This is a genomic window from Phycisphaeraceae bacterium (genome assembly GCA_019636795.1).
In the GTDB taxonomy this organism is placed as follows: Bacteria; Planctomycetota; Phycisphaerae; order Phycisphaerales; family UBA1924; genus JAHBWW01.
Genome location: JAHBWW010000006.1, coordinates 57,672 through 115,342, shown reverse-complemented (window position 1 = coordinate 115,342; position 57,671 = coordinate 57,672). Strand labels below are relative to the sequence as shown.

The following is a 57,671-nucleotide window of genomic DNA, read 5'->3' as shown; positions in this document are numbered from 1 at the left end:
GCGCACTGCCAGCTCCCCGGAGTCACTGGCAACCGCCATCGGTGCTGGCCCCTTGCCCATCATTCCTTGCATGCCGCCACCCGACATGCCCTTCATCCCATCACCACCCATCCCGCTCATCATGCGATTCATGTCGCCCATACCTTGCATGCCACCGCCGGACATGCCCTTCATTTCACCACCACCACCACCCATCCCACTCTTCATGCGTTTCTTGTCACCCATGCCACTCATCATTCGATCGGCGCTGCCCATCGCCGACGTGTCGCTCGGTGCCTGCTCACCGTGCCCCCGTTGGAGCATGGCCTGCAACTGAGCAACTTGGGCACGCAACGCCGCAATCTCGGTGAGGACGTCGGACGATTCGTGTGCTGGCGAGGGTGCATGCTCGCTGTGCTTCGCATGAGCGCTATTTGCGTCTTGCTGTGCCAGCACCGGCGAAGCTACGGCGATGACCGCCCAGCCTGCGAGGACGAGGAGGCGCGTCTGGATTGTTCCGCGATTCATGGCTTGTTCCTTTCCGCTGGTCTTCGGGGTAACCGGCGCCCGCCGCTTGGATACGCCGGGGGCTCGTATACATGCAAAGCATAGCATCTTTGCATGTATTCCACGATCTTGCCCATAATCCTCCGCTCCTTGTTCACCGCCGTGTATTCTGATTGAACCAAGGTCGGAACCTGCGTCAGTTGGAGTCGGAAGGAAGAGATGATCTCACGACAAGTTGCCATGGCTGCGGTTTCGATGGGCCTGATTGAACGGGCCGGTCCGGAGGGCTTACAGATCCCCGACCTCGTGAAACTGACGGGGATATCCCGGCCAACGCTCGGCAAGATCATCAACGCTCTGGCTCGCAAGAAGTTAGTCAGAACCCAACGCGGCGTGGGTGGAGGCGTTCGGCTGTCGCGGGCTGGCGAACAAGTGTCGCTGTACGACCTTTGCGTCGCATTCGACGACCCCGTGATCGAATGCCATTGTTCGTTCGGCTTCGGACATTGCGCCGAGGAGGGTCCGTGCCCGCCCGGCTGCATTTGCGTTGCACAACATGCGAAGCAGTTGGAGTATCTCAAGGCGACAAGCGTGCAGGATGTCGCAGAGACGATGGAGCCCAGGCTCAAGAAGGCTGCTCGCCGGGCACGACGCGGGCGCGAGCGGTGACGGCACCCGGTTGGTAGTTGCGGATCGAAACGGATGCGGATGGATGGTCGCAGGTTCCACGTCATCAGATTGCTACCAGGCGTAGTGGTTGATCCCATAGACGAGAGCGCCGCCGAAAAAACCCGTTGCGCCGACGAGGCCCGCGGTCACGAACAGCGATATCCGAAGCGCGCTTCGAGAGACTGGCTCGGTGGCGGAACGAGATGCTCTGAGCAATAACACGAGCGTCACGAGCGACAGCACAGCGGTTGTTGTGCCAAGCCAACGGTGTGTCAGTTGGACCCAATCGGCATCGACCAGGACGAGGCCGGCATTGAACCAACCCAGTGTTGCCGCAGTGACGGCACCGATAGAGGCGAGTGCAATACAAAACGCCGAGGCATGCTTGAATAGATCGCGACGCGTGAAGATCAAGAGTCCTTCAGCAACCGCCGCTCCGATCAGCAGACCAATAGGGAGGTGGGTCGCGGGAGGATGGAGCTTGCCGATCCATGCGACGAGCTTCGAGCCTGATTCGTGATCAGTCGCGTGGTCATGCTCGTCGTCGTTGGAAGATGATGCAGCCGTGTCCGATTCTTCGGGATGCGGATGCTCCTCACCGTCGTGGCTGGCATGCTCTGCCGCCTGTGGCTCGTGTTCGTGATCAGCATGTTGGTCTTCATGGCCGTCTGTGTCATGTTGAATAGTGGGCTCGCTAGATGCAACGGCCAACAACTCGGGGATACTCGCGAGATACAGCTCCGGATCTGCTTCAAACTTCGTGAGGCATTTCCTGCAGCACAGCCCAACGGTTGTCCCTTCATACTCTGCGGTGAACCTTGTATCGACCGGCTCGTCGGTCATGACCGGGCACATCGCGTTCACGGGGGCCACCCCCTCCCCGGCTGAATCCAGGGAGGGGGACTGCGCCAAAGCCGTATGCGCGAGAACAGCCAGAGCAAGCACGACAAGAACGGGGATACAACGGAGTTGTTGCAAGAGGGTGGTCATCTGGCGTTCTCCGGAAATGGGTAAGCAGAGAGTGTGATTAGCCGCCGTGGTCGTGATCACCGTGGCCATCTGTTCCATGGCCATCGCCGTGATCGGCATCATGCTCCGCGTCGTGCTCCATGGGCAAGAACTTGCCCTGTGCCTGCCACGCCTCGTCGATGAGCTTGGTGTACTTCGCGGGGTCCGCTTCCACCTTGGGCTTGCACCCAGCGCAGCAGAACCGCATCAGCCGGCCAGCGACGACTATCTCCGCGGGCTCGCCCATCGAGCCGAGCTCGCCGCCGGCCACGACGCAGGTGTCGAACGGATAGTCCTTGCGCTGCGCGTCTGCCGTCGCGCTGTCGAGCTTCTCGATGAATTTCTTCGGGTCAGCCTTGAACTCTCGCTCGCACATCTTGCAGCAGAGTCGGAGGAGGCGGTTGCCGTAGACCATGTTGTTGGCAATGTCCTCTCCGTGCTCTGTGAGCGGTTCTCCAGAAACAATGCACGTCTCAACCGGGTAGTAAGGAAGCTGTTCCTTGATGATCTGCTCGTCGATCGCCTTCCAATACTTGGCCTGGTTGGCTTCGAACTTGTCGATGCACCCGCCACAGCAGAAGCGGACTTCGCGCCCGTCGTACATCGCGACGATGGGGTCGCCCATCGAGCCGAGCTTCTGACCGGACACAGGGCACGTGTTGAGCGCATATGGCTCGGTCCAACTGGCGTCGGTTATTGCCGCTGTGTCTGCCGGCTTCTCCATGTCCTGGTCCGCGTGGCCTTCCATGCCCGGCTCGCGATGGGCGACGGCGAGCGCGACAAACTCGTCCTTGCGGGTCTCGTCCCAGGCAAGGAACTGTTTGCCGCAGCCCGGGCAGCAGATGCCGATGGTCTTGCCCTTGTACTCGACTGTCCCCGCGCTTGGCACGATCGGTTCCTTGCCGACGGGGCACATTGCGTTGACTGGTTTGATTTCCGCCTGCGTGTGCTGTGAGCCGCCCTCCTGCGCGAAGGCAGGCGTGCCGGCGAGAGCGCCACATGTCAGGGCGCCACAGATGATGAGTGTTCTCATAGAGAATCTCCTTGTGCCGAAGGCACGGTGTGAGGATCAGAGTTGCGCTGGGCATGTGACAGACGGAGCTTCCACTCTGCACCCCAGCAGTACAGAATGGGCACGACGAACCAGGTGATGGATGCGACGGCCATGCCGCCGAACGAAGGGATGGCCATGGGGACCATGATGTCCGAACCGCGGCCGGTGCTAGTGAGCACGGGGAGCAGCGCGAGGATAGTGGTCGCGCTTGTCATCACGGCCGCCCGGATGCGGAGTTGCCCGCCTTCAACGACAGTCTTGCGTATCGCTTCGATCGAGTCCGGCTTCTCCTCGGCCATCGACTGCTCGATGCGGGTCGCCATGATAACGCCATCGTCGGTGGCGATGCCAAAAAGCGCGAGAAACCCGACCCAGACCGCGACGCTCAAGTTGAACGGCTCAATCTGGAACAGATCCCGCAGGTTGGTTCCGAGCAAGTGCGTGTCAAGGAACCAGGGCTGCGCATAGAGCCACAGCATCAGGAACCCCCCGCCCCAGGCGACGAAGACGCCGCTGAAGACCATCAATGTGACACCGACCTTGCGAAACTGGAAGTAGAGGAGCAGGAAGATCACTGCGAGCGCCAATGGCAGCACGATGCTCATTCGCTTGGCTGCGCGGACCTGATTCTTGTAAGACCCGGAGAACTCGTAGCTGACGCCGGCGGGGACAATTATGTCGCCAGCGTCAATCGCGTCCTGGATGAGCCGCTGGGAGTCCCGCACGACCGTGACCTCTGCATAGCCGGGGAGCTTGTCGAACAGGACATACGCGACGAGGAATGTGTCTTCACTCTTGACCATCTGCGGCCCGCGTCGGTATTCGAGCGTCGCGAGTTCGCGCAGCGGGATCTGCGCGCCCATCGGTGTGGGCATAAGGATGTCGCCGAGGGTCTCTGGTTGATCGCGAAGTTCACGGAGGTATCGGACACGCACGGGATATCGTTCGCGGCCTTCGACGGTCATGGTCAGCGGCTTGCCGCCGATGGCAACCTCAATGACCTCTTGAACGGCTGCAATCGTGAGGCCGTAGCGGGCGATCTTCTCGCGGTCGATGTCGATCTCAAGGTACGGTTTGCCAACGACGCGGTCGGCGAACACCGCCGCTGGCTGCACGCTTGGCACTTGCTTGAGCAGGCGTTCGAGTTCAAGCCCAAACGACTCGATCGTCTCCAGATCGGGGCCGTAGACTTTGACGCCCATCGGCGCCCTGAATCCCGATTGGAGCATGACGATGCGCGTCTCGATTGGTTGGAGTTTTGGAGCGCTGGTGACGCCCGGCATGTCCGCAGCAGCGATGATCGCGTCCCAAATGTCTTGGTTCGACTCGATCTCGTCGCGCCACTGGCGGAACGGGCGGCCGTCATGATCCTCGATCAGGTTGCCGGCATCGTCGCGGACGAACTCGTCGGTGGCGGTGTCATAGCGGAAGTTCAGACGGCGTCCGTCGTCATCGGTCCTGTACTCGCTTTTGTACTGGATGACTGTTTCGATCATCGAGATCGGCGCCGGGTCGAGCGGGCTCTCGACCCGGCCGATCTTGCCGACCGCAAGCTCCACCTCGGGCACGCCCATGATGCGGGAATCGAGTTCCTTAAGGATGTCGGTCGCCTCGCCGATCGATGCGTGCGTCATCGTCGTGGGCATGTAGAGGAACGAGCCCTCATCGAGCGACGGCATGAACTCGCTTCCGAGCCCTGGGAAGGCGTGGGCGACCTCAACCATGAGTTCCCGCTGTCTGACTGACTCGGGAAGCCAGCCCCAGATGCGATCGAATCCGAGCCACACCGTCGCACCGAAGAGCACGACAAGAAGCGCAGGTGAAAGGCTGACAAGCTTGTGGCGGAGCGCCCACGCGAGGATGTATGGAAATGCGAGACGCACGAGCCAGAAGGCGAGCAGAAGTCCACCGACGATGGTCCCGATGAAGACAGCGTTGCCGACAACGCCAGGTTCCGGGCCGAGCGGTTCCCACGCTCCCGCGAGCACGACGAGCACCACAAGGACGGCGATGAGATTCGCCGACCACTGCAATCCTCGGACCACGAGCGTCGGCAGCCACAGCTTCACGATGTAGAACGCGCCGAACGCTGTGACGATCAGCCCGCCGAGCGTGTGCAACCAGATTGCGATCGCGAGACCAGAGACAGTAAGTGCGACCGCGCCGGCGCCCCGTATCAGCTTTGCCTTGGGGCGGAAGCCCATGAGCATGTGCGCGGCCGCGGGAAGGATCGTCAGCGCGATGATGATCGAGGCGATGAGGGCGAAGGTCTTGGTGTACGCGAGCGGCTTGAACAGCTTGCCCTCGGCGGCCTCCATCGTGAAGACGGGGAGAAAGCCGACGACGGTCGTGGCGACAGCGGTCAGCACCGCGCCGCCGACCTCGCACGTCGCTCGGTAGATCACTTCGAGAATCGGCTCGGTGCTTTGCGCCTTCTCCGACTCCTCGAGCCTGCGCAGGATGTTCTCACTCAGCACGATGCCCATGTCCACGATCGTGCCAATCGCGATAGCGATACCAGACAGCGCCACGATGTTCGCGTCCACACCGAAGGTCTTCATGCCGATGAAGGTCATCAGCACTGTGATCGGCAGCATCGCCCCGATGAGCAGGCTGCTGCGCAGGTGCATCACCATCAGCACGACGACGATGATTGTGACGAGCACCTGTTGGCTGATTGCCGAGTTCAGCGTTTCGAGCGTCTCGCGGATGAGCCCCGATCGGTCGTAGAACGGCACGATGGTGACGCGGCTCTCGGTGCCGTCGGCGAGCACTTTGGTCGGCAGACCGGACGCGATGTCGGCAATCTTGTCCTTCACTCGCTGAATCGTCGCCATCGGGTTCTCGCCGTAGCGGACGACGACCACACCGCCCACGGCCTCGACGCCCGCTTTGGTGAGCACGCCTCGCCGGAGCGCGGGCCCGAGCGAGACCCTTGCGATATCGCTGATCAGAATGGGCTGACCGTCCCGTGCGGTGATCGCGGCCTGTTCGAGGTCTTCAACACTCTCGATGAAACCAAGGCCCCGGACGATGTACTCGGCCCGGTTCACTTCGATCGTTCGCGCCCCGACATCGAGATTGCTTTGGCGGACCGCACCGATGACCTGCTGGAGCGAGATGCCAGCCGCGCGCATCGCATCGGGGTCTACATCGACTTGATACTCTTGCACGAAGCCACCGATCGAAGCGACCTCGGAGACACCCTCGACGCCGGCGAGTTTGTACTTGACGATGAAGTCCTGAATCGATCGGAGTTCATGCGGGTCCCAGCCGCCGTTGGGGTTGCCCTCAGCGTCCCGCCCTTCGATCGTGTACCAGAAGACCTGGCCGAGCGCCGTCGCGTCGGGTCCGAGCGCCGGCGAGACGCCAGGTGGCAACGTACCTGCGGGCAGCGAGTTGAGCTTCTCCAGCACGCGCGAGCGAGACCAATAGAAGTCGATGCCGTCCTCGAAGACGATGTAGATCGTGGAAAAGCCGAACACCGAGTAGCTGCGAATGTCCTTTACACCCGGGATGCCCAGCATCGCGACCGTCATCGGGTAACTGATCTGGTCGTCGATATCCTGCGGGCTCCGCCCGGGCCACTCGGTAAACACAATCTGCTGGTTCTCGCCAATGTCCGGGATGGCATCGACCGGCACCGGGTCACGTGCAAGTCCGCCGAGGTCCCAGTCGAACGGGGCCACGAGCACGCCCCAGAAGAGCGTGCCGAAGAGCACGATCGCGACTACAAGCTTCTGCTCAAGGCAGAACCGGATCAGGCTGTTGAGCGGCCCGCGTGGGGGCGTTGGTGGCGCGGTTGACGGACGGTCACTCATGGTCGTGACCCTCCATGTTGCCATTCACTGGGATCTGGTCGACCGGCAAGAATGTTTCTCGAATCTCGCCGCAACGGAGCATAGACGCCCCGAAATACGGGTTGTTGATCTGCGTGCCGCGCTGGAGCCAGTCCGCGCCCTTGTTGTCGAATGCCATCGGACAGTGGGCGAGATTCCAAGACTCGCTGCCCCGATGACCGAAGCGACGTTGCAACGCGACTACGGCTTCGCTCATGTCCTCGAATCGGGTCCGTGCGACCGCGATGTCGGTGATTGCGTCCGTTACGCGGAGTTTGGCCGCGGCCCGACGCCACGCGCCGAGCGGCTCGCCCACGAGCCCGGCCTCCTCGACGAAACCAAGTGCGGTCCGCAGGTCAGCAGCCGCCTGGGCGAACCCGCCCAGATCGTCGGCCGCGAGAGATTCTTGCGCATCCAGATAGGCCGCGTAGATCGGTTTGAGCGCGAACACAAAGCTGTCCGGTACTGTGACACGCTCAGGCATCGCGGGCATGGATCCGCCCGCCATCTCGCCGTGCCCCGCGTGCGGGTTGCCGCCGCCGCCACCGCCGGGCGTCATCATGCTCGGCTTCGCCGCGATCTGCATGGCGCTGTCGATGCGGAACGCGCCGTTGACCACGACGCGCTCACCCTCGCGGAGCCCCTCGCGGACGAGGTAGAAGTCGCCCGTCCTCGGCCCCAGCAGCACTTCCCGACCTTCGTAGGTCGGCTTCTCGGCATCCGGCACGGCGACATAGACCACCGAACGCGTGCCGGTGAACAGCACGGCCGAACGCGGTATCACCAATGGCTCTCGAACCTCCGCCGGGTCGCCCACGACTCCGAGCGATTCGGCGGACACGAGGTCCATCCCGCATATGTCACAGGTGCCCGGTTCGTCCTTGACGATCGTCGGGTGCATCGGGCTGACCCACCGTCCGGCGAGTTCGTCGTTGACGACCGCGCCGCCTTCGGCGACTCGCGTACGAGCAACCGCCGAGACGAACATTCCCGGCTTGAGTCTCTCGTTCGAGTTGTCAACCGCCACGCGGACCGCCGCGGTCCGGGTTCGCTCATCGACCATTGGTTCGATGAACGAGATGTGCCCCTCGAAAGTCTCCCCGGGGTGTGCTTCGACCGTGAATGTGACCCGCTGACCCCAGCGAAGCAGTGGAAGCTGCGATTCGTACGCTTCCATGTCGAGCCACAGTCTGGAGAGATCCGCGATGGTTGCAATCGGAGATCCGGTTTGGAGATAATCACCCTCGCGAACCGCCAGATGGGTGACGACTCCACCGATGGGTGCGAAGATCGTCAGCCTGTCTGAGCTGAACGAGCCGTCCTCGACTGAAGCGATCTGATCCGCTGTGAGCCCGAACAGCCGGAGTTTTTCCCTAGACGCGACGAGGGTGTCCTGTGTGGCGGAACGGACGAGTTCACTCGTTCCCCTGATGTCCCGAGCCGAGGCCATCGCCTGACGGAGTTCTTCGAACGCCGCGAGCAGGTCGGGGCTGTAGAGTTCGGCCATGTGGTCACCCTTCGTGACCGGCACCCCAATGTAGTTGACGAAGAGCCGTTCGATCCGACCGGGGAAGTAGGCTGTCAGGCGGGCGACCAAGGTCTCGTCGTATGTCACCTTTCCGTAGAGACGCGTCGATGCCGTCGGAAAGAATCGGCCGACTGTTGCCGTCTCGATTCGACTCGTCGCGGCCGCGGATTCGCTCATCGTGACCCGAAGCTCGTTGCCCTCCCCGCCGTCGTCAGTGACGGGGATCAGGTCCATGAAGCAGATCGGGCATTTGGCGTTCGGGTCGAGGAGCCGCACCGACGGGTGCATCGAGCATGTGTACACCTGCGGCTGGCCGGTCTGGGCATCAGCGCCGGCCTGAGCGGTCTCCGGCTTCGGCTCCGGCGCGGGACGGCCGAGCCGATACCCGATGACCAATGCTGCGACGATCAAGATGACGGCGACGCTCGCGGCGGTGTGCTTCCACACCCACGCCAGCACACCGCGAGCTCTCTGTGCGATTCGATTCATGGTTCCACCTCGTTGGCGTCGATCGGTGTAGCTACGTTCTGAGCTGGCGTCGTCGGCACCGGCTCACCCACGAGCGTGTTCAACCGTGCGAGCGCCTTGCCTCGGTCGGCCCGAGCGCGTTCGGCGGCGACCGCGAACTCCAGCAGCGTGCGCTCCGTGTCAAGCAGATCGAGGAAGCTGGCATCACCGGCTCGGAAACCGGCGAGCGATGCGCGGAGGGATTCCTCTGCCTTGGGAATCAACGTGTTCTCGTAAAGGCCGACGCGCCGGTTGGCGTCCGTGTGCTCGAACCATGCACGCTGAATCCCCGCCGCGATCCGGTTGGCTCGGTCGGCGCGCTCGTGCGCGACCGCGAGACGACGCGCCATCGCCTCACGCACGCCGGCGTCGTACTTGTCCCGCCAGAGCGGAACGTTGATGCCGAAGCGCAAGAGAATCGGGTCGTCGCCGCTTCCGGGAGTCATGGGATTGATCGCATCGCCCGTGAAGACGTAGTCGAGGCCGACGGTCAAGTCGGGAAGCCCTTCCTTCCGCGCAACGTCACCCAAGTAGCGCTGCTGCTCGATCTCCTCGTCGAGTGCGAGCAGTACCGGGTTTCGGCGGCGGGCAATCTCGGAGAGCTCGGCTGCATCGACGCTCGCAACACGTCCTTCGATGTGGACAGCCCGCGGCACTTCGGCGTCCATTGGACGGTTGAGCGCCGCGTTCAGTTCGGCGACGTACGGCGGCCGCATGGCTTCGAGCTGCGTCACTCGGTCTTCGACCTGCCCGAGTTCGACCTGGACACGAATAAGCTCGGGATGGGAGCCAGACCCGACGCGGTACCGAGCACGCATCACACCCTCGAACGACCGGAGCAACTCAAGATTCTCGCGGGTGATCGCGATCGTCCCGTCCAGGTACGCGAGGTCGTGGAGCGTGATGACCACTCGCTCGGCCACCTTCAGCCGGATCGCTTCGAACTCACGCCACGCGGCCATGGCCGCCTTCGCCGCGGCGTCCTCACGGTCTTGCAGCGTGCCCAGCCACGGGAACGTCTGCTCGACGCCGATGCGCGCTTCCTGCGGCCCGGTGCGAGTCTGCACTTCTTCGATGTAGTACCCGAATGCTAGCCTCGGGTCAGGGAGCGCAGACACCTGCGGCAGGCGCTCCGAAGCCGCCCGCCAGCGCTGGAACGCGGCTTCGACCTCCGGGCTGTGGTAGAGGGCGTACCGAATGTACTCCTCAGGCGAAGCGATTTCGGAGAGCTCTGGCGCTGCCGCCGCGCTTTCGGTGTTGTCTCGATACCGAGAAGGCGGAGCATCCCGAACACCCTCTGGCGCGGTGCGCTCGAACGACCTTGATAAGTCTGGCCTCTGGTCGAACGGGGAAGAGCATCCCGCCACCATTAGCGGTGCAACGGCACACGCCGCGCACGCGAGGATTCGCGACGCCATAGCGGTCTCCTGGGAATCTGAAATGAACAGGTCCAAGCAACTGGCAGGGCGGTGTATCGCCGACTTGTCGGCGCGCAGCATCCCTACGGAGCCTGGCGGCTACGTTCGCCAGATTCCCAAGAGGGCTTGGATTTCGTTGTGGGTCTTGCCGGCGAGTCGTGACTCGCCCGCCGCGAACGGCGGTCGGAGATTCCCGTCAGCGTCTGTGTACACGACACTATGCACCGGAGGCGAAGGCACCGCGACGAGAGTCTCCCGCTCGGTGCGCGGCTGGGGTGCTTCCGGTCGAGGATCGGGAGTATCGGTAGGAGCCGATGCGCAGTGGCACGCCCCACCCGATTTGCCGCATATCTGCTCGACGATGCGCTCGCCGCAGCACGAAACCCGCTCGACGGTCGTGCAGCACGATGTTGCCGTGCACACCTCAGCCGGCGCCGCATGCCCGGCCGCACCCCAAAGGGCAAGCGGTTGCCACGCGATGGCCAGAATGAGCAGGAAGCGGAAGGGCATGTACCAATACTATACCGACTTGGACCAGTAGCTATTCCCTGGAGAGCCTGGGGCTACGGTCTCAACAGCAACTTATGCGTTCGCTGAGCGTTACCGGCCGGACCATGCCCACAGGGGCGTTGAGTTCGTCTTCTGGCTGCCGCATCCCGGGCAAACATGGCCGGGCTCCCTCGAGAAGCCCACCCTGTGACATGACGAGCAGAAGCAGGAGAAGCCGACAGGCGGTGCGTCTTCTTCCTGCGCCGGTGCGTCCAAAAATGCGTCTTGACCAGCCCCAAAACCGTCCCCAACTGGCTCCCGACTGTTCCCGGTCGATTCGTCTAAGGCCTTGTCAGAACGCGGTTTGTCGGCTTCAGGCGGCGATTGCAAGAACCGCATCTTGCGACTGTCGATCCGGTGGTTGCGGGTTCGAGTCCCGTCCGCCTCGCTTGAAAACGCCTCTGGCACGATGCCGGGGGCGTTTTTATTGGACCGATGGGTCACTGGTGCGTGTGGTGGGTCACTACGGGGTCACAAAGTCGGGGTTCAGACGGCCAAGTTTCTTCGGGCCTCTGCCTTGTTCACCTTCACGGTGTCAGCATGGCGGCACAGACGGTACTAGTTGCACGAACGGCAACTAGTGCGTTCGTATAACTACTTGTCCCAAGCCGCTCTCAGGTTGGCCACGGTCGAATCGACCCGAGCCTTGCGGAACTTGCCGCCCTTGCTCGGAAGGGACAGCCTCACACTTCCGGGCGGAAGGCCCATGTTCTGCGCAATGGTCTTCTCAGCCGAGCCGATACTTGCATTGTCGCGCAGCGCGCGGAACCGCTTTGCCTTGGCCACACGCTTCTTTGCTGTCTTCTTTGCCATGCAGGATGCTCCCTGTTGGGGGTGTTGAAACGTCGGGGAGTATACCCGGCCTTGTCAGCACCTCCAGCACATCATCCAGCCGCCCGGCTTCGATGTAGTGCCCGCCCAGGTGGATCAAGCCCGGGCACTCGCCCGCAAGAGATCCGCCCCCACACGTTCATCGGAGCACAGCCCAGCATGGCCACGGCTACATCGACGCTGACCAAAATGGACTCAGCCGACCTCAAACCCCAAACTCAATCATCACCCCCGCATACGCACACCCCGCTGTCGAAAGATACATGTTCCCGTTGAAGAAACTCGCCTTGCGCGCCCCATCCTCATAAATGTAATGCGCCTGCCCAAAAGGCCCCTCACGCGTCACACGTTCAATCCCACCCAGCCACTCAATCGCCTCGTCACGCCTGCCGAAACGCAACAAAACCTCCGCCGCACGCGCAGGCCACCCGTCATACGCCCCCGTCGCCTGATGGTCCGCCCTGAACGTCTGAAAACTCGGCAGCCCTCGCGTCAGCGCATTCTCATCCCGAGGCGAAAGCGCATACACCCAATCCTCCGTCTTCAGGTCCCGCTCAAAGAACTCCACCATCCCCCTCTTCATCTCCCCCGAAAGATCCTCCGCAAGACACCGCCCAACATACACAAAATCCAGCACCGTCTTCACCGTCCGCCGACGCCCATCCGGCAGCACACACGCATAAGGCCCGCCCTCATACAACTCCAGCACGCGCCCCGCCAACTCATCGGCAGCACGCCCATACTCCCCCTCACCCGTCAACTCTTCCAGAAACCGCAACCCCGCGACATTCAGCGCATTGAACGACGCGATCGTGTGTTCATACGAACTCACACACTCCAGAATGTGCTGATAGTGCCCATAGTCCGTCAACTCCCGCCGCGCACAACTCCGCAGATACTCCAGATGCCTCATCGCCCACGCTCGATCCCCCGTCACACGCACATAGTCCCGAACCACCGACAAAAACGCCCCCGCATTGATCCCATACCCCATCCCCGCCCCGCGCCCGCTCACCATCTCCACGCCCCAATGCTCGTGCAGGTCCACGCGCATCATCGCTTCCATCATCTCGCGCAGCACCGCCGGGTCCAACCGCGCCAGCATCGACGCCTGAAACTCCATCTCCCACAAAAAACACGTCGTCGGCGCACCCTCAGGCCCACCGATCACATACGCCGTCTTCAAAGGCCGAACCTCCTCCGTCCAGATGCACTGCCCCCCGGTCGCAACGCCCGCTCTCTCCGATAACTCCGGCATCTCCCGCCGCGTCATCAACAACGACAAAACCGACATGTCATACAACCGTTCAAGCCCGCCCCCACGCTCTCGCCTCGGCAGACTCCCCGAAAACACCGTATTTCCCGGCTCAAACGCCGCCTTCCACGTCCGCTCCCACTCCTCACGCCCCGAGTCCCACGCCTCTTCAACATCCACCACCGACCCAGACTCACACCCCTGCACCCCATACCACATCACCTCATCGCCCGCAACCACATCAACCGTCGCAACTCCAACGCGACCACGCTCCACTTCCTCATCACCATCACGCCACGCGCACAGATCCGAAAACACCCGAAGCTCCCCCGGCACATGAAACTCCGCCATGCCAAACGTCTTCGTATCCGTCAAGACAAACCGCCCCTCATGCCGTTCGACGTTGAGCATCGGCACATCCTCAGGCGGCACATTCCAGTAGTCCGTAAACCGCCACACTCGAGGCAGCCCCCCAAACACCAGATGAATCCGCATCGACCGCGCAAACCGAATCCGCTCCATCACCACCGGCAGCCCCGCCGCCATACGCACAAAACTGCTCACACCCGCCCCCACCCCCACTCCCATCCGTTCGATTTCGTACGCCTTCCACCTGTACGCAACGCTCCGCGGATACCGGCGAATCCGCTCGCCATCGCTCCAGAACATCAGCCCCGTAGGCGTCGCCATCCCCGTCGGCGCACACACCCAGTTCTGAACACCCGCAACGTCCCACGCCGCCTGCACCACCCCCCGAAAGTTCGTTATCACCGGCAGGCTGAACTCCTCTTCACGCTCAGGTTTCAGCCAATCGCTCGCCAATTCATCAATCGTCAGCATCCATCCTCCTCACACTCAGACTCATCCACTTCGTTATCCGACCGTACCCCAACATCGCCACCATATCCGTTCATGCACGATGCCCGTCTGATACCAGGTACAAAACACGACAAAAGCACTTCAACCGCCAACAACTATTCATCCCTCATTCAGTCACCTTGAGCTGAAGTCCAAGCGGACTCCATACCAGAGTGAATTTCCCCTGAATTCCGGCGCAAATTCTATTGAATCCTGTACCTTACGCTCGTATATTGCGCCCAGAGAGATCATCAGCCAACCAGCAGTTATCCCATATCGTGAGTTCCACATCACAGGCACGCTACGACTTAAAAGTCCGTGCGCCGCCATCGCTGCCACACCATTTCTGGGGAGTTTTCCATGTTTCGTGCAGTCCTTCACTCCAAAATCCACCGAGCCGTCGTCACCGAAGCACGCATCGACTACGTCGGCTCCATCACCATCGACGCCGACCTCCTCGAAGCCAGCGGCATGCGCCCAAACGACCAGGTCGTCATCGCCAACTGCAACACCGGCTCACGCTTCGAGACCTATGTCTTCCGCGGCGAAGCCGGCTCACGACAAATCATCATCAACGGTGCCGCAGGCCACCTCGCCTCAAAAGGCGATGTCGTCATCATCATGCACTACGCTTTCATGAACGACGACGAATACCGCCTCCACAAACCCCGCGCCGTCCTCATGAAGCCCGACAACACAATCGACGAAATCATCCGCTACGACAACCGCTGATCGCACGCCGATCGCGCCTCTCCGTCCGACTTACCGATCCAATCTCATCATGCCGTGCACCCTCGGCGTGCACGATTCCCTTTGCAGGAGCGCTCTGTGAATCCTCAGATTCGATTCCGCTGTGCATTGATCGGCACCGGCAGTGTCCTCATCCAGTGCGCCGACGAACTCCTCCGCCGCGGACACTCCGTCGTCGCTGTCGCATCGCCCGATCCACGCGTCGCAACATGGGCACACGCAGCCTCAATCCCCTTCGCCTCCGATTTCGCAGGCCTGATCTCCCTCACCCCCCAAGCCCCCGACCTCCTCTGGAGCATCGTCAACAACGACGTCCTTCCATCAACCGCCCTGACCTGGCCAACTCACCTCGCCATCAACTATCACGACGGACCACTCCCGCGTTACGCCGGCATTCACGCCACATCATGGGCAATTCTCGCCGGCGAAACCGAGCACGCCGTCTCATGGCACGTCATGACCGACCGCGTCGACTTCGGCGACATTCTCGCGTCCGAACCATTCCCCATCTCCGCCGCCGACTCCGCCTTCACCCTCAACGCAAAAGCATACGAAGCCGCCCTCCGCTCATTTCGCACGCTCCTCACACAACTCGAATCGCAGACTCACTCACGCGCGCCACAGTCCGAATCGCAGCGCACATGGTTCGGCCGACACCATCGCCCGCCCCACGCAGGCATCCTCGATTGGACTGCCTCCGCAACCGATCTCCTCCGCCTCGTACGCGCCCTCGACTTCGGCCCATACGACAACCGCCTCGGCACCGCACGCATCTGGACCGGATCACGCTTCCTCTTCGCCACCAATGCCGCTCCAACCGACACCGGACCAAACTCCGCACCCGGAACCATCATCTCCGTCGCCGACGCATCCCTCCGCGTCAGCACCGGAGGCTCATCCGACATCCGCCTCCTCGGCCTGCGCGAAATTGATGGCTCACCCGCAAACCTCGCCGAGCCCCGCTTCGCATGCGCACGCCAACTCCCACCTCTTGACCCCGCCGAACTTCAGCGCATCATCGCGCTCGACTCCGCCGCACACCGCACCGAAAACTGGTGGATCAACCGCCTCGCCAACGTCCAGCCCATCCAGACGCCCTTCATCTCCAGCCTCCAGTCACTCCACCCCGACCCCTCAGCCGAAACAAGCACACTCGACATCGCAACCCCCCTCGGCTCCACCGCCGCCCAGCAGATCGCCGCCTTCGCCATCTATCTCGCGCGCGTCTCACGCAACACGCGTTTCGACCTCCCGCTCCACACACCCGCGCAACCCAACCCACTCGCGCCCGCCGGTCAACTCTTCGAGACTCATCCGCCGATGCGCGTCGATCTCAACCTCGAAACCTCTTTCCAGTCCATACAACACGCCATCACCGCCGAACTCGAAACCCTGGCAAAGCACCCAACCTACGCCCGCGATCTGCTCGCACGCAGCACACGCCTCCGCGATATCGCCGAACTGCGCTCAACCCATCTCTGGCACGCCGCAATCGAACTCACCCCTCACGCCTCCAGCCGCGCCGCCATCACACTCCTCCCCTCCGACACCGGCTGCTCCCTCCGCTTCCGCACCGATGCCGTCCCAACCGATCAGGCCATCGACATCGCCGCACAATTTCAGCAACTCCTCGCCCAGGCCTCCGCTGCTCCTCACGAACTCGGCTCACGCCTCTCCATTCTGACTCCCGCAGAACGCCGCCGTGTCCTCGAAACCTTCGCAGGACCCACACGCAACTACGAACGCGGCATCACCCTGGCCGATCTCATCGCCCGCATGGTCGCCCAGCACCCCGATGCGCCCGCTGTCATCTTCAACGACACCATCACCACCTACGCACAACTCGACGCGCTCTCCAACCGCATCGCACACCGTCTCATCGCACAGGGCGTCAAGCCCGGCTCACTCGTCGGCGTCTGCCTCGAACGCAGCACCGAACTCGTCGCAACCCTCGTCGCCGTCATCAAGAGCGGCGGCGCCTACGTCCCCCTCGACCCCTCATACCCCATCGAACGCCTCAAAAACATGATCGAAGACGCACACCTCGCCGTCCTCGTCACGTCACAAAACTCACCCTCATCTCACTCAACCACACCCCTCTACAAATCCCTCGACTGGCAAGGCCAAACCCTCTTCGTCGATGATCCCTCCCTCGCTGCTAACCCCGCCCACACGCCCACATGCCCCGCAACTGAGCACGACCCCGCATACGTCATCTTCACCTCCGGCTCCACCGGCAAACCAAAAGGCGCCGCCAACGCACATGTCGCAATCATCAACCGCCTCATGTGGATGCAGGAGCACTATCAACTCACCCCCACCGACCGCGTCCTCCAGAAAACACCATACTCCTTCGACGTCTCCGTCTGGGAGTTCTTCTGGCCACTCATCACCGGCGCCACCATCGTCGTCGCCAAGCCCGAAGGCCACCGCGACAGCGCCTACCTCGTAGACCTCATCGCACACCACGCCGTCACTGTCCTCCACTTCGTCCCCTCAATGCTCCGCGTCTTCATCGAAGAGCGCAACGTCACCAGTTGCACCACCATTCGCCGCGTCGTCTGCTCCGGCGAAGCACTCCCCTTCGATCTCGTCGAACGATTCTTCTCGCGCCTCCCAAACGCTCACCTCGCCAACCTCTATGGCCCAACCGAGGCCGCCGTCGATGTCACCGCATGGGAATGCCACCCCAACGACCCACGCGGCATCGTCCCAATCGGCAGCGCCGTCCCAAATACCTTCATGTACGCACTCGACGATCACCTGACCCCAACACCAACCGGCGTCCCCGGCGAACTCTTCATCGGAGGCATACAGGTCGGCATGGGTTACGTCAACCGACCAGAACTCACCGCCGATCGCTTCATCCAGAACCCATTCCGCCCCGGCGAGAAAATGTACAAAACCGGAGACCTCGGACGCTTCCTCCCCGATGCCTCCATCGAATACCTCGGCCGACTCGACGACCAGGTCAAGATCCGAGGCTTCCGCATCGAACTTGGCGAAATCGAATTCGTCCTCTCCGCCCAACCCGACGTTCAGGAAGCCGTCGTTCTCGCACGCGAAGATGTCCCAGGCACCAAACGCCTCGTCGCATACATCGTCGGCAGCGCCACCCACAGCGCACTCCGCGATGCACTCGCAAAACTCCTCCCCGAATACATGGTCCCCGCTGCCTTCGTCACCCTCGATGCTCTCCCCGTCACCGCAAATGGCAAACTCGATCGCCGCGCACTCCCCGCCCCGCCCCGCGGCTCCGCCTTCGCTTCCGATCGCCCCTTTGTCGCCCCAACCTCCGACACCGAAGCACAACTCGCACAAATCTGGGCCCAGGTCCTCAACCTCCCGCGTGTCTCCATCGACGACAACTTCTTCGAAATCGGCGGCGACTCAATCCTCGCCCTCCGCATCGTCGCAAAAGCCTCCGACGCAGACATCCATATCGCAGTCCACGACCTCTTCCGCGCGCCCACCGTCCGCGCCCTCGCCTCAACCGCTGCAACTGCTCAATCCACCGCCACCACGCGCACCCAGCCATTCCAACTCATCTCCGCAAACGACCGCGCAAAACTCCCCCCCGACATCATCGACGCCTACCCCCTCAGCGCACTCCAGAGCGGCATGGTCTTTCACAGCGAACGCGCCATCGGCTCATACCTCTATCAAGTCGCCATGAGCCTCCATGTCCGCGCACGACTCGACCTCACGCTCCTCCAGCGCGCCGTCGATCAGGTCGTCGCACGCAATCCCATCCTCCGCACCAGTTTCGACCTCGGCACCTTCGCCGAACCAATGCAACTCGTACACGCTGCCGCCTCAGCCCCAATCGAATACCACGATATCTCCCACCTCCCCTCCGAATCGCAGCAAGCCCTCCTCGCCCGATGGATCGACGACGAAGCCGAATACGAATTCGATTGGTCTCGCCCCCCGCTCCTCAAATACACCGTCCACAAACGCTCCCCCGACACCTTCCAGTTCGGCATCACCTTCCACGACGCAATCCTCGACGGCTGGAGCACGTCGAACATGATGACCGAAATCTTCTCCCGCTACGTCAACATGCTCGCCGGCGCCCCCGATCTCGATCTCACACCAAACCCCATCACATACCGCGATTTCGTCGCCCTCGAACGCACCACCCTCAACTCCCACGACGCCCAGACTTTCTGGGCCGGACTCATGGACGACGCCCCCTTCACACAAGTCCCGCGCATCCCCGGCGTCGGAGCCGATGTCCCCGTCGCACGCAATCTCGACCTCATCGTCCCCATCCCCGCCGACGTCAACCAGCGCGTCATCGAACGCGCACGCGAACTCGCAATCCCGCTCAAGTCCTTCTACCTCGCCGCGCACACGCGCGTCCTCGGCATGCTCGCTCATCAGGACGACGTCGTCACAGGCCTCGTCATGAACGGCCGCATCGAAGACCCGGGCGGCGACTCCTCCCTCGGCAACCACCTCAACACCATGCCCTACCGCCTCCACGTCGCCGACCAGACTTGGTTCGAACTCGCACAATCAGCACACCACGCCGAACTCGCCGCACTCCCACACCGCCGATACATCGGCGCACAACTCCTCCGCGATCTCGGCCGCGCAGGTCAGGACAACCTCTTCGAAACCGGTTTCAACTACACACATTTCCACGTCTACGACCGCCTCGCCGGACGCGACGATATCGAGTTCCTCCGCGTCGATTTCACCGACCCATTCCACTACGTCCTCGTCGCAAACTTCCGCGTCGACGCATACGACAAACGCCTTGATGTCGTCCTCAACTACAACAACAAACACATGACCCGCGATCAGGTCAAGCAGATCGGCCGATACTACCTCGCCGCACTCCGCGCCATCGCCGCCGACCCTCACCAGCCCGCCTCCCCCGCAGCCATGCTCCCAAAAAGCGAAAAACGACAACTCCTCGATGACTTCGCAGGCCCCGCACGACCCTATCCACAAAACCTCACCCTCGATCAACTCATCGCACAACAGGCAGCCGCAACCCCTCACGCACCAGCCGTCATCTTCAGCGACCAGACCACCACCTACGCACAACTCGACGCCAACGCAAACCGCATCGCACACCGACTTCTCGCCCTCGGCGTCAAACCACACTCCCTCGTCGGAGTCTGCCTCCAGCGCAGCACCGAGCTCGTCGCCGCCCTCCTCGGCGTCATGCGCGCAGGCGCCGCATACGTCCCCCTCGATCCAACCTATCCCCCCGAGCGCCTCGCCAACATGATCGACGACGCCGCCCTCGCCGCCTTCATCACCTCCGCATCCGACCCCACGCTTCCATCCTCCTCCGCCCAACTCGCCACCCTCAACTGGCAAGGACCAACTCTCTTCCTCGACGATCCGTCGCTCGCAACTTCCCCCTCAACCCCCCCCGCCTCCACCGCAACTCCCGACGACCCCGCATACGCCATCTTCACCTCAGGCTCCACCGGCCGCCCCAAAGCCGCACTCAACGCCCACCGCGCCATCATCAACCGCCTCCTCTGGATGCAGGACGAATACCAACTCACCCCCAGCGATCGCGTCCTTCAGAAAACTCCCTTCAGTTTCGACGTCTCCGTCTGGGAGTTCTTCTGGCCACTCATCACCGGCGCCGCAATCGTCGTCGCAAAACCAGAAGGTCACCGCGACACCGCATACCTCGCACACATCATCCAGCACCACAACGTCTCCGTCATGCACTTCGTCCCCTCCATGCTCCGCGCATTCCTCGAAGAACCAACCCTCCCACGCATCACCTCCCTCCGCCGCGTCGTCTGCTCCGGCGAAGCCCTCCCATTCGATCTCGTTCAGCGATTCTTCACCATCCTCCCCGCTGTACGCCTCGCAAACCTCTATGGCCCAACCGAGGCCGCAGTCGATGTCACCGCATGGGAATGCGCCCCACGCGACCCACGAAACATCATCCCCATCGGCTTCCCCATCGCAAACACCCACTTGCTCGTCCTCGATCCACGCCTCGAACTCGCCCCCATCGGCACTCCCGGCGAGCTCTACATCGGAGGCATCCAGGTCGGCATCGGATACGTCAACCGACCAGAACTCACCGCCGAACGCTTCATCCAGCACCCATTCCGCCCTGCCGAAAAACTCTACAAAACCGGCGACCTCGCACGCTTCCTCAACGATGGATCCATCGAATACCTCGGCCGACTCGACGATCAGGTCAAGATCCGAGGCTTCCGCATCGAACTCGGCGAAATCCAACACGCAATCGCTCACCAGCCCAACGTCCAGCACGCCGTCGTCATCGCACGCGAAGACATCCCCGCCAGCCCACGCATCGTCGCATACATCGTCGGTAGCGCCGATCACGCAACCCTCCGCGCCGCACTCGCGCGCACACTCCCCGAATACATGGTCCCCGCAGCCTTCGTCACCCTCGACTCGCTCCCCGTCACCTCCAACGGCAAACTCGACCGCCGCGCACTCCCTGCCCCCTCGCGCGCCGCCGCATCCGCCGCCGATCGCTCTGCCGCCGAGCACGCGACCGATCTCGAGTCAACCCTCGCCGCCGTCTGGGCTCAAGTCCTCCGCCTCGACTCCGTCGCACTCAACGACAACTTCTTCGAAATCGGTGGCGACTCCATCCTCAGCATTCAGATCTGCGCACGCGCACGCCGCCACGGCATCCTCATCACCCCAAACCAACTCTTCGATCATCCAACAATCGCACTCCTCGCCCCGCACGCTCGACAAGCCGCAGCACTCACCGCACATCAGGGCCCCGTCACCGGACACTCCCCGCTCATTCCAATCCAGCAGTGGCTCCTCGATCAGAACCTCGCCCAGCCATCGCACTGGAACGCAGCCATAATGCTCGAAGTCCCCTCACGCATCGACGACCTCACCTTCCGACGCGCACTGCTCGCCGTCGTCAATCATCACGATGCCCTGCGCCTCCGTTACCAACGAAACGATCAGACCTGGACCCAGCACTTCGACACCCCCGACGCAACCAATCTCGCATTCCACACCGCGCTCGTCGATCAATTCTCCACCCCCGCCGCCGATGCCTCCGTCGAACGCCACGGCACCACCCTCCAGACAGGTTTCAATCTCGCACAAGGCCCCCTCTTCGGCGCAGTCCTCTTCCGCGAACGCAACGGCGGCTCCGCACGCCTCCTCATGGCAGCACATCACCTCGTCCTCGATGGCTTCTCCTGGCGCCTCATCATCGAAGACCTCATGCTCGCCTGCGAACACATCTCGCAGGGCCAGTCCCCCTCCCTCCCACAAAAGACCCACTCCCTCCGCGACTGGGCACACGCGCTCGAGCAACACACACCCTCAATCTCCGCTTCGCCGCAACAGCGCGAATGGTGGATGCGCGAACTCGCCGCCTCACCGCAGATCCCCCTCGATCACCCCGCAGCCGACAACACCGAAGCATCCGCCATCGTCCACACCACCATCATCGACCCCGCCGCAACGCGCGCACTCCTCCACGATGTCCCAGCCTCATATCACGCACAGATCAACGACATTCTCCTCGCAGCACTCGGCATCACCCTCCGCCAATGGGTCAGCCGCGACACCCTTCGCATCGACATGATGGGCCATGGCCGCGAAGCAATCTCCGACGATCTCGACGTCTCACGCACCGTCGGCTGGTTCACCACCCTCTTCCCCGTCGCCCTCCCACTTCACACAATGACCAACCCCGCCTCCGCAATCAACGCTGCACGCGAACACCTCCGACAGATCCCTGCACGCGGCATCGGTTTCGGCCTCGCACGCTCATGGGATACCACCGATCTCGGGAGCGCTATCCGCCAGGCCGCGCCCGCCGCACTCTCATTCAACTACCTTGGACAATTCGATCAATCCCTCTCCCAGGGCTGGAGCCTCCGCATCGCACGCACTTCCTGTGGCCCAACACGCCACCCTTCAAACACACGCCCAGCCATCATCGAAGTCGACGCCATGATCGTCGATGACGTACTCCGCATCGACTGGATCGCAAGCTCCGCGCTCCACAACGAATCCACGATCCAGTCGCTCGCTGCAAACTTCTCTACCGCAATCGCCCACATCATCCGCGACGCCGCAGCAGCATCAAACACCGCTCCCGCAGCAGCCAGCGCCTTCCCCCTCGCAGGCCTCGACGATGAAGGCCTCGCACGTCTGTCCGCACTCTTCGACGCAAGCGAGTTCACGGATGAGTGACCGCCCAGCACTTGAAAACGTTCAGGACATCCTCCCTCTGACTCCAATGCAGCAGTTCACGCTGCTCGAAATCGCTCACGCCCCGGACTCCATCGCATACTTCGAGCAATTCACCTTCCTCATCCGTGGCCCCATCGATCCCGCCGCATATCAGCGCGCATGGGAATCCGTCATCGCCCGCTGCCCCGCCCTCCGCGCACAATTCATCTGGCAAAAAGACGACCGCCCCCTCCAGATCATCCGCAAGCACGTCAACCTCCCCTGGACCAACCTCGACTGGTCCACCCCCGACGCGCCACCACTCGACGACTATCTCGCGCGCGATCGCGCCACACTCTTCAAACTCACCCGCCCCCCACTCATGCGCTTCGCCCTCGCGCGTCTCGAACACAACCTCCACCGCGTCATCTGGTCATTCCACCACATCCTCATCGACGCATGGTCCGTCTCCATCATCCTCGCCGACGTCCACGCAACCTACCACGCACTCACCCAGAACCACGCTCCCGATCTCCCTCCCCCCGCTTCATTCCAAAGCGCCCTCGCCGCTCTGGCCCGCTTCCCCGCTTCCGATGCCGAGCGCTACTGGACCGCTCTCCTCGCCGGCCTCGATACCCCCACTCCACTCCCCGCCTCTCGCCCCGACCACGACATCCCCGGACGCTCCAGACAACCCACCGTCATCCCCGCAACTCTCCCCGACTCCGACTACACACACATCAGGCAGTTCGCACGCGAAAATCGCTTCACCCTCAGCACACTCATGCTCGCCGCATGGACCCTCGTCCTCAGCCGCTACACACGCAACGACGACATCATCTTCGGCACCACCTTCTCAGGCCGCTCACTCGACACCCCAGACATCGAACGCATCGTCGGCCTCCTCATGAACGCCGCACCCGTCCGCGCCCAGATCCCCCGCAACACAACCATCGCCGACTTCCTCTCCTCAATCCAGAAACAAATCTCCGACTCCACCCGCTTCGAACAAACCCCCCTCTCCGACATCCACCGCTGCGCACACTTCCCACCACGCACCCCACTCTTCAACTCCATCGTCGTCTTCGGCAACTACCCCCTCGACGACGCACGCTCCGGCCGCGCATCACCAATCTCCATCGAATCCCCAAAATCCTTCGGCTGGACCGACGTCCCCCTCACCCTCATGGTCACCCCATGGAAAACATTCGACATCGAAGCCCGATTCGACACCGCAGCCGTCGATCCCGCACTCGTCCGCCAACTCCTCGATGACACCCTGCGCACCATGCGCCGCCTCGCCGCCGATCCGGCCCTCTCCATCGACGCAATCGAAATCACCGACGACGCCGATCGCCTTCGCCTCATCACGCTCCCCAATCAAACCATCGCCTCAAACCCTCCCGCCACCATCCAAAGCCTCTTCGCCGAGCAAGCCCGCAAAACCCCAAACGCCACCGCATACCGATACAACTCCTCCTCGCTCACCTACGCCGCCCTCGACCGCCAGAGCGCCGCAGTCGCCGCCCACCTCATCTCCCTCGGCGTCTCGCCCAACACCCCCATCGCAGTCTGCATCGAACCATCGCTCCAGCTCCCCACCGCCCTCCTCGGCGTCCTCCGCGCCAACTGCTGCTACGTCCCACTCGATCCCACCTACCCCGCAGCACGCCTCGAACACATCCTCCGCGACGCCGCACCCCCATTCGTCCTCGCAACCGCCGACACCGCCGCCGTTCTCCCTCCCAGCCTCGCAACCGTCATCAACATCGCCACCATCAAACCCTCCAACGCCCCCCTCCCATCGCCCGACGCAACCGTCGCCTACATCACCTACACCTCCGGCTCCACGGGCCTCCCCAAAGGCGTCCGCGGCACACACGCCGGCGCCATCAACCGCTTCCGATGGATGTGGAACTGGCGACCCTTCCAACCAAACGAAACCACCTCCTGGCAGACCACCATCAACTTCGTCGATCACGTCTGGGAAGCCTTCGGTCCACTCCTCGCCGGCGTCCCCATCAACATCCTCCCACACCAAACCGTCAAAGACCCACGCGCACTCGTCGCCGCACTCCGCAAAAACAAAATCTCACGCATCACCGTCGTCCCCGCACTCCTCGAAGCCATCCTCGACACACACCCAGACCTCCACAAACACCTCCCGCACCTCCGCATCTGCGTCTCCAGCGGCGAAGCACTCTCCTGGAACCGCGCCCAGCGCTTCCTCGCCGCACTCCCGCACGTCGAACTCATCAACCTCTACGGCTCATCCGAAATCGCCGCCGACGCCACCGCACACGTCGTCACCTCCGCCGACATCGACGCCGGTGTCATTCCCATCGGCCGCCCCATCTCCAACGTCAAAATCGCCCTCCTCGATCATCGCCTCCACCCAACCCCCCCCAACGTCCCCGGCATCATCCACGTCGCCGGACCATGCCTCGCCGATGGCTACCACAACCGCCCCGACCTCACCGCCGAACGCTTCCTCCCCAACCCCAACCCCATCCCCATCCCCGAACTCAACGCATCAACCCTCTTCAACACCGGCGACCTCGCACGCTGGAACGACCAAGGCAACCTCGAATACCTCGGCCGCGCCGACAACCAGACCAAAATCCGAGGCTTCCGCGTCGAACTCGGCGAAGTCGAACACACCATCAGCATGCACCCCGCCGTCCTCGAAGCCGCCGTCATCGCGCGCAACACCCACACCGGCACCGCACTCCACGCCTACTTCGTCCCAGCCAACGGCAGCACCGAGCCCACCGACCACACGCCCGAAATCCGCCGCTTCCTCAAAGGCCGCCTCCCCGACTACATGCTCCCCGCCGCACTCATCCCCCTCGATCACCTCCCGCGCACCCCCAACGGCAAACTCAACCGCACCGCCCTCCCCGACCCCACCAACATCATCACCACCGAGCCCATCACCGATCCCACCACACGCCGCATCTGCGAAATCTTCCAATCCCTCCTCGCCCTCCCCGCCGTCGGCCCTGCTCAATCCTTCTTCGACCTCGGCGGCCACTCCCTCCTCGCCGTCAAACTCGTCGCACGCATCGAAGCCGAGTTCAAAAAGACCATCCCCCTCGCCGCCCTCCTCCGCGCCTCCACCCCCGCCGCCCTGCGCGACCTCATCGAAGGCAATCAATCCCCACACGACACCTCCGTCATCGCCCCCTTCCGCACCACCGGCTCACGCATCCCCTTCTTCTGCATCCACGGCATGGACGGCAACGTCCTCTTCCTCGAACGCCTTCTCCCCGGCCTCTCCCCCGATCAGCCCCTCTACGGCATCATGGCACGCGGTGTCCACGGCGACGCAACCCCGCTGACCACCATCGAAGACATGGCCGATCATTACCTCGACGCCATCCGCACCATCCAACCGCAAGGCCCCTACATCCTCGGCGGCTACTCCCTCGGCGGCGCCATCGCACTCGAAATCGCCCACCGCCTCACACAACTCGATCAGCCCGTCGAACGCATCATCATGATCGACACCCGAGTCCTCCGACAGGCCGCCGGTCGCTCGCTCCAGCGCACCCTCCGCAAACGCTTCATCTATCAACTCCGCTCCGGCCCGCGCCACTTCCTCCGAACGCTCTGGATCGGCCCCGTCGAACGCAACGCCTACAAACTCTGCGCACGCTTCAACCTCCCCATCCCGCGCCGCCTCCGCCCCTGGCCAGTGCGCTTCGCCAACCTCTCCGCCTACTTCAAATACCGCCCCCGCCCCTGGGCCGGACCCATCTCCCTCCTCCGCGCCCAGCATCAGGAAGACGAATACAAAGACCTCCACGCCCTCGGCTGGGAAAACTTCGCCCGCGGCGAGCTCAACGTCCATCCACTCCCCTGCGACCATCTCAACTTCTTTAGCCCGCGCTCCGCCGGCGTCCTGGCACGCGAACTCGACCGCATCCTCACCCCCGCCCCCATTCACACCTCCTCCTCAACCTGAAGCCAACCCCCGCGCGCCAACAATCCCCCCGTGACCTTCGCACTCTCCACCTCGCCCCTCGCGCTGCCCGAGCCCTTCGATGGCGTCCTGACCGCCATGATCGCGCTCGACACCATAAGCGAACCCCTCGACGCCCTCGCCGCAACCCTCGACCCAGCCGAGCAAACCCGCGCCGCATCGCTGCGCTCTGGTCTTCACCGCGCCCGCTTCATCTGCCGCCGCTGGTGGCGCACCCAATTCATCGCCCGCACCTTCAACCTCGCCCCCGCCGACATCCGCATCACCCACGACGCCCTAGGCTGCCCCACCATCACCGCCCCCCATCACCTCACACACATCCACCTCTCGACCGCGTCCGCTGGCAACATCGCCGCCCTCGCGCTCGCCCCGCACCGCCGCCTCGGCATCGACCTGGCCCACATCGACCCCGCCCACGCAACCCTCGACGCCGCCCGCATCTTCATGCACCCGGACGAACTCGCAGCCCACGCCGCACTCCCGCCCACCGCACAACCGCAGCACTTCTTCCAACTCTGGACCCGCAAAGAAGCCCTCCTCAAAGCCCTCGGCACCGGCTTCGCCACCAACCCCCAAACCATCGACACCCGCCCCGATACCATCATGCTCCCCAGCCCCAATACCGTCATTCCCCCAAGCCCAGGTGCCGTCGCACTGCCCAGCCGCAATACCGTCGCGCTCCCCAGCCCCAACGCGCTCAAGAGCCCCGCACCCATCCACCTGACCAACCTCGCACTCGATCCCGCCGACCCTGCCCACACCGCCGCACTCGCCATCCACCCTCCCCATGCCACCGACCCCCAAGCCCAGGGATCCCAATCCCTGGGTTCTCCAACCACACTCCCCCAAGCCCAGGGATCCCAATCCCTGGGTTCTCCGACCACTCTCTCCGGCTGGTGACACCAACCAAAACCGTCGATCCCCGTGCCACCGACCGCGGCTCTGAGCGGTCGGTGTGCCTTCCCCGACTTCAACCCGACCTCCCCAAAATCTCCCCCCATCCCCCCACGCTCGCAAGTTCCCGACCCAACCTCCAAAACCCCTTGCAATACGCCGCCCAAGGCCCATCATGAACATCCATGATGCCCAACACCAAACCCACCCGACCCCCAAGCCCAGGGATCCCAATCCCTGGGTTCTCCGACCACTCTCTCCGGCTGGTGACACCAACCAAAACCGTCGATCCCCCGTGCCACCGACCGCGGCTCTGAGCGGTCGGTGTGTCTTCGCCCTTTCGAACCGTCTCATGACCCGTGCCACGATGTCGGCGTGCCACCGAAGTCGGCTCTGCGACTTCGGTGCGACAACACCCGTCCCTCACATGCCACAACTCCCACCTCACATGCCACAACTCCCACCTCGCGTGCCACAACTCCCACCTCGCGTGCCACAACTCCCACCTCGCGTGCCACAACTCCCACCTCGCGTGCCCCAACTCCCACCTCGCGCGCCACGACTCGCAGCCGATCAGCTCGCGCAGTCGTACCCATTACGCTCCCGCACGTCCTCGCCCCGAAGGGGCGAAGGCTTGTAGCCACGGGTGAAGCGCAGCCCGGCCCCAGCCGGGCGCAGCGCAACCCGTGGAACAGACCCGCATCTCTCCAACCCTGCCCCGAAGGGGCAGAGGAAACGAAAGTTCACAAAGCCTCATCCCTCTCCCACAACTCCAGATTCCCGCGCCAACAGCGTTGTGGCACCAACCACCCCTCGCCATCCACGCTCACCGTGCCACCGACCGCGGCTCTGAGCGGTCGGTGTGTCTTGGTCTCTTGTAACACCCCTGCCAACAATCCCCTCCCCGGCGGGTGCACCGACCAAAACCGTCGATCCCCCGTGCCACCGACCGCGGCTTTGAGCGGTCGGTGTGCCTTCCCCACCTTCAACCCGTTCCATCCGCAATGCACATCCATTTCCCCTCCGACGGATGCGGTATGCTGCAGCGATGAACAGCGACCCCCGACCTGAAGCCACATCCTCCTCCAAGCCTACAACCTCGGATGCGAGCGGTAGTCCACATCCCATACGAAAACACATGACCCGCCGCGAGGTTCCGGGCGGCGTCCGATTTATAACATTCTCCTGCGAACGTCGGCTCCCGCTGCTCGGCTCCCCCGACGCTCGCGATCTCTTCGCACGTTCGCTCCGCGAAGCCAGAGACCGACTGAGCTTCAAGTTGCTGGCCTGGGTCGCCATGCCCGAACACACCCACCTTCTCCTCATTCCACCTGACGGATCCCCGCTTGCTCCTGTTCTCAAATCCCTTAAACTCTCGATCCAGCAACGTGTTCTTCGTTTCCTTCGACACTCAGGCGATCCGCTCGCGTCAGAGATCGTCCGGGCCGATGGAGCGACCCGATTCTGGCAGAAGGGCGGCGGCTTCGACCGCAATGTTCGCGAGCAGACCGAACTTAATAAAGCCATTCGCTACACACACCACAACCCGGTCGCACGAGGTCTGGTCGCAGCGCCGCTCGATTGGCGCTGGTCAAGTGCGCGATGGTGGTTCGCACGCCAGCGAAGCCACGAGCAGGATCCAGCAGATGTCCCATGCGATTGGCCGCCAGGCGACCCCCGCGCCTGGGCCATGTGGGAGGGATATGTATGAACCGATCGAACTGACTCACTCGAAAACACACCGACCGCTTAAAGCCGCGGTCGGTGGCACGAAGAAGTCAATCCAAGTCGACGGTCGGTGCCACCTGCCGTCCACGCACACCCACACTAGCCAGTTCATGCCGTCATGGGAGATAGAGAGATCAGGAAACGTTGTACAAACAAAGACCAAGATCAGAAGGGCAATGACAATACGTATCATTGCTCGTAAAACTGATCAATTCCGATCCCTATCGCTGAATATGACGCTCTCTTTCATGCAGGTCACGCAACAAGTCAAAATTCCTGGCAGACGCGTATCCGGGTACTCCATGACGATACAATAAATAGCCATGAAGACTATTGGCTATCCACCCAACTGGATCAATAATAAAATAATCATCCTCCGTCGCAACGACTGGACGATTATAATTCACTCCGCGCTTAGGTTTTGACCCGATCCGCCACGCGGTAGCCGGATGACGGGTTCGAATAATTTCCCCGAAGTACATGCCAGAATCTATGCTGTACGAGTAAGTTTTTGCAGACATTTCGATGTGAGTTCTTGCAATCCACTCGTTTAGCGGATTGTCGTCGATAATACCAATTTGTTGACGGTCTTCCTCAGTGAGTTCCCGAGCTTTGGCTTGATCTTTGAGCCATAACCCAAGTCCAAGAACAGATTGTTCACTCCCATCCGGAATCCATGCCTCAAAACCGGATGTCTCACGAACTTCAAGGCTCAACATTTGGATACGCTCCGGCATTTGATTCATGAAATGCTCAAAAAATTGCTTTGCCTGCGTTCGAGTCATCTCGATACAGTTAAAGCCGACTGGAGATGTAAATAGTGTGTATGGCATGATTTATGGGAGATTGACGTGCTCAATAATGGTGATGGCGGGTGGCACCGACCAAAACCGTCGATCCCCCGTGCCACCGACCGCGGCTCTGAGCGGTCGGTGTGCCCTTTGGCTTCTTGTTGCGGGCAGGATAGGCAGGTGACACCGACCAAAACCGTCGATCCCCGTGCCACCGATCCGCGGCTCTGAGCGGTCGGTGTGTCTTGGTCTCTTGTAACACCCCTGCCAACAACCCCCATCCCACCTCCCCGCTGCCCACAATTCCCTCCGCATCTCCCACCCGCGCGCGCAACATTCCGTCCCTTCCACGCTTCCCTCTTGCATTTCCCCCGCAGGTGTGCATCATGCACTTCATGATCGCACCACACGACACACCCTGCGCCTCACGAGCCGCGCCCGATCACCCGATCTCGACTTCACCCCTCCCGCCTCACGTCTGCGAGTCCGAACTCTTCAGCACGCTTCTGCGTTCAAGCCTCCCGCTCCCCGAGATCGCCGCCGAGTTCAACATCTCCGTCACCATCATCGCCCGCTGGCTCGAACTCCCCCACATCCAGGACAAGCTCGCCCTCGTCGAGCGCGCCGCCATCGCCCGCGCCCGCGTCCAGGCCGCCGAACTTGCATCGCTCGCCGTCAGCGCACTGGTCGATCTTCTTCAGACCGCGCCCACCGACACCCCGCGCGATCGCCAGACCCACACCCGCGCCATCTCCGCCGCAGGACGGCTCTTCAGATCACTGTGCGTCTCGCCCAACACGCCCGGCACACAACCGCCCGGCACGCAAGCCCCCACGCACGCCCCCGCGCTCTCCCAACTCACCGCGGCAGCCGCTCATTCAGCGCCGGCAACTTCGGCGCCCCGATCGCCTTGGCCTGATACCAGAACGCCGTCGAGGCGATGTCGTCGGTCAGTGGCTGATACTTCTTCGTCTCGTACCACCCCAGCGCCTGCACCGTCACGCGCAGATCCCTGGCAAACCGCACCGGGTCGGGCAGATGCCACCGATACAAACCATGCGCCGGCACGCGCGGGCCCCACTTCTTCTTGTACCCCTCCTCGAACTGGCAATAGCCAAGGTACGGCGTCGAATACACCTGTGGCGGCAGCGCCGGATCATCATGATCCATCACAAACCCCCACGCCCCGCCAAAATAGTCCTCCGTCCCCGTCCCGCAGATCGTCGGCGCGTCGTGCTTGTCGCCGTCGATGAAGAACTTCACTTCCCCCTCGCCCCACCAGCACGAACTCAACTGATTCCACACCAGGTACGTCCCGACGTAGTGCCCCTTGCCCTTGATGCCTTCGAGAATCACGTGTTCAGGATTCTGGCGCGTCGTCAGGCTCCGGTTCCACGCCACGTGCAGCAGCCCCGCATCGGCCCCGACCTCCTGCTCGGCATACGTAATCTGATAAAAGAAGTCCGGAATCATCTCCGGCCCGTCGTTGCGCACCGTGATCCGTATCCGCTTGCGAAACGGCATCGGCCAATACGAGTTCTGCCCGCCCATCGGCGCCACCACCACCGTCGCCGAGTTCACCAGCGCCTTGCCATTGACCCCGTTGGCGAAGAAATCGCCCAGCGGACAGCGAATGCTCGGCTCCTTCGCATCATCATAAAACACTTCCAGCGCAATATGCCGATGTACGCCCTGCAGCACCGTACACCAGATGTGCTGGATCACCCCCGGCCCCTCGATGTCGGCCAGCGTCAGCGTCTGCCCGGGCGCGAAGTTCTTCAGGCAAGGCCGCACCTTCCAGCCCTTGCCCAGCTCGCTCGCCGCCTCGGTGCAATGTTGATCATCGCCGACCTTGGCCTGCGCGCCGCCCCCCTTCTTGCCCTTGGGGTTCTCAGCACAGATCGAGCGGGTGCGGCCAGCAGTAATGCGAGTGATATCAGCAAGCGGGTTGAACATCCAGTCGGTCCTTTCTCATGAATGGACCGGACTGTAGCCGCGACAACCGCCCGCGCGCGATCGGGTTTACGCCCGAAACTCCCACGGCTCGCCGGGCGTGTAGCCGATCAGGTCGTAGAGCTCGGCCCGCGTCTGCATCCGCTCCAGCAGCCCCTCGGCGCTGCCGCTGTCGCGCAGCACGCCCAGCGCATCGGCCACCGCCTTCATCGCGATGCGCAGCAGCGTCACCGGATAGATCACCAGGTCGTAGCCCAGCGCGCCGAGGCGCGCCAGCGGAATCAGTGGCGACTTGCCGAACTCGGTCATGTTGGCCAGCAGCAGTGCGCCCGTCGGCCGCAGCGCCTCGGCGAAGCGCGCGAACTCGTCTTCGCTGTGCAGGCCTTCGGGGAAGATCATGTCCGCCCCGGCCTGGCGGTAGACCTTCGCGCGCGCGACGGCCGCGTCGAAGCCTTCGACCCCGGCCGCATCGGTCCGCGCGATGACGATGAACGCCCCGCCGCTGCACGCCCGCGCCGCTTCGGCCGCCCACGCGATCTTGCTGGCGCAGTGTTCGACGCCGACGAGCGTCTTGCCGTCGAGATGGCCGCAGCGTTTGGGGAAGACCTGGTCTTCGAGATGCAGCCCGGCGGCCCCGGCGCGGTGATAGTCGATGACGGTCCGGCGGACCATCTCTTCTTCGCCGAAACCGGTGTCGGCATCGGCGATGACGGGCAGGCCGCTGCCGTCGGCGACGTCGCGGATGGTGCGGCAGAAGGCTTCGAGCGAGAGCAGCCCGACATCGGGCACGCCGGCCGAGACGCTGGTCGCGGCCCCGGAGACGTAACAGGCGTTGAACCCGGCGCGTGCAACCGCGCGTGCCGCCAGAGCATTGAAAGCTCCGGGCGCGGCGACGACTCCGGAAGCCATGGCGGAGCGGAGAAGAGTGCCGGGATGAGGCTTGGTCATGAGTGAGGATATGCGGCAACTCAACGTGCCAGACCCGCGACCCCCCGGACCCCCAACCGCCCGCCTCCATGGCATGTACCATACGTCAGAGAAAGGACCACATGGCGAAGCTAAACGGTTGTTCAGACGCTTGCTACGAAGCTCTCCGTCGAGTACGGGAGACCGCGCTGGTCGGCTTTGGCAGTCTCTTTACTCCGGAGCGGAAGATCTGGACGGCGCGGAATCTCCAGCGGCACCACGAGATGTTTGTCCAGCGATTCGATGAAGGGGAAGGGACGTTCCTCAACAAGTATCGCCATCAGCTCGACGGTGCAGATGACGACACGATGCAACTCGCTGCAGAGTTGATGTACGTCCAACAAATCTTCACGACCCAGACCGGCGCGCCGAAGAAGATCGAGAACGTCCGCGAGGTGCTGGCTTGGTGCGATCGGCCTGTCGAGGTGCCCGAATGGGCGGTCGAAGGTGCCAGGGGCTATGCGGGAGACCAGAGTTTCAACCAGCACCGACCTTGGCATCTGGCTTGGGTAAACGAGTATCTGCTCCACTGGCATGAGCTCCTGGAACCGGAACGGACGCGCCTGCTTGAGGATCCGTGGGCGTTCCGCGAAGACGTCCTTGGACTCAAGACTTCGCTGCAGGCATTCCAGCCGATGCGCGAGGCTTGGCTGTACATCGCGTTCCCAGACACTTTCGAGAACATCTCATCGCGCAATGACAAGAAGGCCATCCAAAGTACCTTTATGCACTTGTTGCCAGATGGAGCAACCGAGAACATCGACCGCGACTTGCTTGTCATCCGAAATGCACTGGAAAAGGAAGCTGGGGCCGGCTTTCACTTCTACCGCCAGCCCTTCATTCAGCAGTGGAAGGAGCCCAAGGAACCGAAGCCGAAGAAGCAGTCAGACGGCGAATCCCCAAAGATCACGCAGCCCGGTCCAGGTCTGTCGGCAAGCGACGCTCCGGCTGTGATTGAGTCGCTCGACAATCTGGCAGAAACCCTCATGCTGGAACCGACGGACACCCTGTCGCGTTGGGCAGCATTGCTCGTCGAGAAGGGCCAGATCATTATTCAGGGCCCTCCTGGTACTGGCAAGACCTTCATCGCTCGCAAGATGGCAGAGTCGCTTGCGGGCACATCGGATCGGGTGACCATCGTCCAGTTTCATCCGTCCTATGCGTACGAGGATTTTGTTGAGGGCTTTCGCCCGGCTGGTCCGAACCACTTCGAGGTCAAGGACGGACCACTCAAGCGGATTGCAATACGCGCAGCGGCTGAGCCCGACGCCCGCTTCGTGTTGCTCATCGACGAGATCAACCGGGGCAACATCGCCAAGGTATTCGGAGAGCTGCTCTTCCTGCTGGAGTACCGCGACGAGGCGATCACGCTCCAGTACTCCGAAGCCCCGTTCCGCCTGCCGCGAAACCTCCTGATCATCGCGACAATGAACACCGCCGATCGCTCAATCGCCTTGCTCGACATGGCGCTGCGTCGGAGGTTCCGTTTCATCGATCTCGTGCCTGGCGAGAAACCCATTGATGGACTCCTTAAACGCTTCCTTGACATCAACGCGCCAGACATGGTCTACCTCGCAGACATGATCGATTGCGTGAACAAGATTGTGGACGATCGGCACGCAGCAATTGGCCCAAGCCACTTCCTGACCGACGATCCGAGAGCACTGACCGAGGAGTGGGCCAAGCAGATCTGGGACCACTCGGTCATGCCGGCACTCGCCGATCGGTTCTTCGATAACCCCAGTGAGATGAGCCAGTTTCGATACGACACTATGAGAGATCGGGTTACCTCTGACGACGTCGTTGCCGATCAAGCGGAGGACGAAGATGCGTCGTCTGACGCTGACTGAGTACGTCACCGCCACTGGGCTGCACCTCAACTCCGATGAGGTTGCGATGCTCCGCCGCGCGCATCCCACCCTTCGGATAGAGCCATCGATCGGGTTGCCCGGGCGAGTCGATCTTACACCGGATCAGCATATCGGTGTGGTTCAGCTCTCATCGGTCACCATCGAGATCCAGCCCAAGATGCCGATGTCCTCGGTGGTCTTCCTTGTCTCGTACGCGGCGGACCGCGTGAAATGGTCCCCAATGGAGACGGCGTGGAAAGACGATGCCACGCTGATGGACCTTGTCGCTGCTGTCTTGTGCCGCAACATCGAGCGGGCGACAAGGCGAGGACTTCTTGCCGGCTACCGGTCGCATGAGGAGTCACTCTCGGCACCCCGCGGTCGAATTCGCTTTTCCGAGCAGTTGAGTCAGCGTCTTGGACAAGCACCGCCCATCGAGATTGAGCACGACCTCTTCACGACAGACATCGTCGAGAATCGGATCCTGTTTAGTGCTCTCGCCTGTCTCCGCCGTCTCCCATTGCGGTCCTCAAAAATCAAGCATGAGATCCAGCGGGCCGCCAGGCTCTTCGGAGGCGTGGAACTGTGTCACTACCAAAGGCACACCATCCCCGAACCAATGATCACGCAGTTGAACCGGCACTACGATCCCGCTCTACGAATCGCCCGGCTGGTTCTTCGCTCGGCATCGGTTGATTGCGGGGGCGGCATCCGTCGAGCTGACGCTTTTCTCGTCGACATGAACGCCGTATTCGAGATGTTTCTCCGCGTGGCTCTGCGAGAAGCGCTTGGATGTTCGCTCGCGGAGTTCCCGGATAAGTCACCGCGTCTCCGACTTGATGCTGCGGAACGCATTCCACTCAAGCCTGACCTGAGTCTGATCTCGAATGGCACCATCTTCTGGGTGGGCGATGCGAAATACAAGCGGCTTAGTGCGGCTGGCTACCAGAACGCCGACGTGTACCAGATGCTCGTGTATCTCATCGCGACTGGCTTGCAGTCCGGGATGCTCATCTACGCTGCGGATGCCGGATTGACCTCGGTCACGCACGTCATCGAAGGCGCGGCTCGGAACGTGCGGGTTCGCACGCTGGATCTGCAGCGACCGCCGCGCGGCATTCTGCGGGAAGTCGCCGCCATTGCGGGGGAGATTCGGGATCCGGCTGTGCAGGCGGGCAGCACCGACGGTACGAGATAATTGCTTGGGGTCGTGCCATCGGACCGCGGCTTTGTGTATAGACAGGAGACATGGCTGACGGTGTTCGGGGGCATGAGATCAGCGATTGCGGTCGGTGCCGCGCCGTCAGGGTTGGGCTCCAGCCAGAGCGCCCCGATGTCTCCTAACTTGAACCGTGTGAATACCGCCGATTGGGGTGCCTGCGGCTTCTGGCGGGCTTCCGATTTCAGTTCTGGGGAGCCGGGCGGGGCAAAACCGCGTTCCTGACCGCGCCAGGGCCGAATTGTGGATAGTGAGTGGGCGAATGGCCCTCCTCCAGTCATGACTGGAACTCTCCAAGTCGTGACTGGCGCGCTCTGAGTCCTGACTGGAGGCGGGTGGCACGGGGGGATGAATCATGGCTTGCAGTCGGTGCCACGTCCCCACTCACACGTATGCACACGGCACCGGGCTGGCGATTATGCCCGCGTTGAAGCGGCGGGGGCATGTCGCCCGCTGTCATCGCGTTTGGTGTCGGGTTTGACGTCGGGTTTGACGTCGGGTGATTCGTGTCGAAAGACTTCATCTATGCGCTTGCCGAATACCTCTGCGATTCGGAATGCGGCTTCGAGGGATGGCGAGTACTTGCCGGATTCGATCGCTGCGATGGTCTGTCGCGTTAGTCCCACGCGATGGCCCAGCTGGGTTTGTGTCATTTCGCCAGAGAGGAATCGCAGTGTTCGAATGTCGTTGACGATTCGGAGTTTGTCCATTCATCACCCCCACCAGCGGCGATAACTGACAATCACAATGCCATATCGCACTGTTTCGGCCAGCACGATCGTGGCGATCGCGACGTTGATGAGGGGCCAGCCGCCAGTGATGAACGGCATGACGCAGCCGACCTGGATGATGCCGACGATCAGGAGCCAGTAGGCGAGGCTGATGCTTCGCTGCGCGATGGCCTGGTCGCGTTCATCAAGTGGTGCTCTGGCGTCGTCGGGCGAGCGCATGAAGAGCACGATCCGCCCCGCGATTGAGGTCGCGGCATGGACGAGCGCAGCGGCTGCGAAGACCTTCATGGTTTTGAGGTCTGGAAGTTGGTTTGACGGTTGCACGACGGCCACCCAGGTGAAGTAAGGGATGTAAGCCAGCATCATCCCGGCGAGAGAGAGCCAGGCGATCTTTTCTTGGTACGGCATTGTTGACGCGGCGTCTATTGTTGTTGACATGATGTAAAGAATAGCGAACATTGCGGCCACGTCAAGCCCGGTGGCCAGAAAAGATGGTGAGGGTTGATGGGATAACGACGGGCACCCGGCGAAGGGGCCTTCACACTCTTCTCGTTGGGACGTGTCTTAATGAGATTTGCTGGCCGGGGGGATGTGGCGCTCGATGCATGAGCGCGGCTCGCGAAACGGGGCGAGGCTTGGTGGAAATGACCCCATGGGGATTCGAACCCCAGTTTTCAGGATGAGAACCTGACGTCCTGGACCAGACTAGACGATGGGGCCCGACAATGCGGACTTCGTTTCGCACAACAGTAGCCGCAGCCGACAGAGGGTCAAATCGCCCTCCGCGCTTCTCGATGCGGCGGATATGTTGATGGCGCTATTACGCCGATCGTTCACACGGTCGCGGTTGACATGTTGCGGCGGAGTTGGCTGAGTGCATAGACGGAGGCTTCGGATTCGGTCTGGCCGACGACTGCACCGGCGGCACTGCCGCCACGTTCGCGCCATTCTGCGCGATAGCAGTCGAACAACTGAATGTGCCTCACCGAAAAGTCGAAACCAGCAGACTCGAACTCTGCACTGACCCGGCTCGATCGAGGAAACGATCGGCCATCGGTGTGGTGCTCGCAGCCCACCGTGTCCAGCGCTGACCACCCCGTCGCGTACAACTCGTCAATCGCAAAGTCCAGACCCATGACAAGCCCCTAGCACACGATCGCCAAGGCTGTCCACCCTGACAGCCAAACACTCACCCGATGCCCGTGCGCACGGTCATCGGTCCTCCCAATACAAAAGGTGGCTCCACCACTAATCTATCGGATTCAGGAGCCGTTGTCCATACCCTTCCACACAACTTCCACATCTTCCCCAACATCAACACCCCACTTTAGGGGGTCTTGCGGCTCCAGTCAACCCTCCCCTGGCACCTCAACTGCCACCTGCCAGCAGCACCAGGACGATCAGGTCATAAATTGCGTGAGTGGCGACAACGATCCCGAAATCGCGAAGCAGGTACACCACGCCGAAATACGCACCAGCAGCACAATAAAACAAAAACCAGCCCAGATCGAACCCCATCCCGGCTGGGAGGTGATACCAGCCGAAGAGGACGGCGGAGATGGCAACGGCTGCGATGGCACCGGCTCGTTCTGGGACGCGGAGGAGATCGACAAGGGCGAAGTGGGCTGCCGCGATGATGATCATTCGGAACAGGAGTTCTTCATATAGTCCTGCACCGATTGAGATTGTGATCCGCGCCCCCAGATCCCACGACCGCACATCGGTCCCTTGCGCCAGGGCTGTGGGGTCCAGCAGCACCGCAATTACAAGGAGCGGAAACGTCCACAGCGCCGATTCCGCAACCATCCCCAGCAGCACTGTCCACCGAATCCGCCACGAATCCCGCGTCAGCAGGTGCCACACCAGCAGAACAACTACGACCACAACCCCCGGCAGGTGCAGCCCCGTGACACCGAAGCGCTCGAATGCGGCTCCCAACAGCCGGTCGGCCTCAACTGTTGCCACCTGATCCGTCTCCGGACTGGTCAGATAGATCAGCGATCCAACCTCATACACCACAATCAGCGGCAGCAACAGGCACAGAATCTGCCACGGCGCCTTTGATGCGCGCGCATACCCGGCAAGTTCCGCATCTTCGCGATTTTTTCGTCGATGTGGTGCTGTGGTCGAGCGTCGGGCCATGATCTCAACGTGTTCTCAACGTGATCTCGACGCGACCTCAACCACCCACGCAAAACATTCGTAAACCCACCCGTCAGGCCGAATTCTTGGCCTTCAGGTGTGCGTGCAGTCGGCTCTTGCGACGCGAGGCCTGATTCTTGTGAATCACGCCTTTGGACGCTGTCTTGTCGATGATCGACGCACACGACTGATACGCCTTGGCTGCCTCCTCAGCGCTCCCGCTTGCGCACGCCGTCTGGAACGACTTGATCGCTTCGCGCATGGTCCGGAGACGCCAGCGATTGCGAGCACGAGCCGATTCATTCTGACGAACGCGCTTCTGCGCTGACTTCGAGTGAGCCATATGAAAACACCTCTATACGGGAAACCAGTTTGCCTGAACCTCGTGAGCCTGAATCCAGGCCCATTATTCCCGCCAACTACCGCCGTCGGCCTAGGGCCCAAACTGTAGGCCCAACCCGGTCAATATGCTTGCACGCACCTCAAAAGAAATCAACTCCATGCCCCGGCCCCCTTGCCGAGGACGCCCGGGACGCTTAACCTATCTGCGACATCCTGCGGGCGTAGCTCAACTGGATAGAGCACCTGACTACGGATCAGGAGGTTAAGGGTTCGAATCCTTTCGCCCGTGCTTTTATCGCCACCAGCCCCGGCCAAACGCCGGGGCTTTTTTTGGCCCGTTTGTGCTGGCGGTGCTGGTGCCGGGGGGGGTGGGTCAATCACCCGATGGCGTAGAGGACGAGCATGGGTACCAGATTGAAGACGAAAATGCCCAACTTGTACAGCATCAGGCCGAGGTAGTGGATTGCGTCGAACTGCTCATCGCTGAGCCGAAACCAGCGCCCGTGCAGCCGCTTGATCCAACCTCGGGCCAGGGTGAAGAGGGCGAACCAGACGATCAGGATCGCAGCGTTGACGATTGTGCACCACAGCAGGAGTTCGCGGACGAGTTCAAGAGTCATTGCACACCTCGATTTCGCACACGTTGATTTCGTTGTGACAGGCCCGCGTGTCGGGTGCGGAATCCTATAGTGACTGGATGCTTGATTCACTTCGTACAACTCAGTCTGCGGCGCTTGCTGAACTTGCTGCTGTTGCCGACCAGGCGGCTTTGGAAGGCTGGCGTGTGGAGTACCTTGGCTCGAAGGGGAAGGTGCGCGCCGCGATGGGGGCGATGAAGGATGTGGCGCCTGGGGACAAGCCTGCGTATGGGCAGGCGGTGAATGCGATGAAGGCTGTGCTTGAGGCTGAGTTTGCGCTGCGTGCGGCTGCGATGGCGGCGTCGGGGAGTTCGGGGCCGGCGATTGATCTGACGGAGCCGGGGGTGATTCAGTCGTCGGCTCTTGGGAGGCGGCACATTATTTCGCGTGTTCGGGATGAACTGGTCGATGTTTTCGGGCGGATGGGGTTTGAAGTTGCGACGGGGCCGGAGCTGGAAGACGACGAACATAATTTTATCAAATTGAACATTCCGGCTGAGCACCCGGCGCGTGATCCGATCGATAATTTTTATGTTGACAATCCTGCGACGACCCAGCGGCCGCGGATGCTGCGGAGCCAGACTTCGACGGTGCAGATTCGGACGATGGAGGATGCGGTGGCGAGGGGCTGGGGGCCCCCACTGAAGGTTGTTTCGCCGGGGCGGGTGTATCGGCCTGACACTGTGGATGCGACACATTCGTTCATGTTTCATCAGATCGAGGGTTTGTATATTGATCGCGATGTGACGATGGTGGATCTGCAATCGACGCTGATGCACTTTGCGCGGGCGTATTTCAGCCCGGATGCGGAGGTTCGTCTGCGGCCGAGTTTCTTCCCGTTTACTGAGCCGAGCGCAGAGTTTGACATGAAGATCGCGCTCAAGCCCGGGCAGGCTCCGGGATGGGTGGAATTGGGCGGCTGCGGGATGGTGGATCCGAATGTGCTGTCGGCGTGCGGCATCGACCCGGAGGAATGGACCGGGTTTGCGTTCGGGTTTGGGATTGAGCGCATTGCGATGGGCAAGTACGGGATCCCAGATATACGGATGCTGTTTGAGAACGATCTGCGGTTCCTGAGCCAGGTCTGATGCTGAGGATTGAGCGGGCTTGGGAGCGGAAATGGGCGGGCCTATCCTGAGTGCATGATTCATCCGTGGCATGACGTATCTCCTGGAGTGAGCGGGCTGGCGCTGCCGGAGTTTTTCAAGGCGATCATCGAGATCCCGAAGGGATCGAGCAACAAGTACGAACTGGACAAGCACACGGGGATGATTCGGCTGGACCGGGTGCTGTCGAGCGCGGTGTACTACCCGGCGAACTATGGGTTCATACCGCAGACGATGGCGGAGGATGATGACCCGCTGGATGTGCTGGTGTTCTGCTCGGAGGAGATCCCGCCGCTGTGCATCTGCGAGGCGCGGGCGGTGGGCGTGATGACGATGGTGGATGACGGGCAGCCGGACCACAAGATCGTTTCGGTGCTGGTGAACGATCCGGAGTATGCGGATTATCACAAGGCGTCGGACTTTCCGCGGCACACGTTCAAGATGCTCAAGCGATTCTTCGAGGATTACAAGATGCTCGAGGGCAAGGGCGTGGAGGTCGATGAGATCATGCCTGCGGAGATGGCGCACGCGATCATCGAGAATTCGCTGGCGCGGTACTCGGATCTGCGGCGGATGGGCGGGATCAAGGGACTGAGCGGGTGAAGTGCGGCGGGTGATGCGACACAGCGATGATGGGAGATGCGATGATGAATGATGCGAGACGGGCGGCGAGCGCGATCGAGGCGAAGGGTTGCGGCATCAGTCGTCGTGCGGCGATCGGGGGCGTGCTTGCGGCGGTTGCGGCGGGGCCTGGGCTGGCGCGGGAGTGGCTGCGCGAGCCGTTGTTTCGGATTTCGCTGGCGCAGTGGTCGCTGCACCGGGCGCTGCAGTCGGGGAAGTTGACGACGCTGGATTTTGCGAAGGTGGCGCGCGAGGAGTTCGGGATCGAGGCGATTGAGTTTGTGAATACATTTTTCAAGGACAAGGCGCGGGACGAGGAGTATCTGGCGGCGCTGAATGAGCGGGCGCGCGATGTTGGCGTGAAGCATCTGCTGATCATGGTGGATGGGGAGGGGGCGCTGGGCGATGCTGATGAGGATCGGCGGGCGCGAGCGATCGAGAATCATGTGCGGTGGCTTGAGGCGGCCAAGGCGCTGGGGTGCCATTCGATTCGGGTTAATGCGCAGAGTTCTGGGAGTTATGAAGAGCAGATGGAGCGTGCGGCGGATGGGCTGAGGCGGCTGACGGAGCGGGCGAGGCCGATGAGTTTGAACGTGATTGTGGAGAATCACGGGGGGCTGTCGTCGAATGGTGCGTGGCTTGCGGGGGTGATGAAGAAGTTTGGCGATGAGCGATGCGGGACGCTGCCGGATTTTGGGAATTTCAATGTGAGTGCGACGGAGGCGTATGACCGGTACAAGGGGGTTGCGGAGTTGATGCCATTTGCGAAGGCGGTGAGCGCCAAGTCGCATGATTTTGATGAGGATGGGAATGAGAAGCACACGGACTATCGCCTCATGATGAAGATTGTGATTGAGGCTGGGTATCGCGGGTTTGTGGGTATCGAGTATGAGGGCGGGGTGCTCGATGAGTATGCGGGGATCAGGGCGACGAAGAAGTTGCTTGAGAGGGTGCGGGAGGAGATGGCGGCGGGGTGAGGCGTCAGTGGCGTGGTTCGATGAATGCGCCGGGGACGCGGAAGGGCCCGCCGAGGAGTTGTGCGCCGGGCTCGACGATGAGTTTGGGTGCGTTGATGGCGCCCTTGACTGTTGCGTTTGGGCCGAGGTATACGGGGCCTGCGGATCGGACTGATGCTTCGAGCGAGCCGAGAATGCGGACACCCTGGCTTGCGATGACGTCGTTGCAGACGGCGCGAGCTTTTTTGTGGATGACGACGACGCCGGTGGTTCGGAGGCTGCCTCCCCAGTGCATGGCGCGGACGGAGATGTCTTCGAGGTTGAGTTGTTTATAACATTCGGGGCATGTGACGGTCATTGCGGAAGCGGGGATCTTGATGGAGTTTCCGCAGTGGTAGCAGCAGGCGGGAACGGTGCCTTGGCGGCCGACGATTGCTGAACGGATGGAAAGTGCGTCGGTGGTCATGGGGAGTGAGCACGAGGCGGTGAAAATGCGCGTTGCATGCGGGTGCATGCAGCACGAGGTGTTGAGGAACTGATTTTTGCCAGACTACGGCTCTGTCGTGAGCGGTGTCGTTGGGGTTGAATGTCAGGCGACGTCTGCGGCGCGTGAGTCGATGTCGAGGGAGAGGGGCCTGGTTTCGACGACGGGTTTTGGCTCGGCAGCGGAGCGGAGGGTTGTGGCGCGCGGGGTGTGAAGAGATGGTGCGGAGGCAGGTGCGGTGCGGGTGCGTGATTCGGGTTGAGTCTGCGTGGAGGGCGCTCCGATCTGACCGACGCGGCATTGGCCGGTGAATGTTGCGCCTTCGATGACGACGAGTTTGGAAGCGGTGATGTCGCCTTCGACTCGAGCGTCGGCATTGAGGGTGAGAAGTTCGGTTGCGACGATGTCGCCTTCGATTTGTCCATCGACGACGACACGTTCGGCTTCGATGGTTGCGCGGCAGGTTGCGCCGCGTCCGACCTGGACTTCGCCTGCGGCATTGATTTTGCCTTCGAAGGTACCGAGGATGCGTGCGCCGCCTTCGAAGTACATTTCACCCTTGATACGGGTGTCACGCCCGATGACGGTCATCTCGGTGTTGTTTGATGTTGTTGAGGCCATGATCGACTCCTTCGGTCAGTGGTTGAATGTGTGCCCGGGCGCGACTCCCGCGTCCGATGAGTGGCTGGTTCGGAGGAGTTGATCGGCGCGTGTGGGCAAGTTTGGCCAGAATGAGGCGGCATGTTTGGCGCGAAGGTGTCGATTTTTGCGCGTTTGGGGAGAAAGTTGGAGTTGGAGAGGAGTTCGAGGCGGGGTTCAGGCGTGGACGGGTCAGGGAAAGGTTGGGTTTAGTTGGAGTCGATTGGGAGGAAGTCTGCTTTTCGGCCTTTGGTCCAATCGCGGAAGCGTGGCCAGAGAATTGCTTCGATGACGATTTTGAGGCATGCGGCAATGGGGATTGCGATGAGGAGTCCAAAAACCCCAAAGAGGGCTCCTCCGGCGAGTGAAGCGAAGAGGATCATTGGGGTGGACATGCCGGTTTCCTTTCCCTGGATCATGGGAGTAAGGACGTAGTCGTCGGCGGCCTGTACGAGGAAGTAGAGGACGAGGGGTGCGGCGATGACCCAGATGATGTTGCCGCGAATGCCGGTGTGGTTTTCGAGCCAGAGGAGCGTGATTGCGATGGGGACGCCGATGAGGGCGAGGTATGGGACGATGGCGAGGATTGCGACGAGTGGGCCGAGGATGAATGCTGCGGGCACACCGATGATCATGAATCCGAGGGTGAAGAGGATGGACTGAATGAATGCGATGGTGAGGCGGCCTCGGATGAATGCGGAGACGACGATGTCGAAGCGTTTGAGGAGATCGATTGAGCGAGCGCGGTGTATTTCGGGGAGCAGGTGAACGGCGAATCCCTTGCATTCGATCCATTTGGTGGCGATGAAGTAGAAGAAGAACCCGGTGAGGAAGACCATGAATGCGAGTGAGATTGCGCCGGTTATGAGTTGGAGTGCGGTTTGAAAGACGTTGGTACCGAGGCCAACGGCGGTTTGTGCGATGCGTTGTGCGTTTGCCTGAGTCCATGCGGAGGCGGTTGCGAAGACGATTTCGAGGTCTCCGCCTTCTTCGGCGCGGAGTTGTTCGCCCATCCAGATCCAGGCTTGGCCGGAGTGGTCAAGGAGTTTTTGTCGGGCGGCTTCGATGGCGGCGGCTTCGTCTGCTTGCACGAAGGAAGTGACGAGGCGGACGTTGTTGGTGAGTCGTGCAGTGAGTCCGGCAGTCTGGATGACGCCGTAGGAGAGACCAAGGGTGACGGGGATGAGCACGAGGACGATCGCGGCGACGAGGATGGAGGCGACGGCTCCTTTGCGAGAGAGGCGTGTGCGACGAACAAGGAGTTGAATGACAGGTTCGAAGAGGTAAGCGAAGAGGATGGCGAGGAGAACGGGGACCGTGACGACGCTGATGGCTTGTCCGAGCCAGAGGAGGCCGAGGATGACGAAAACGACAAGGACATCGCGGACTGGCTGAATCTGCCAGAGGTGCAGGCGAGCCCAATCGGGGCGTTTGTCAGGGTGGTTATTGGGATTGGGAGGGTTGGCCATGGCCAACAGGTTAGCGGGAATGGGGTGTGCGTGCGGGGTGGTGAGCGTCTTTCGCGTGGTGGGGAATTGCTTTTGCGACTGAGTCTCAATAAACTCTATTGAGCCGTCGGGTGTGGCGGTCAGGAGATTGCTGTGCGGTTTCGTGGATTGCTCAGCCCGATCAAGCGTGCCCGCGTGACAGGCGTTGCTCCGGCGCATTCGTCGGCGGTGGCGGATCTGCCGCGTGGTGGTCGGGGGCGTGTGGTGGCGACGGTCGGCTGTGCGGCGGAGTGTGACTATCTTCGCGGGCTCGGGATCGAGCCTGGGGTGGAGGTTGAGGTGTGCCGTGCTGGGAGCCCGTGCGTGGTGAACGTTGGGTTTGCGTGCGGCGGTGTTTGCCGGATCGGGATCGGGCGTGAGATTGCTCGACGGATCTACGTTGACTGCACATGCAATAAGACTGGCGGCGATGGCTCCGGGCTTTGATGGGTCGGGAGCGGGCCGAAGTGGTGCGACGGTGCGTGTTGCGCTGATCGGGAATCCGAACGTCGGGAAAACAACTTTGTTCAATCGGTGGTGCGCGGCGTCGCATCACACTTCGAACTTTCCTGGAACGACGCAGGAAGCGCGGTTTGGCGCGATGACTGCGGATGCGACGGTTGAGTTGATTGATCTGCCGGGGATGTACAGTTTTCTGGATGGGTCGGCGGAGTCGGCAGCGTGTCGGCGCGTGCTGTCGGGCGATGAGAAGCCTGATGCGGTGTGTGTGGTGATCGACGTTGCGAATGTGACGCGCGGGCTGCGTGTGGTGCGTGAGTCGATCGAGGCTGGGCATGCGGTGTTTGTGCTGGTGACGGATGTGGGTCGCGGGGAGGAGACGAGCGGGGTTGCGAGGTCGCTTGCGAAGGCTGCGGATGTGCGTGCGATCGGGATTGAGGGCTCGGAGCGTGTTTTTGGGAGTGTCGCGCGCGACGTGGTGGCGACGGGGGCTGTGGCGCGGGTGTTTGCGGCGGACTGGGCGGATGTGACTGCGGGATTGGTTTGGCGTGGGGCGAGCGCGACGGGGAGCGGCACGCGTGGCGATCGAGCGGACCGGCTTGCGTTGCATCCGGTAGCGGGTGTGCTGATTTTCGCGGCGGTGATGTGGGGGCTGTTTTATAGTGTTTTTGCGATTGCGGCGTATCCGATGGATTGGATCGAAGGTTTTTTTTCGTGGCTTGCGGGGGTGATTGGGAATGCGCTGCCGGAAGGGCCTGTGGCGAGTCTGGTTGGGGATGGGATTGTGGGCGGGGTGGGCGCGACGTTGGTTTTTCTGCCGCAGATTGCGATGTTGTTTTTTCTGATCTCGCTGCTGGAAGAGAGCGGGTATCTGGCGCGTGGGGCGCTCTTGGCGGATCGGGTGTTGAGGCCGTTTGGGCTGCCTGGGAGCGCGTTTGTGCCGCTGCTGAGTGCGCATGCGTGCGCGATTCCTTCGATTGTTGCGTGTCGGACGATTCGCGATGTGCGTGAGCGTGTGACGGCGATTCTGGTGTTGCCATTCATGAGTTGCAGTGCGCGGCTTGCGGTGTATGCGCTGCTGGTGTCGTTTCTGTTTGCGGACAAGCCTGCGCTGGCTGCGACTGCGTTTGCGGGGTGTTATGCGCTGGGCGCGGTTGCGGCGCTGGCGACGAGTCTGCTTGCGCGGCGGACGATCTTGCGTGGGCCAGCGAGTTCGCTTGCGATCGAGTTGCCTGAGTGGCGTGTGCCGCGGCTTGGTGCGGCGCTCAAGGCAGCAGCGGTGCGTTCGGGCGTGTTTCTGCGCAAGGCGGGGACGGTGATACTGGTGATGATGATGGCGTTGTGGTGGCTTTCGAATTATCCGGAGGTTGGTCCTGGTGCGGAGTCGCAGGCGCTTGCGGCGGCGGCGGAGGTTGCGACCGACGAGGATCGGGCGGCGGAGTTGCGGGCTGAGGCGGAACGTATGGCGGCGCGCGACGCGGCGCGTGGGAGTTTTATGGGTCAGATCGGGCGTGCGGCGGCACCTGTGTTTGGGCCGCTTGGGTATGACTGGCAGATCTCGATCGGTGTGATGAGCAGTTTTGCGGCGCGCGAGGTGTTTGTGAGCACGATGTCGGTGGTGCTTGCGGGTGAAGAGGAAGGCGAGGGGATTCTGGAGCGGATGAAATCGGCGCGTCGTGATGACGGGAGTCTGGTGTTTTCGACGGCGACGCTGTGGTCGCTGCTGGTGTTTTATGTGCTTGCGATGCAGTGTCTGCCGACGCTTGCGGTAACGGCGCGTGAGGCTGGGGGCGTGCGGTGGGCGGTGCTGCAGTTGGGGTGGATGACGGTGGTGGCGTATGTCGGGGCGATGATTGCGCGGGCGATTGTGCTGGGGCTTGGGGGGTAGCCGATCATGCCGACGGGGGATGTGCAGTTCTGGATTGTGACGGGGGCGTGCGCGTTGGCGGCGGGGTTTGGGCTGTGGCGTGTGGTGCGTGCGATTCGTGTGGCGCGGGGCAAGGGGCGCGGGCGGCAGACATCGGTGAGGCTGACGATTGAGAGGGAAGAGCGGGAGTGAAGATTGGCGTGCATGGGTGGGTGTTTTTGTGTAGCCTGTGGGCATGTCAAGATCGCAATCGAATGATCGCACTGCATCTCAACAAGATGCGCGACGCAGTGCCGGCGAACGGGCTGAGAGGCAGATGGCGCACTATCTCCATCGCGCGTTTGCGACGGAGCAGGGCGTACGGGTGATCCATGGCCTGCGGCTGGTTGACGATACTTTGCCGGAGGCGTGTGGAAAGTCGGGCGTAGCGCAGATGGATCATCTGGTGCTGCATGCGCGTGGTGCGTTCATCGTTGAGAGCAAGTCGGTCTGTGATACGGTCAGCGTGCGCGGCGATGGCAGCGGCGGGGATGAGTGGACCCGTTCGTTTGGGGGCAGGAGGACAGGGATGGCCTCGCCGATTGCACAGGCGCAGCGTCAGGCGGAGTTTTTGCGCAGGGTGCTGCAGGAGCATCGGGCGGATCTTCTGGGGCAGGTCTCGCTGGGAATGCGGCCGCTCTCGTTGGTGGTCAACGGGACGACACAGCGAGGATTTACAAAGATGCCGATTCAGATCGTGGTTGCGATCAGCGACGAAGGCATGATCCGTCGTGAGAAGGGCTGGAAGGAGCCGACGGAGCCGTTTCGGTCGTTTGTTTGTAAAGCCGATCAGGTTGCAGAGAAGTTGCGTGCGGAAATGCGGCAGCATCGGGCGAGTGGCGGGCTGATGTCATCGGATGAGTATGGGGTTTGGCGGATGAGCGTGAATGAACTGGCGCGAGTGGAGCAGTTTCTGAATTCGCGGCATCAGCCGATTGAAGGTGACGGCAGAGGACCAAGAAGCACTGGGGTTGCACAGCGGTGTGAAGATGATGTGACGCCTCAGCCAGCCACGAAAGAGCGGTTTGGTGCGCCGGATAGTGTGTGCAAGGGTTGCGGCGGACGGAACCTGATGGCGCGGTGGGGCAAGTATGGGTATTACTGGATCTGCCGTGATTGCCACAAGAATACGAAGATGCCGACAGTGTGCTCGGTGTGCGGAGTTGTGGGCGAGAAAGGGCTGCCGGTGAGTATTCGCAAAGAAGGTGCGAAGTATTACCGTGTGTGTGCTGCGTGCGGGATCGAAGAGCGAATCTGGACCGAGGAATGATGTGCGGCTGGTCGTTCACGGTTTTATGGATATTTGGCGAAGAAGGCGGCGAGATTGCATGTCGTGGGTTTTGGTGTGTTATCGCCGACGGCGTGGCCGGTGGAGGGGATTGGTTGGGTGTAAAGACAGGCAATCTGCTGGTTTTTGCTTTGACTGATTGGGGAGGATGCGGTACGGTATTGGAGAGATGAGGGTTGGCCAGTCGAGCGTGATTCGGCGTTGGCCTGACGGCTATGCGAGAGATGAGAGGGCGTTTCCATGAACAAGGCGATGTTGGCATGTGCGGCTGTGGCGGGCGTTGCAGCGGGTGCGTGCGGGCAGTCGTACTTCCAGTATTCGGGCGGGACGGTCACGTTTACCAAGGCTGCGTTTGCCGATCCGAATGATGCGGCGAACTGGGATGTGATCACGAGCGATGTGGCGCTGACGCGGAGCAATCTGGCGGGGATCTACAACCCGATTCAGGAGCCCTGGTATGTGGGAACGGTGAGCCCGATGGGGACGCTGTGGTACTTTGGCGGGACGGTGGCGGATGTGATCGGGGGTTCGATCGTGCTGGGGGATTTTGATGTGTGGGAGGACGCGAAGCCAGCGTTTACGCCGAACATTGTCGGGATGAACTCGGTGATGTACCTTCAGGCGCATGATGCGTATGTGGACTTCATGGTGACGAGTTGGGGTGTGGGGATTCAGGGTGGTGGAGCCGTGTCGTGGAGGCGGGCGTATGTGCCTGCGCCGGCGTCGGCGGGGTTGCTGGGTCTTGCGGGGTTGTGTGCGTTGCGTCGGCGTCGGTAGGGACAGCCTGCGAGACGAGTGCCTGGCGGGCTGACGCGCGCTGCGTGAGCCCTACGCTTTGATATGGGCGAAGTGTCACGATATCAGCGGCAGATGCTGCTGGCGGGAGTTGGCGAAGGCGGCCAGGCGAGGCTGCTTGAGTCGCATGCGCTGGTGGTGGGTTGTGGGGCGCTTGGGTGCGTGAGCAGCGAGATGCTGGTGCGTGCGGGGGTCGGGCGGCTGACGATCGTTGATCGCGATGTGGTGGAACTGACCAACCTTCAGCGGCAGGTGCTGTTTGATGAGCGTGATGCGGCAGAGCAATCGCCAAAGGCGGAGGCTGCGCGCCGGCATCTTGCAAGGATCAACAGCGGCGTGCGCGTGCGCAGCGTGGTTGCGGACTTTTCGCCCTTGAACGCGGAGCGATTGATTGCGGGCGATTGGAAGCCGGACGTGATTCTGGATGGAACGGACAACTTCGAGACGCGGTATCTGCTCAATGATGTTGCGGTGAAGCACGGGATTGCGTTTGTGTATGCGGGCGTGGTGGCGGCGAGTGGGATGTCGATGAGCGTGCTGCCGGGGGAGACGGCGTGTTTGCGGTGCGTGTTTCGGGAGATGCCTGCGGCGGGTTCGCAGCCGACATGCGATACAGCGGGGGTGCTGGGGCCTGCGGTGTCAATTGTGGCGGGGTATCAGGCGGCCGAGGCGTTGAAGATTCTGCTGGGGCTGAGGGAGAAGTTGATGCCGTCGCTTTTGACGTTTGATCTGTGGGAGGGAACGCGGTCGCGGCTGGATCTGCGTGAAGCGCGTGATGCGGCGTGTCCGTGCTGCGGGCTTGGGCGGTATGAGTTTCTTGAGGGCGCAGGGCATGAGGGTGCGGCGGTGTCGCTGTGTGGCCGCGGGGTGGTGCAGGTTTCGCCGCCGATGGAAACGCGGGTGGACCTTGTGGCGCTTGCACGTCGGCTTGGGGGCGTGGGACGGTTTCGTGTCGCGGAGATGGTGGTGACGGGTGAGCTTGATGAAGAGCGTGGTGAAGAAGGCGAAGCGATCGGGCTGACGGTGTTTGAGGATGGGCGTGCGCTGGTGCGTGGGGTGCGATCGGCTGAGCGGGCGCGGGCGATCTACGCTCGGTATGTTGGTGCGTGAGGCGAGATTTGAACAAGGAGTGTTGCGATGAGTTTCATGGGAACGACGATCAGGATTACGGCGGAGCGCATGCTTGGGCTGGCGGAAGTTTTGGCTGCGGATGTTGACGCGAAGATTTTTGCGCGTCAGCCGATGGCGGATGGCAAGCGAGTCGTGACGAATCATCCGGCTTTTGTGTATGGACACCTTGCGATCTATCCGGCGCGAGTGCTGGGGCTTGCGGGGAAGGATGCGAGCACTTTAACGCCTCCGGCGGCGTGGAACGACCTGTTCAAGGCGGGCGCGGAGTGTCGGGATGATGCGGAGGGGACGATTTATCCAGGGAAGGATGAGCTGGTGAAGTCGATGCTCGAGTGGCATCGGGCGGCGCTGGTGGTGGTTGAGGCGATGACGGAAGAGGAGTTCAAGGCTCCGAACCCTGCGGGTGGGCGGTTCAGCGAGATCATGCCGACGATGGGTGCTGCGACGATGTTTCTGTTTGGTGGGCACGCGATGATGCACCTTGGGCAGGTGAGCGCGTGGAGGCGTGTGATGGGGCTGCCTTCGGCGATGCGGTGAAGTCAGGGGCGCACGAAGGGATTGGTGCGTCGTTCGAAGCCGATGGTGGTGTCGGGGCCGTGGCCTGGGTAGACGCGGGTCTCGTCGGGGAGTGTGTAGAGATGTGTGCGGATGGAGTGTGCGAGCTGTTCGAAGGAGCAGTTGGGGAAGTCGGTGCGTCCGATGGAGCCTGCGAAGAGGGCATCGCCGGAGATGATCTGGCGTGAGGGTTCGTGATAGAGAGCGATGCTGCCTGGCGAGTGGCCGGGGATGTGGAGCACGCGCCATGGTTCGCCGATGAGGGTGAGTGATTCGTTGTGTTTGAGCAAGCGTGCGGGGGCGGGGCCGGTGATGGCGAGGCCCAGAGGCGTGCTGAGATTGAGGACGGGGTTTGAGAGCCAATCGCGTTCGGCCTCGTGAATCCAGATCGGGATTGGGCCGAGGCGGTCGATTGCTTCGTTGAGGCCGGCGATGTGATCGACGTGTGCGTGAGTGAGGATGATGGCTTGGACGTTGAGGCCGAGGGCTTCGACGCGATCGAGAAGGGGTGCGGGGGAGAAGCTGACATCGGCGATCCAGCAGGCGTTGGAGTGTGTGGGGTCGGCGTGGCGGACGAGATAGCAGTTGGTCTGGAACTCGCCGAGGGGGAATGGCTCGATGACGGGTGATGTGTGCGTTTTTGGATGCATCGCGGGCAGTGTAGGTACAATGGTGCTGGATCAAAGTGGGCTGGACTGAATATGGCTGGAGTGAACTGTGCTGATTCGCAATATCAATGAGACGCCGCGCACGCCGGTGAAGATGGATGGAGTGAAGGGCGCGACCATGGCGATCATGGTCGGGCGCGAGGATGGGGCTCCGAATTTTTCGTTGCGGCAGTTTGAGGTGGAAGCCGGCGGGCACACGCCCCGGCATTCGCATGATTACGAACACGAGGTGTACATCGTTGCGGGGAGTGGCGAGGTGCTGCTTGAGGGGGCGATGAGACCGATCCGTGCGGGGGATGTGATTTACGTTCCGGCGGATTCGGAGCACCAGTTTCAGGCAACAGGGAGTGAGGGGCTGCGTTTTCTTTGTATCGTGCCAGTGACGCGAAATTGCGGGGACCCTGTTCCGGGCAGTTGACGGGCAAAGGAGTGCGGGCATGCATGCGACAACGCGAACTTTGTGGGTGATTTCGCTGTTCTACCTGGTGCTGATCGGGGCGTGCGTGTGGAGCCTGCTGCTGGGCATGCGCGATGGAGACAGCACGCGCATTACGTTGAGCACGATCGGGCTGATTGTGTTTCTGGGGAGCGCGCCGATTGCGGTCGTGCTGGGTGCGAGAGGCTCGGGGGGCGCGGCGGCGGAGACGGATGTCGGGGAATTGGTGCGCGCGATTGAGCAGCTTGCCAAGGAGCAGGTGCTGTCGGATGATGCGAGACGGGTGCTGAATCGGGGGCGCGAGCGTGAGTTGCTGCGGCGCGCGATCGAGGAGGACATTTCGGCTGAGGACTGGGACGCGGCGATGGTGCTGGTGAAGGAACTGGCGGAGCGTTTCGGGTATCGAACGGACGCGGAGAACTTTCGCTCTCGGATCGAGACGGCGCGGTATCAGACGCTGGAGCGGCGTGTGGATGAGGCGATCAGGGGGCTTGACGGGATGATTGTGGGTCGGCGGTGGGAAGATGCGTTGTCGGAAGCGGCGCGGATTTCGCGGCTGTACCCGGATTCGCCGCGGATTGAGGGCTTGCGGCATCGTGTGGTGCAGGCACAGGCGCGGTATAAGCAGGATCTTGAGCGTCGGTTTCTGCTGGCGTCGGAACAGGACCGGGCTGAGGAGGCGTTGTCGCTGCTGAAGGAATTGGATCACTACCTGACGGAGCCGGAGGCCGAGCCGTATCGGGAGGTTGCCAAGGGGGTGATCGGCAAGGCGCGCGAGAATCTTGGTGTGCAGTTCAAACTGGCGGTGCAGGATCGGCAATGGGCGCGGGCAGCGGATGTTGGGGATCGAATCATCGCGGAGTTTCCGAACTCGCGCATGGCGCAGGAAATTCGGGAGATGATTGACGGCATTCGTGAGCGCGCGGCGGGGACTGTCGGGAGTTGATGGCGCGCGGCGTGTGAGGCGGATCAGTTGCGACCGTGGGAGAGGCCGAGATCGGTGATCGCGGGGGCGGTGGTGTGTGCGGGCTCGGTGAATTCTTCATCGAACTCGTAGACGCCGATGAAGTCATCGAGGCAATCCTGTTCGGTCTTGCGCATGAGGTTTGCGTCGATGAGAGCGAAGACGATGCGGCCGAAGTCTTCGGTGGCGTGGATGTTCCAGCGGCGCAGGACGGTGCGTGCGAGCATGCCGTAGCGCTGGATTGCGTAGTCGCGCAGGCCGAGGCAGAGTTGCTGCCCGGTGACGTGGCGTGATTCGTCTTCGGCGGGGCGATCGAAGTCGGCGGAGTCGGACTGGCCGTGGACCATCTGATCGGTGTGGCTGAGGCCGTCGCGGATGAAGCGGTAGGCATCGGGAGCGTAACCGCCTGCACGGTGAAAGATGCTCTTGATGTCGAAGTCCTCGGACATGCTGACCCTCCCTCTGGAAGGACGGGAATCGCGGTCGAATCAGAACTAACTGTATCGGCTTGCGTGGAAAAAACCAATAAAATCGGGCGGTGGTTCAAAAAACCTGCGCGCGCGGGGGGACACTGACGTGTGGATTGTCGCGGATGCTGAAGCGCAGGGGGCGAGAAGTCCAGTCAGCGGCGTTTGCGATGCCGATGCGTGGGGAGCGGATGATGTGCTCGTCCGATATGCGTCGGGCTCGCTGGAGAGTCAGGACAGAACTCGAACAAAGGTCGATGGCGTTGAGATCGCGATCGATGGCGAGGGCCTTGCAGAGTTTTGCGGGTCCGGAACAGAGGTCGAGGTCGCGGAGGGGTTTTGCGCCTGGCTTGGTGCGGTTGGCGTGCATAAGGTCGAGGCCTTCGATGGGTTCGAGGGCACGGATGAGGACGGCGTGTGGCTGATCTTCGGCGAGCGCGGAGACATTCATGCAGAAATGCATGCCATAGGTGAAGTAGACGTAACTGGTGCCTGGGAGCATGAACATTGGTTCATTGCGCGGTGTGCGGCGGTTTTTGTATGCGTGTGAGGCGCGATCGTCGGCGCCGAGGTAGGCCTCGGTCTCGACGATGATGCCCGCGGCGCGGCAGCCGCTGGGGAAGAAGCGGACGAGGCGACAGCCGATGAGATCGCGTGCCAGTACGTCAGCGGGTTTGGCGAAGAAGGGTCTGCGGAGCGTGGGCATTGTGCTGGGATTATGCGTAGGCGTGGAGACCTGGGAGGAGGAGGTTGACGCCGAAGTAGGTCCAGAGCATAACGACGAATCCGACGACGCTGAGCCATGCGGTGACGAGGCCTCGGTTGCGGATGCCGGCCTGGCGGACGTGGATGACGATGAGGTAGACGATCCATGTGACGAGTGCCCAAGTTTCCTTAGGGTCGAATGCCCACCAACGTCCCCAGGAGTGATCTGCCCACCATGCACCGAGGAGGATGCCGACGCCGAGAGTCCAGAATGCGAGTTGAAGGACGGTCATGGTTGCGCGATCGAGATCGCGGAGAGTGCGTTGCGGGCCGGTGTTGACATCGGTGCCGGTGCCGGGAGCGAGGACAGCGGTGGAAGCGACTGCGACGAGGTCGGCGCGTTCGCCGAAGAGTTTGGTGGCGTAGTGAGTGCCGAGGTAGAAGAGGGAGATGATGAAGCCGAGGGTGATGAGGCCGTAACTGGTGAGTACGGTGGTGACGTGATACTTGAGGAGGACGCTGGTGTTGAGGATCGCGGCTTCGCGTTCGATGTTTGCGCCTGGGATTCCGGTTTGTGTTGCCATGATGAGGACGAGGAATCCGGTGCCAGCGGCTGCGGCGCCGAAGAGCCATTGTCGGCGTGCGAGCATGACAGCGAGGCCGACGAGTGCGGCGAAGAGGCTGACGCCGGTCATTGATTCGAACTGATTCTGGATTGCGAAGCGTTCGGCGATGAGGCAGCGTGTGATGAATCCGAAGCCGTGGAGACCGATTGCGAGGACGAGGGTTGCGATGCCTCCTGCGATGAGCCATTTGCGTCCGGTGCCGAAGGCGAGGATGAGCATGAGGAAACTGACGAGGTATGTCCAGTAGCCGAGTTCGAAGGCGTTGGATTTGTTGTAGGTGAGTTCGAGAGAGCGTCGCTCGGTGGGGTAGACGGCGGGGTTTATGGTGGGGAGGACGGCGGCGAGGTCGACGATTGCAGCGTTGGCGCTGTCGGCATCGCGTGCGCGCCATGCCTGGCCGAGGGCGAGGGCGGCCTGGCGTGCGGGGTGAGCTGGTGGGAGATCGGCGAGGTGCTGCCAGCGTGCGTCGCTGATTTCGGGGGCGACGAGGAGAAGGTTCTGCTCGGAGCCGAGGAAGAGGCGCGTTGCACGTTCGACGCGGTCGAGCCCGCGGCGGTATGTGGGGTCGCCGCCATGAGCCTCGAAGATTGGGGTTGAGAAATGATCGACAACGCGAGGCGAGACGCGGGTGAGTTTGAGCCAGAGTTCGCGTTTGGGGTCGTCGGACTTGAAAGCGAAATCGAGATAGGACTGGCGAAGTGGGAGATAGTCGACGTGGATGAGGGGGCGGTCGATGTAGTAGACAGGATCGATGATGGTGTCGAGGAGGGTGAAGAGGGGGGCGTACTTGAATTTGATGGATTTATTGGTGGGGCCTGGGATGAGGTCGAAGTATGCGCGCGAGCCGGTGACGATGTGGACGGTCTCGCGTGCGAGGGTGTGCATGATCTTGACGCGGCCGTTGTGGAGGACAGCGAGATCTTCGAGCGGGCGAAGGTCGAGGGATTTGGCGAAGTCGGATTTTTGTTCAACCGTGACTGGTTGATCGAGACGAACCTGGCCGAAGACGCTGGCGTGGACAGATGCGGCAGAGACGTCCTGAGATTCGGGGTGTGCGTTACCTGCGGGCGCGGTCTGCGCGGCAGAAGAGGCGGTAAAGGCAACGAGAACGAACAGAGTGGATATCAATCGCATCGTGCGCATCATGCTCCGACCTCCTGCAATGGCTGTTGTGCGGGTGCGTGGCGTTGGGCAGCGGCCTTTTGACGAAGTCGATCGGCTTCGCGACGGACGAGGTATGGCTTGATGTAGAACGCCCAGGGGATTCCGATACCCATGAGTATGCTGCCGAACGCGACGACGTGGATGCCGGGGTTGTTGCCGACGCCGAGGATGGTGAACTGTGCGAGGGGTTTGTCGATGATTCCCTGGTCGACGAGTTCCTGGGACTGATTCCAGCCTTGCTGATCCCATCCGGACTGGCTGAGTTTGTACTGGTTGGGATTGATGCCGGCGAAGAAGCGGCGTGAGAGGTTGTAGACAAGAGTGCGGCTGTCATCCCAGTGATACGGGGCGCGGAGCGGGGCGTTGAGTTTGCAGATGTGTTCGTAGGCGTTGAATGAAGGGGAGTCGCCGGTGAATGTTGTGGGGCTGACGCGAAGGGTGGATTGATAGTCGCGTGGCGCGCCGCGATGGTCATAGGCGATCATTTCGAAGTTGACGAGTTGAACGTGGAAGTCGGGGAAGCGGTGCTGTCGGCGGCCGAAGGCGAGTTTGAGCGCTCGTCCATCGGGGAGCCTGACGGCTCGCTCGCGCTCGGGGCCCATGCCCATGTATTGCGAAAATGGGACCCAGAGCGTGCGGACCCATTGCTCGCCTCGGACGGTGGCGGAGACTTGGACAGCGACGGCGGCCTCCTGATGCGAGCCGACGAGATTTGTTTGTTGCTGCTCTGGTGGAACGGGACGTGGGCGTTCGAAGCGTTCGGCGTGCTGCCATCGCGTTGTGACCTGGAGATCGACGCGATCGACGACGTCGGTGATGCGGTCGGTTGCGGGTACGTGATCGAGCACGCGCAGTTCGCCGCCCATCTGACGGACGAGGGCGCGCAGGGATCCATCCTCGCGCTCGTCGAGATAGACCTGCAAGCGTGACGCATCGATGAAGTCGATGAGAATCGCGGGGTCGGCGGTGCGGCGGAGGGGACGGCCTCCCTCCCCCACTGCGTCGAGGATGTCCTGATTGATTTCGGAGAAACGGCTGTAGAGCCAGCGTGTGT

At 62.0% G+C, this 57,671-nt stretch carries 46 protein-coding genes and 2 tRNA genes (2 of these 48 cut by a window edge); 21 read left to right on the top strand and 27 right to left on the bottom strand.

Annotation, left to right across the window (positions count from 1 at the left end; translation table 11 throughout):
- Positions 1–507 carry the 5' portion of a hypothetical protein gene (locus KF757_12945; GenBank protein MBX3323885.1) on the bottom strand. It extends 387 nt beyond the left edge of the window, so only the first 507 of its 894 coding nucleotides appear in the window; it begins with the start codon at positions 505–507; its stop codon lies beyond the left edge, outside the window.
- A gap of 198 nt (positions 508–705) precedes the next feature.
- Here KF757_12945 and KF757_12940 point away from each other — a divergent pair, with 198 nt between their 5' ends.
- The gene (locus tag KF757_12940) at positions 706–1,155 is read left to right on the top strand and encodes an Rrf2 family transcriptional regulator (protein MBX3323884.1); all 450 of its coding nucleotides are present in this window, start codon (positions 706–708) and stop codon (positions 1,153–1,155) included.
- A 72-nt stretch (positions 1,156–1,227) separates the two neighbouring features.
- On the opposite strand, the gene KF757_12935 is transcribed toward KF757_12940, so the two are convergent.
- The 7 genes from KF757_12935 to KF757_12905 all read right to left on the bottom strand — a co-directional run bounded on the left by KF757_12935 (position 1,228) and on the right by KF757_12905 (position 13,984).
- Positions 1,228–2,247 carry a hypothetical protein gene (locus KF757_12935; protein MBX3323883.1) on the bottom strand — a complete coding sequence of 340 codons (1,020 nt, stop codon included), beginning with the start codon at positions 2,245–2,247 and terminating at the stop codon, positions 1,228–1,230.
- Positions 2,183–3,196: a hypothetical protein gene (locus KF757_12930; protein MBX3323882.1), complete on the bottom strand. Its 1,014-nt coding sequence runs from the start codon at positions 3,194–3,196 to the stop codon at positions 2,183–2,185. The genes KF757_12935 and KF757_12930 overlap by 65 nt, the downstream gene beginning before the upstream one ends.
- Complete coding sequence (locus KF757_12925) at positions 3,193–7,038, bottom strand: efflux RND transporter permease subunit (protein ID MBX3323881.1); 3,846 nt, start codon at positions 7,036–7,038, stop codon at positions 3,193–3,195. The genes KF757_12930 and KF757_12925 overlap by 4 nt, the downstream gene beginning before the upstream one ends.
- Entirely contained in the window at positions 7,031–9,073 is a 2,043-nt protein-coding gene (locus tag KF757_12920) for an efflux RND transporter periplasmic adaptor subunit (protein MBX3323880.1), read from the bottom strand. Before KF757_12920 ends, KF757_12925 begins: the two co-directional genes overlap by 8 nt.
- Positions 9,070–10,509, bottom strand: a complete 1,440-nt coding sequence (locus KF757_12915) for a TolC family protein (protein ID MBX3323879.1) — start codon at positions 10,507–10,509, stop codon at positions 9,070–9,072. The genes KF757_12920 and KF757_12915 overlap by 4 nt, the downstream gene beginning before the upstream one ends.
- A gap of 1,143 nt (positions 10,510–11,652) precedes the next feature.
- On the bottom strand, positions 11,653–11,871 hold the full coding sequence (locus KF757_12910; protein ID MBX3323878.1) for a hypothetical protein: 219 nt from the start codon (positions 11,869–11,871) through the stop codon (positions 11,653–11,655).
- A 223-nt stretch (positions 11,872–12,094) separates the two neighbouring features.
- On the bottom strand, positions 12,095–13,984 hold the full coding sequence (locus tag KF757_12905) for a hypothetical protein (protein ID MBX3323877.1): 1,890 nt from the start codon (positions 13,982–13,984) through the stop codon (positions 12,095–12,097).
- A 378-nt stretch (positions 13,985–14,362) separates the two neighbouring features.
- Here KF757_12905 and KF757_12900 point away from each other — a divergent pair, with 378 nt between their 5' ends.
- The 5 genes from KF757_12900 to KF757_12880 all read left to right on the top strand — a co-directional run bounded on the left by KF757_12900 (position 14,363) and on the right by KF757_12880 (position 29,511).
- Positions 14,363–14,734 (top strand): aspartate 1-decarboxylase, encoded by a 372-nt coding sequence (locus KF757_12900; GenBank protein MBX3323876.1) that lies wholly within the window; start codon positions 14,363–14,365, stop codon positions 14,732–14,734.
- A gap of 96 nt (positions 14,735–14,830) precedes the next feature.
- Positions 14,831–22,942, top strand: coding sequence for an amino acid adenylation domain-containing protein (locus KF757_12895; GenBank protein MBX3323875.1), 8,112 nt, complete (start codon positions 14,831–14,833; stop codon positions 22,940–22,942).
- Positions 22,935–26,888: an amino acid adenylation domain-containing protein gene (locus KF757_12890; protein ID MBX3323874.1), complete on the top strand. Its 3,954-nt coding sequence runs from the start codon at positions 22,935–22,937 to the stop codon at positions 26,886–26,888. The genes KF757_12895 and KF757_12890 overlap by 8 nt, the downstream gene beginning before the upstream one ends.
- A gap of 30 nt (positions 26,889–26,918) precedes the next feature.
- On the top strand, positions 26,919–27,806 hold the full coding sequence (locus tag KF757_12885) for a 4'-phosphopantetheinyl transferase superfamily protein (protein ID MBX3323873.1): 888 nt from the start codon (positions 26,919–26,921) through the stop codon (positions 27,804–27,806).
- A 1,132-nt stretch (positions 27,807–28,938) separates the two neighbouring features.
- Positions 28,939–29,511, top strand: a complete 573-nt coding sequence (locus KF757_12880) for a transposase (GenBank protein ID MBX3323872.1) — start codon at positions 28,939–28,941, stop codon at positions 29,509–29,511.
- A 238-nt stretch (positions 29,512–29,749) separates the two neighbouring features.
- Here the strand turns inward: KF757_12880 and KF757_12875 are convergent, their stop codons facing one another.
- From KF757_12875 to KF757_12860, 4 genes are all read right to left on the bottom strand, one after another.
- Positions 29,750–30,274 (bottom strand): hypothetical protein, encoded by a 525-nt coding sequence (locus tag KF757_12875; protein MBX3323871.1) that lies wholly within the window; start codon positions 30,272–30,274, stop codon positions 29,750–29,752.
- A 557-nt stretch (positions 30,275–30,831) separates the two neighbouring features.
- A complete protein-coding gene (locus tag KF757_12870) occupies positions 30,832–31,059 on the bottom strand; it encodes a hypothetical protein (protein ID MBX3323870.1) in 228 nt (75 codons plus the stop codon).
- A 118-nt stretch (positions 31,060–31,177) separates the two neighbouring features.
- Complete coding sequence (locus tag KF757_12865; protein MBX3323869.1) at positions 31,178–32,275, bottom strand: DUF2961 domain-containing protein; 1,098 nt, start codon at positions 32,273–32,275, stop codon at positions 31,178–31,180.
- Between the two features lie 66 nt (positions 32,276–32,341).
- Complete coding sequence (locus tag KF757_12860; protein ID MBX3323868.1) at positions 32,342–33,220, bottom strand: isocitrate lyase/phosphoenolpyruvate mutase family protein; 879 nt, start codon at positions 33,218–33,220, stop codon at positions 32,342–32,344.
- Between the two features lie 101 nt (positions 33,221–33,321).
- Here KF757_12860 and KF757_12855 point away from each other — a divergent pair, with 101 nt between their 5' ends.
- Positions 33,322–35,088: an AAA family ATPase gene (locus KF757_12855; protein ID MBX3323867.1), complete on the top strand. Its 1,767-nt coding sequence runs from the start codon at positions 33,322–33,324 to the stop codon at positions 35,086–35,088.
- Positions 35,066–36,286: a hypothetical protein gene (locus KF757_12850; protein ID MBX3323866.1), complete on the top strand. Its 1,221-nt coding sequence runs from the start codon at positions 35,066–35,068 to the stop codon at positions 36,284–36,286. The genes KF757_12855 and KF757_12850 overlap by 23 nt, the downstream gene beginning before the upstream one ends.
- 437 nt (positions 36,287–36,723) lie before the next feature.
- On the opposite strand, the gene KF757_12845 is transcribed toward KF757_12850, so the two are convergent.
- The 6 genes from KF757_12845 to rpsT all read right to left on the bottom strand — a co-directional run bounded on the left by KF757_12845 (position 36,724) and on the right by rpsT (position 39,523).
- Positions 36,724–37,017, bottom strand: coding sequence for a helix-turn-helix transcriptional regulator (locus KF757_12845; protein MBX3323865.1), 294 nt, complete (start codon positions 37,015–37,017; stop codon positions 36,724–36,726).
- Positions 37,018–37,020: 3 nt separating this feature from the next.
- Positions 37,021–37,506 carry a hypothetical protein gene (locus KF757_12840; GenBank protein MBX3323864.1) on the bottom strand — a complete coding sequence of 162 codons (486 nt, stop codon included), beginning with the start codon at positions 37,504–37,506 and terminating at the stop codon, positions 37,021–37,023.
- A gap of 177 nt (positions 37,507–37,683) precedes the next feature.
- Positions 37,684–37,758: transfer RNA gene (locus KF757_12835), tRNA-Glu, on the bottom strand.
- Positions 37,759–37,871: 113 nt separating this feature from the next.
- Positions 37,872–38,174 (bottom strand): hypothetical protein, encoded by a 303-nt coding sequence (locus KF757_12830; GenBank protein ID MBX3323863.1) that lies wholly within the window; start codon positions 38,172–38,174, stop codon positions 37,872–37,874.
- Between the two features lie 232 nt (positions 38,175–38,406).
- On the bottom strand, positions 38,407–39,180 hold the full coding sequence (locus tag KF757_12825; GenBank protein MBX3323862.1) for a CPBP family intramembrane metalloprotease: 774 nt from the start codon (positions 39,178–39,180) through the stop codon (positions 38,407–38,409).
- A gap of 73 nt (positions 39,181–39,253) precedes the next feature.
- The gene (gene rpsT / locus KF757_12820) at positions 39,254–39,523 is read right to left on the bottom strand and encodes a 30S ribosomal protein S20 (GenBank protein MBX3323861.1); all 270 of its coding nucleotides are present in this window, start codon (positions 39,521–39,523) and stop codon (positions 39,254–39,256) included.
- A gap of 214 nt (positions 39,524–39,737) precedes the next feature.
- Here rpsT and KF757_12815 point away from each other — a divergent pair.
- A tRNA-Arg gene (locus KF757_12815) sits at positions 39,738–39,811 on the top strand.
- Positions 39,812–39,899: 88 nt separating this feature from the next.
- Here the strand turns inward: KF757_12815 and KF757_12810 are convergent.
- On the bottom strand, positions 39,900–40,142 hold the full coding sequence (locus KF757_12810; protein ID MBX3323860.1) for a hypothetical protein: 243 nt from the start codon (positions 40,140–40,142) through the stop codon (positions 39,900–39,902).
- Between the two features lie 77 nt (positions 40,143–40,219).
- Between KF757_12810 and pheS the strand changes: the two genes are divergently transcribed.
- Genes pheS through KF757_12795 form a run of 3 tightly spaced genes read left to right on the top strand, consistent with a single transcriptional unit; the run spans position 40,220 to position 42,864 of the window.
- A complete protein-coding gene (gene pheS, locus KF757_12805; protein MBX3323859.1) occupies positions 40,220–41,248 on the top strand; it encodes a phenylalanine--tRNA ligase subunit alpha in 1,029 nt (342 codons plus the stop codon).
- Between the two features lie 54 nt (positions 41,249–41,302).
- The gene (locus tag KF757_12800) at positions 41,303–41,869 is read left to right on the top strand and encodes an inorganic diphosphatase (GenBank protein ID MBX3323858.1); all 567 of its coding nucleotides are present in this window, start codon (positions 41,303–41,305) and stop codon (positions 41,867–41,869) included.
- A 41-nt stretch (positions 41,870–41,910) separates the two neighbouring features.
- On the top strand, positions 41,911–42,864 hold the full coding sequence (locus KF757_12795) for a sugar phosphate isomerase/epimerase (GenBank protein MBX3323857.1): 954 nt from the start codon (positions 41,911–41,913) through the stop codon (positions 42,862–42,864).
- Positions 42,865–42,868: 4 nt separating this feature from the next.
- Here KF757_12795 and KF757_12790 read toward each other — a convergent pair whose 3' ends face one another.
- From KF757_12790 to KF757_12780, 3 genes are all read right to left on the bottom strand, one after another.
- Positions 42,869–43,309, bottom strand: a complete 441-nt coding sequence (locus KF757_12790; GenBank protein ID MBX3323856.1) for a polymer-forming cytoskeletal protein — start codon at positions 43,307–43,309, stop codon at positions 42,869–42,871.
- Positions 43,310–43,432: 123 nt separating this feature from the next.
- Entirely contained in the window at positions 43,433–43,948 is a 516-nt protein-coding gene (locus KF757_12785) for a polymer-forming cytoskeletal protein (protein ID MBX3323855.1), read from the bottom strand.
- A gap of 227 nt (positions 43,949–44,175) precedes the next feature.
- The gene (locus KF757_12780; protein MBX3323854.1) at positions 44,176–45,435 is read right to left on the bottom strand and encodes an AI-2E family transporter; all 1,260 of its coding nucleotides are present in this window, start codon (positions 45,433–45,435) and stop codon (positions 44,176–44,178) included.
- Positions 45,436–45,567: 132 nt separating this feature from the next.
- Here KF757_12780 and KF757_12775 point away from each other — a divergent pair, with 132 nt between their 5' ends.
- From KF757_12775 to KF757_12745, 7 genes are all read left to right on the top strand, one after another.
- Complete coding sequence (locus KF757_12775; GenBank protein ID MBX3323853.1) at positions 45,568–45,900, top strand: ferrous iron transport protein A; 333 nt, start codon at positions 45,568–45,570, stop codon at positions 45,898–45,900.
- Positions 45,854–47,800, top strand: coding sequence for a ferrous iron transporter B (locus KF757_12770; protein MBX3323852.1), 1,947 nt, complete (start codon positions 45,854–45,856; stop codon positions 47,798–47,800). Before KF757_12775 ends, KF757_12770 begins: the two co-directional genes overlap by 47 nt.
- 6 nt (positions 47,801–47,806) lie before the next feature.
- Positions 47,807–47,971 (top strand): hypothetical protein, encoded by a 165-nt coding sequence (locus KF757_12765; protein ID MBX3323851.1) that lies wholly within the window; start codon positions 47,807–47,809, stop codon positions 47,969–47,971.
- Between the two features lie 124 nt (positions 47,972–48,095).
- The gene (locus KF757_12760) at positions 48,096–49,088 is read left to right on the top strand and encodes an NERD domain-containing protein (GenBank protein ID MBX3323850.1); all 993 of its coding nucleotides are present in this window, start codon (positions 48,096–48,098) and stop codon (positions 49,086–49,088) included.
- 258 nt (positions 49,089–49,346) lie between these two features.
- On the top strand, positions 49,347–49,883 hold the full coding sequence (locus tag KF757_12755; GenBank protein ID MBX3323849.1) for a PEP-CTERM sorting domain-containing protein: 537 nt from the start codon (positions 49,347–49,349) through the stop codon (positions 49,881–49,883).
- 63 nt (positions 49,884–49,946) lie between these two features.
- Positions 49,947–51,011 carry a ThiF family adenylyltransferase gene (locus tag KF757_12750; GenBank protein MBX3323848.1) on the top strand — a complete coding sequence of 355 codons (1,065 nt, stop codon included), beginning with the start codon at positions 49,947–49,949 and terminating at the stop codon, positions 51,009–51,011.
- Positions 51,012–51,038: 27 nt separating this feature from the next.
- Entirely contained in the window at positions 51,039–51,569 is a 531-nt protein-coding gene (locus KF757_12745) for a DinB family protein (GenBank protein ID MBX3323847.1), read from the top strand.
- Between the two features lie 2 nt (positions 51,570–51,571).
- On the opposite strand, the gene KF757_12740 is transcribed toward KF757_12745, so the two are convergent.
- A complete protein-coding gene (locus KF757_12740; protein MBX3323846.1) occupies positions 51,572–52,237 on the bottom strand; it encodes an MBL fold metallo-hydrolase in 666 nt (221 codons plus the stop codon).
- 67 nt (positions 52,238–52,304) lie between these two features.
- On the opposite strand from KF757_12740, the gene KF757_12735 reads away from it, so the two are divergent.
- Together KF757_12735 and KF757_12730 are read left to right on the top strand one after the other, a co-directional pair.
- Entirely contained in the window at positions 52,305–52,673 is a 369-nt protein-coding gene (locus KF757_12735; protein MBX3323845.1) for a cupin domain-containing protein, read from the top strand.
- Between the two features lie 19 nt (positions 52,674–52,692).
- The gene (locus KF757_12730) at positions 52,693–53,637 is read left to right on the top strand and encodes a hypothetical protein (GenBank protein MBX3323844.1); all 945 of its coding nucleotides are present in this window, start codon (positions 52,693–52,695) and stop codon (positions 53,635–53,637) included.
- Positions 53,638–53,660: 23 nt separating this feature from the next.
- Here KF757_12730 and KF757_12725 read toward each other — a convergent pair whose 3' ends face one another.
- The 4 genes from KF757_12725 to KF757_12710 form a co-directional block, all read right to left on the bottom strand.
- Positions 53,661–54,104: a hypothetical protein gene (locus KF757_12725; protein MBX3323843.1), complete on the bottom strand. Its 444-nt coding sequence runs from the start codon at positions 54,102–54,104 to the stop codon at positions 53,661–53,663.
- A gap of 94 nt (positions 54,105–54,198) precedes the next feature.
- On the bottom strand, positions 54,199–54,828 hold the full coding sequence (locus KF757_12720; protein ID MBX3323842.1) for a DNA-3-methyladenine glycosylase: 630 nt from the start codon (positions 54,826–54,828) through the stop codon (positions 54,199–54,201).
- A gap of 10 nt (positions 54,829–54,838) precedes the next feature.
- Positions 54,839–56,599: a cytochrome c biogenesis protein CcsA gene (gene ccsA, locus KF757_12715; GenBank protein MBX3323841.1), complete on the bottom strand. Its 1,761-nt coding sequence runs from the start codon at positions 56,597–56,599 to the stop codon at positions 54,839–54,841.
- Positions 56,596–57,671 carry the final stretch of a hypothetical protein gene (locus tag KF757_12710; GenBank protein ID MBX3323840.1) on the bottom strand. Its footprint extends 1,474 nt past the window's final position, so the window shows 1,076 of its 2,550 coding nt (coding positions 1,475–2,550); the start codon falls outside the window, past its right edge — the gene reads right to left on this strand; the stop codon is at positions 56,596–56,598. Before KF757_12710 ends, ccsA begins: the two co-directional genes overlap by 4 nt.

Bases quoted from the DNA above. Each gene is read 5' to 3' on its own strand.
- KF757_12940 (MBX3323884.1), top strand. From the start codon at position 706: ATGATCTCACGACAAGTTGCCATGGCTGCGGTTTCGATGGGCCTGATT.
- KF757_12935 (MBX3323883.1), bottom strand. From the start codon at position 2,247: ATGATGCCGATCACGGCGATGGCCATGGAACAGATGGCCACGGTGATC.
- KF757_12930 (MBX3323882.1), bottom strand. From the start codon at position 3,196: ATGAGAACACTCATCATCTGTGGCGCCCTGACATGTGGCGCTCTCGCC.
- KF757_12925 (MBX3323881.1), bottom strand. From the start codon at position 7,038: ATGAGTGACCGTCCGTCAACCGCGCCACCAACGCCCCCACGCGGGCCG.
- KF757_12920 (MBX3323880.1), bottom strand. From the start codon at position 9,073: ATGAATCGAATCGCACAGAGAGCTCGCGGTGTGCTGGCGTGGGTGTGG.
- KF757_12915 (MBX3323879.1), bottom strand. From the start codon at position 10,509: ATGGCGTCGCGAATCCTCGCGTGCGCGGCGTGTGCCGTTGCACCGCTA.
- KF757_12910 (MBX3323878.1), bottom strand. From the start codon at position 11,871: ATGGCAAAGAAGACAGCAAAGAAGCGTGTGGCCAAGGCAAAGCGGTTC.
- KF757_12905 (MBX3323877.1), bottom strand. From the start codon at position 13,984: ATGCTGACGATTGATGAATTGGCGAGCGATTGGCTGAAACCTGAGCGT.
- KF757_12900 (MBX3323876.1), top strand. From the start codon at position 14,363: ATGTTTCGTGCAGTCCTTCACTCCAAAATCCACCGAGCCGTCGTCACC.
- KF757_12890 (MBX3323874.1), top strand. From the start codon at position 22,935: ATGAGTGACCGCCCAGCACTTGAAAACGTTCAGGACATCCTCCCTCTG.
- KF757_12880 (MBX3323872.1), top strand. From the start codon at position 28,939: ATGACCCGCCGCGAGGTTCCGGGCGGCGTCCGATTTATAACATTCTCC.
- KF757_12875 (MBX3323871.1), bottom strand. From the start codon at position 30,274: ATGAATCAAATGCCGGAGCGTATCCAAATGTTGAGCCTTGAAGTTCGT.
- KF757_12865 (MBX3323869.1), bottom strand. From the start codon at position 32,275: ATGTTCAACCCGCTTGCTGATATCACTCGCATTACTGCTGGCCGCACC.
- KF757_12860 (MBX3323868.1), bottom strand. From the start codon at position 33,220: ATGACCAAGCCTCATCCCGGCACTCTTCTCCGCTCCGCCATGGCTTCC.
- KF757_12855 (MBX3323867.1), top strand. From the start codon at position 33,322: ATGGCGAAGCTAAACGGTTGTTCAGACGCTTGCTACGAAGCTCTCCGT.
- KF757_12850 (MBX3323866.1), top strand. From the start codon at position 35,066: ATGCGTCGTCTGACGCTGACTGAGTACGTCACCGCCACTGGGCTGCAC.
- KF757_12845 (MBX3323865.1), bottom strand. From the start codon at position 37,017: ATGGACAAACTCCGAATCGTCAACGACATTCGAACACTGCGATTCCTC.
- KF757_12830 (MBX3323863.1), bottom strand. From the start codon at position 38,174: ATGGGTCTGGACTTTGCGATTGACGAGTTGTACGCGACGGGGTGGTCA.
- KF757_12825 (MBX3323862.1), bottom strand. From the start codon at position 39,180: ATGGCCCGACGCTCGACCACAGCACCACATCGACGAAAAAATCGCGAA.
- rpsT (MBX3323861.1), bottom strand. From the start codon at position 39,523: ATGGCTCACTCGAAGTCAGCGCAGAAGCGCGTTCGTCAGAATGAATCG.
- KF757_12810 (MBX3323860.1), bottom strand. From the start codon at position 40,142: ATGACTCTTGAACTCGTCCGCGAACTCCTGCTGTGGTGCACAATCGTC.
- pheS (MBX3323859.1), top strand. From the start codon at position 40,220: ATGCTTGATTCACTTCGTACAACTCAGTCTGCGGCGCTTGCTGAACTT.
- KF757_12800 (MBX3323858.1), top strand. From the start codon at position 41,303: ATGATTCATCCGTGGCATGACGTATCTCCTGGAGTGAGCGGGCTGGCG.
- KF757_12795 (MBX3323857.1), top strand. From the start codon at position 41,911: ATGATGAATGATGCGAGACGGGCGGCGAGCGCGATCGAGGCGAAGGGT.
- KF757_12790 (MBX3323856.1), bottom strand. From the start codon at position 43,309: ATGACCACCGACGCACTTTCCATCCGTTCAGCAATCGTCGGCCGCCAA.
- KF757_12785 (MBX3323855.1), bottom strand. From the start codon at position 43,948: ATGGCCTCAACAACATCAAACAACACCGAGATGACCGTCATCGGGCGT.
- KF757_12780 (MBX3323854.1), bottom strand. From the start codon at position 45,435: ATGGCCAACCCTCCCAATCCCAATAACCACCCTGACAAACGCCCCGAT.
- KF757_12765 (MBX3323851.1), top strand. From the start codon at position 47,807: ATGCCGACGGGGGATGTGCAGTTCTGGATTGTGACGGGGGCGTGCGCG.
- KF757_12760 (MBX3323850.1), top strand. From the start codon at position 48,096: ATGGCGCACTATCTCCATCGCGCGTTTGCGACGGAGCAGGGCGTACGG.
- KF757_12755 (MBX3323849.1), top strand. From the start codon at position 49,347: ATGAACAAGGCGATGTTGGCATGTGCGGCTGTGGCGGGCGTTGCAGCG.
- KF757_12750 (MBX3323848.1), top strand. From the start codon at position 49,947: ATGGGCGAAGTGTCACGATATCAGCGGCAGATGCTGCTGGCGGGAGTT.
- KF757_12745 (MBX3323847.1), top strand. From the start codon at position 51,039: ATGAGTTTCATGGGAACGACGATCAGGATTACGGCGGAGCGCATGCTT.
- KF757_12740 (MBX3323846.1), bottom strand. From the start codon at position 52,237: ATGCATCCAAAAACGCACACATCACCCGTCATCGAGCCATTCCCCCTC.
- KF757_12730 (MBX3323844.1), top strand. From the start codon at position 52,693: ATGCATGCGACAACGCGAACTTTGTGGGTGATTTCGCTGTTCTACCTG.
- KF757_12725 (MBX3323843.1), bottom strand. From the start codon at position 54,104: ATGTCCGAGGACTTCGACATCAAGAGCATCTTTCACCGTGCAGGCGGT.
- KF757_12720 (MBX3323842.1), bottom strand. From the start codon at position 54,828: ATGCCCACGCTCCGCAGACCCTTCTTCGCCAAACCCGCTGACGTACTG.
- ccsA (MBX3323841.1), bottom strand. From the start codon at position 56,599: ATGATGCGCACGATGCGATTGATATCCACTCTGTTCGTTCTCGTTGCC.